The sequence below is a fragment of the Janthinobacterium sp. DSP2-3-3 genome, from assembly GCF_049897325.1.
GTDB lineage: Bacteria > Pseudomonadota > Gammaproteobacteria > Burkholderiales > Burkholderiaceae_D > Janthinobacterium.
This window is the reverse complement of record NZ_JAFCWA010000003.1, coordinates 229691-286937: the sequence shown is the minus strand read 5'-3', so window position 1 is coordinate 286937 and position 57247 is coordinate 229691. Positions and strand designations below refer to the sequence as shown.

General features: G+C 62.5%; 51 protein-coding genes and 2 tRNA genes (2 of these 53 cut by a window edge). 40 read left to right on the top strand and 13 right to left on the bottom strand.

The annotated features are described in order from the left end of the window. The 4 genes from moaA to ACP7DE_RS08020 all read left to right on the top strand — a co-directional run. A protein-coding gene (gene moaA, locus ACP7DE_RS08035) for a GTP 3',8-cyclase MoaA (protein ID WP_426071601.1) crosses the window boundary here: on the top strand, positions 1-592 show its 3' portion. The gene continues 530 nt to the left of window position 1, outside the view; 592 of the gene's 1122 nt are visible here — the last part of the coding sequence; the start codon falls outside the window, past its left edge; the stop codon is at positions 590-592. A 62-nt stretch (positions 593-654) separates the two neighbouring features. Further along, positions 655-2502, top strand: a complete 1848-nt coding sequence (glp, locus tag ACP7DE_RS08030; RefSeq protein ID WP_426071600.1) for a gephyrin-like molybdotransferase Glp — start codon at positions 655-657, stop codon at positions 2500-2502. Next, on the top strand, positions 2499-3323 hold the full coding sequence (locus tag ACP7DE_RS08025; protein ID WP_426071599.1) for a hypothetical protein: 825 nt from the start codon (positions 2499-2501) through the stop codon (positions 3321-3323). The genes glp and ACP7DE_RS08025 overlap by 4 nt, the downstream gene beginning before the upstream one ends. A gap of 290 nt (positions 3324-3613) precedes the next feature. Beyond that, positions 3614-4522 (top strand): MHFG family PEP-CTERM protein, encoded by a 909-nt coding sequence (locus ACP7DE_RS08020; protein ID WP_426071598.1) that lies wholly within the window; start codon positions 3614-3616, stop codon positions 4520-4522. A 9-nt stretch (positions 4523-4531) separates the two neighbouring features. On the opposite strand, the gene rmuC is transcribed toward ACP7DE_RS08020, so the two are convergent. Then, positions 4532-5911, bottom strand: a complete 1380-nt coding sequence (rmuC, locus tag ACP7DE_RS08015; protein WP_426071597.1) for a DNA recombination protein RmuC — start codon at positions 5909-5911, stop codon at positions 4532-4534. A gap of 5 nt (positions 5912-5916) precedes the next feature. Further along, a complete protein-coding gene (locus ACP7DE_RS08010; protein ID WP_426071596.1) occupies positions 5917-6312 on the bottom strand; it encodes a group II truncated hemoglobin in 396 nt (131 codons plus the stop codon). Between the two features lie 135 nt (positions 6313-6447). Between ACP7DE_RS08010 and ACP7DE_RS08005 the strand changes: the two genes are divergently transcribed. Genes ACP7DE_RS08005 through ACP7DE_RS07995 form a run of 3 tightly spaced genes read left to right on the top strand, consistent with a single transcriptional unit; the run spans position 6448 to position 8582 of the window. Beyond that, positions 6448-7755 carry an MFS transporter gene (locus ACP7DE_RS08005; RefSeq protein ID WP_426071595.1) on the top strand — a complete coding sequence of 436 codons (1308 nt, stop codon included), beginning with the start codon at positions 6448-6450 and terminating at the stop codon, positions 7753-7755. Further along, complete coding sequence (locus ACP7DE_RS08000) at positions 7728-8075, top strand: GIY-YIG nuclease family protein (RefSeq protein ID WP_426071594.1); 348 nt, start codon at positions 7728-7730, stop codon at positions 8073-8075. Before ACP7DE_RS08005 ends, ACP7DE_RS08000 begins: the two co-directional genes overlap by 28 nt. Before the next feature lie 57 nt (positions 8076-8132). Next, complete coding sequence (locus ACP7DE_RS07995; RefSeq protein WP_426071593.1) at positions 8133-8582, top strand: MarR family winged helix-turn-helix transcriptional regulator; 450 nt, start codon at positions 8133-8135, stop codon at positions 8580-8582. A 37-nt stretch (positions 8583-8619) separates the two neighbouring features. Here ACP7DE_RS07995 and cqsA read toward each other — a convergent pair whose 3' ends face one another. Then, positions 8620-9867: an alpha-hydroxyketone-type quorum-sensing autoinducer synthase gene (gene cqsA / locus ACP7DE_RS07990; protein ID WP_426071592.1), complete on the bottom strand. Its 1248-nt coding sequence runs from the start codon at positions 9865-9867 to the stop codon at positions 8620-8622. Positions 9868-10019: 152 nt separating this feature from the next. Between cqsA and ACP7DE_RS07985 the strand changes: the two genes are divergently transcribed. Both ACP7DE_RS07985 and ACP7DE_RS07980 read left to right on the top strand, forming a co-directional pair. Continuing rightward, a complete protein-coding gene (locus tag ACP7DE_RS07985) occupies positions 10020-11318 on the top strand; it encodes a sensor histidine kinase (RefSeq protein WP_426071591.1) in 1299 nt (432 codons plus the stop codon). Positions 11319-11321: 3 nt separating this feature from the next. Further along, positions 11322-12323 (top strand): response regulator, encoded by a 1002-nt coding sequence (locus ACP7DE_RS07980; RefSeq protein ID WP_426071590.1) that lies wholly within the window; start codon positions 11322-11324, stop codon positions 12321-12323. Here the strand turns inward: ACP7DE_RS07980 and ACP7DE_RS07975 are convergent. Then, on the bottom strand, positions 12320-14863 hold the full coding sequence (locus tag ACP7DE_RS07975; protein WP_426071589.1) for an ABC transporter permease: 2544 nt from the start codon (positions 14861-14863) through the stop codon (positions 12320-12322). The genes ACP7DE_RS07980 and ACP7DE_RS07975 overlap by 4 nt on opposite strands. Positions 14864-14899: 36 nt before the next feature. Beyond that, entirely contained in the window at positions 14900-15931 is a 1032-nt protein-coding gene (locus ACP7DE_RS07970; RefSeq protein ID WP_426071588.1) for an adenosine deaminase, read from the bottom strand. Here ACP7DE_RS07970 and ACP7DE_RS07965 point away from each other — a divergent pair. From ACP7DE_RS07965 to ACP7DE_RS07895, 15 genes are all read left to right on the top strand, one after another. Further along, the gene (locus ACP7DE_RS07965) at positions 15930-16175 is read left to right on the top strand and encodes a hypothetical protein (RefSeq protein ID WP_426071587.1); all 246 of its coding nucleotides are present in this window, start codon (positions 15930-15932) and stop codon (positions 16173-16175) included. The genes ACP7DE_RS07970 and ACP7DE_RS07965 overlap by 2 nt on opposite strands. A 326-nt stretch (positions 16176-16501) precedes the next feature. Next, on the top strand, positions 16502-18424 hold the full coding sequence (locus tag ACP7DE_RS07960; RefSeq protein ID WP_426071586.1) for a PrkA family serine protein kinase: 1923 nt from the start codon (positions 16502-16504) through the stop codon (positions 18422-18424). A 72-nt stretch (positions 18425-18496) separates the two neighbouring features. Next, positions 18497-19765, top strand: coding sequence for a YeaH/YhbH family protein (locus ACP7DE_RS07955; RefSeq protein WP_426071585.1), 1269 nt, complete (start codon positions 18497-18499; stop codon positions 19763-19765). Further along, positions 19765-21366: a SpoVR family protein gene (locus ACP7DE_RS07950; RefSeq protein ID WP_426071772.1), complete on the top strand. Its 1602-nt coding sequence runs from the start codon at positions 19765-19767 to the stop codon at positions 21364-21366. Before ACP7DE_RS07955 ends, ACP7DE_RS07950 begins: the two co-directional genes overlap by 1 nt. 538 nt (positions 21367-21904) lie before the next feature. Next, positions 21905-22561, top strand: a complete 657-nt coding sequence (locus ACP7DE_RS07945; RefSeq protein ID WP_219135966.1) for an energy transducer TonB — start codon at positions 21905-21907, stop codon at positions 22559-22561. An 86-nt stretch (positions 22562-22647) separates the two neighbouring features. After that, the gene (locus ACP7DE_RS07940; protein ID WP_167468694.1) at positions 22648-23577 is read left to right on the top strand and encodes a MotA/TolQ/ExbB proton channel family protein; all 930 of its coding nucleotides are present in this window, start codon (positions 22648-22650) and stop codon (positions 23575-23577) included. A 5-nt stretch (positions 23578-23582) separates the two neighbouring features. Beyond that, positions 23583-24011 carry an ExbD/TolR family protein gene (locus ACP7DE_RS07935; protein WP_100874176.1) on the top strand — a complete coding sequence of 143 codons (429 nt, stop codon included), beginning with the start codon at positions 23583-23585 and terminating at the stop codon, positions 24009-24011. 105 nt (positions 24012-24116) lie between these two features. Beyond that, the gene (locus tag ACP7DE_RS07930; RefSeq protein ID WP_180977327.1) at positions 24117-24548 is read left to right on the top strand and encodes an ExbD/TolR family protein; all 432 of its coding nucleotides are present in this window, start codon (positions 24117-24119) and stop codon (positions 24546-24548) included. A gap of 78 nt (positions 24549-24626) precedes the next feature. Then, positions 24627-25838: a hypothetical protein gene (locus tag ACP7DE_RS07925; protein WP_426071584.1), complete on the top strand. Its 1212-nt coding sequence runs from the start codon at positions 24627-24629 to the stop codon at positions 25836-25838. Positions 25839-26122: 284 nt separating this feature from the next. Then, a complete protein-coding gene (locus ACP7DE_RS07920; RefSeq protein ID WP_426071583.1) occupies positions 26123-27094 on the top strand; it encodes a bifunctional riboflavin kinase/FAD synthetase in 972 nt (323 codons plus the stop codon). Between the two features lie 81 nt (positions 27095-27175). Next, a complete protein-coding gene (gene ileS / locus ACP7DE_RS07915; protein WP_426071582.1) occupies positions 27176-30076 on the top strand; it encodes an isoleucine--tRNA ligase in 2901 nt (966 codons plus the stop codon). A gap of 83 nt (positions 30077-30159) precedes the next feature. Further along, the gene (gene lspA, locus ACP7DE_RS07910) at positions 30160-30669 is read left to right on the top strand and encodes a signal peptidase II (protein ID WP_426071581.1); all 510 of its coding nucleotides are present in this window, start codon (positions 30160-30162) and stop codon (positions 30667-30669) included. A 17-nt stretch (positions 30670-30686) separates the two neighbouring features. Continuing rightward, a complete protein-coding gene (gene coaBC / locus ACP7DE_RS07905) occupies positions 30687-31907 on the top strand; it encodes a bifunctional phosphopantothenoylcysteine decarboxylase/phosphopantothenate--cysteine ligase CoaBC (RefSeq protein ID WP_426071580.1) in 1221 nt (406 codons plus the stop codon). Between the two features lie 34 nt (positions 31908-31941). Then, positions 31942-32391 carry a dUTP diphosphatase gene (gene dut / locus ACP7DE_RS07900; RefSeq protein ID WP_426071579.1) on the top strand — a complete coding sequence of 150 codons (450 nt, stop codon included), beginning with the start codon at positions 31942-31944 and terminating at the stop codon, positions 32389-32391. A gap of 10 nt (positions 32392-32401) precedes the next feature. Then, on the top strand, positions 32402-33505 hold the full coding sequence (locus tag ACP7DE_RS07895; RefSeq protein ID WP_426071578.1) for a M48 family metalloprotease: 1104 nt from the start codon (positions 32402-32404) through the stop codon (positions 33503-33505). A 122-nt stretch (positions 33506-33627) separates the two neighbouring features. On the opposite strand, the gene ACP7DE_RS07890 is transcribed toward ACP7DE_RS07895, so the two are convergent. Beyond that, a complete protein-coding gene (locus ACP7DE_RS07890) occupies positions 33628-33768 on the bottom strand; it encodes a hypothetical protein (RefSeq protein WP_162835767.1) in 141 nt (46 codons plus the stop codon). A gap of 100 nt (positions 33769-33868) precedes the next feature. On the opposite strand from ACP7DE_RS07890, the gene ACP7DE_RS07885 reads away from it, so the two are divergent. From ACP7DE_RS07885 to ACP7DE_RS07855, 7 genes are all read left to right on the top strand, one after another. Further along, a complete protein-coding gene (locus ACP7DE_RS07885) occupies positions 33869-34876 on the top strand; it encodes an XdhC family protein (RefSeq protein WP_426071771.1) in 1008 nt (335 codons plus the stop codon). Positions 34877-34956: 80 nt separating this feature from the next. Beyond that, positions 34957-35874, top strand: a complete 918-nt coding sequence (locus ACP7DE_RS07880; protein WP_426071577.1) for a DNA-3-methyladenine glycosylase family protein — start codon at positions 34957-34959, stop codon at positions 35872-35874. A gap of 57 nt (positions 35875-35931) precedes the next feature. Next, positions 35932-36303, top strand: a complete 372-nt coding sequence (locus ACP7DE_RS07875) for a COG4315 family predicted lipoprotein (protein WP_426071576.1) — start codon at positions 35932-35934, stop codon at positions 36301-36303. A gap of 21 nt (positions 36304-36324) precedes the next feature. After that, positions 36325-36846, top strand: coding sequence for an RNA polymerase sigma factor (locus tag ACP7DE_RS07870; protein WP_426071575.1), 522 nt, complete (start codon positions 36325-36327; stop codon positions 36844-36846). 2 nt (positions 36847-36848) lie between these two features. Beyond that, complete coding sequence (locus ACP7DE_RS07865; protein WP_426071574.1) at positions 36849-37634, top strand: anti-sigma factor family protein; 786 nt, start codon at positions 36849-36851, stop codon at positions 37632-37634. 149 nt (positions 37635-37783) lie between these two features. Further along, positions 37784-38260, top strand: a complete 477-nt coding sequence (locus tag ACP7DE_RS07860) for a (2Fe-2S)-binding protein (RefSeq protein WP_426071573.1) — start codon at positions 37784-37786, stop codon at positions 38258-38260. Then, positions 38257-40566 carry a molybdopterin cofactor-binding domain-containing protein gene (locus ACP7DE_RS07855; protein WP_426071572.1) on the top strand — a complete coding sequence of 770 codons (2310 nt, stop codon included), beginning with the start codon at positions 38257-38259 and terminating at the stop codon, positions 40564-40566. The genes ACP7DE_RS07860 and ACP7DE_RS07855 overlap by 4 nt, the downstream gene beginning before the upstream one ends. A gap of 4 nt (positions 40567-40570) precedes the next feature. Here the strand turns inward: ACP7DE_RS07855 and ACP7DE_RS07850 are convergent, their stop codons facing one another. Continuing rightward, the gene (locus tag ACP7DE_RS07850) at positions 40571-41767 is read right to left on the bottom strand and encodes an MFS transporter (protein WP_426071571.1); all 1197 of its coding nucleotides are present in this window, start codon (positions 41765-41767) and stop codon (positions 40571-40573) included. Between the two features lie 110 nt (positions 41768-41877). Between ACP7DE_RS07850 and ACP7DE_RS07845 the strand changes: the two genes are divergently transcribed. Continuing rightward, a complete protein-coding gene (locus ACP7DE_RS07845; RefSeq protein WP_426071570.1) occupies positions 41878-42678 on the top strand; it encodes a helix-turn-helix transcriptional regulator in 801 nt (266 codons plus the stop codon). A 46-nt stretch (positions 42679-42724) separates the two neighbouring features. Here ACP7DE_RS07845 and ACP7DE_RS07840 read toward each other — a convergent pair. Further along, positions 42725-42801: transfer RNA gene (locus ACP7DE_RS07840), tRNA-Met, on the bottom strand. 174 nt (positions 42802-42975) lie between these two features. Further along, positions 42976-43052 (bottom strand) — tRNA-Met (locus ACP7DE_RS07835). 207 nt (positions 43053-43259) lie between these two features. Here ACP7DE_RS07835 and ACP7DE_RS07830 point away from each other — a divergent pair. From ACP7DE_RS07830 to ACP7DE_RS07820, 3 genes are read left to right on the top strand one after another with little or no spacing between them, the layout of a single operon-like run. Next, positions 43260-43838, top strand: coding sequence for an NUDIX hydrolase (locus ACP7DE_RS07830; RefSeq protein ID WP_426071569.1), 579 nt, complete (start codon positions 43260-43262; stop codon positions 43836-43838). A 42-nt stretch (positions 43839-43880) separates the two neighbouring features. Further along, positions 43881-44597 carry a leucyl/phenylalanyl-tRNA--protein transferase gene (aat, locus tag ACP7DE_RS07825; protein WP_426071568.1) on the top strand — a complete coding sequence of 239 codons (717 nt, stop codon included), beginning with the start codon at positions 43881-43883 and terminating at the stop codon, positions 44595-44597. 60 nt (positions 44598-44657) lie between these two features. After that, complete coding sequence (locus ACP7DE_RS07820) at positions 44658-45380, top strand: arginyltransferase (protein WP_426071567.1); 723 nt, start codon at positions 44658-44660, stop codon at positions 45378-45380. 37 nt (positions 45381-45417) lie between these two features. Here the strand turns inward: ACP7DE_RS07820 and ACP7DE_RS07815 are convergent, their stop codons facing one another. Further along, positions 45418-48711 carry a S41 family peptidase gene (locus ACP7DE_RS07815; RefSeq protein ID WP_426071566.1) on the bottom strand — a complete coding sequence of 1098 codons (3294 nt, stop codon included), beginning with the start codon at positions 48709-48711 and terminating at the stop codon, positions 45418-45420. 221 nt (positions 48712-48932) lie between these two features. Between ACP7DE_RS07815 and ACP7DE_RS07810 the strand changes: the two genes are divergently transcribed. The 5 genes from ACP7DE_RS07810 to ACP7DE_RS07790 all read left to right on the top strand — a co-directional run bounded on the left by ACP7DE_RS07810 (position 48933) and on the right by ACP7DE_RS07790 (position 54860). Then, the gene (locus tag ACP7DE_RS07810; RefSeq protein WP_426071565.1) at positions 48933-49982 is read left to right on the top strand and encodes a quinone-dependent dihydroorotate dehydrogenase; all 1050 of its coding nucleotides are present in this window, start codon (positions 48933-48935) and stop codon (positions 49980-49982) included. A gap of 9 nt (positions 49983-49991) precedes the next feature. Beyond that, positions 49992-51038 carry an aldo/keto reductase gene (locus ACP7DE_RS07805; RefSeq protein WP_426071564.1) on the top strand — a complete coding sequence of 349 codons (1047 nt, stop codon included), beginning with the start codon at positions 49992-49994 and terminating at the stop codon, positions 51036-51038. A gap of 262 nt (positions 51039-51300) precedes the next feature. After that, positions 51301-53739 carry a TonB-dependent receptor plug domain-containing protein gene (locus ACP7DE_RS07800; protein ID WP_426071563.1) on the top strand — a complete coding sequence of 813 codons (2439 nt, stop codon included), beginning with the start codon at positions 51301-51303 and terminating at the stop codon, positions 53737-53739. A gap of 159 nt (positions 53740-53898) precedes the next feature. Beyond that, entirely contained in the window at positions 53899-54510 is a 612-nt protein-coding gene (locus ACP7DE_RS07795) for an immunity protein Imm33 domain-containing protein (RefSeq protein WP_426071562.1), read from the top strand. Further along, positions 54507-54860, top strand: coding sequence for an MmcQ/YjbR family DNA-binding protein (locus ACP7DE_RS07790; protein ID WP_426071561.1), 354 nt, complete (start codon positions 54507-54509; stop codon positions 54858-54860). The genes ACP7DE_RS07795 and ACP7DE_RS07790 overlap by 4 nt, the downstream gene beginning before the upstream one ends. On the opposite strand, the gene ACP7DE_RS07785 is transcribed toward ACP7DE_RS07790, so the two are convergent. The 3 genes in view from ACP7DE_RS07785 to cysW are tightly spaced (at most 14 nt apart) and all read right to left on the bottom strand, a layout consistent with a single transcriptional unit that may run on beyond the window. Further along, positions 54857-55789 (bottom strand): CysB family HTH-type transcriptional regulator, encoded by a 933-nt coding sequence (locus ACP7DE_RS07785; protein ID WP_426071560.1) that lies wholly within the window; start codon positions 55787-55789, stop codon positions 54857-54859. The genes ACP7DE_RS07790 and ACP7DE_RS07785 overlap by 4 nt on opposite strands. Before the next feature lie 14 nt (positions 55790-55803). Beyond that, positions 55804-56874 (bottom strand): sulfate/molybdate ABC transporter ATP-binding protein, encoded by a 1071-nt coding sequence (locus ACP7DE_RS07780; RefSeq protein ID WP_426071559.1) that lies wholly within the window; start codon positions 56872-56874, stop codon positions 55804-55806. A 2-nt stretch (positions 56875-56876) separates the two neighbouring features. Beyond that, positions 56877-57247, bottom strand: partial view of a sulfate ABC transporter permease subunit CysW gene (cysW, locus tag ACP7DE_RS07775; protein ID WP_426071558.1) — the final stretch only. Its footprint extends 556 nt past the window's final position; only the last 371 of its 927 coding nucleotides appear in the window; its start codon lies beyond the right edge, outside the window — the gene reads right to left on this strand; the stop codon is at positions 56877-56879.

Here is a 57247-nt window from a genome sequence, read left to right as displayed (position 1 = left end):
GCACGGCATCGATGCAGCACACGCGGCGGGCCTGGGGCCCATCAAGATCAACATGGTCGTCAAGGCCGGCATGAACGAGCAGGAAATCGTGCCCATGGCGCGCCACTTCAAAGGCACGCCATACATCTTGCGCTTCATCGAATACATGGACGTGGGCGCCTCGAACGGCTGGAACTTGCAAGAAGTCATCCCTTCGGCCGAAGTGGTGCGGCGCATCGCCTCGCACATGCCCTTGCTGCCCATCGACCCCAACTATACGGGAGAGACGGCGGCGCGCTGGCGCCATGCAGATGGCGGCGGCGAAATCGGCCTCATTTCCAGCGTCACGCAAGCGTTCTGCGCCGACTGCAGCCGCGCCCGCCTATCGACCGAGGGCAAGCTGTACACGTGTTTGTTCGCCAGCAGCGGCCACGACTTGCGCGGCCTGCTGCGCGGCGGCCACAGCGACGCGGAAATTTCCTCGGTCGTGGCGCAGTTGTGGCGCGGCCGCGGCGACCGCTATTCGCAATTGCGCACAAGCCAGACAGATTTGTCGGGCGGCGCACTTGAGCACGGTAAAAAGAAAGTGGAAATGTCGTATATCGGCGGCTGAATCAGGCGCGGCACAGGCCCGCCGCTGCTACCATGGCGCATGTATCCATATTTTCGCCTCTCATGATCAACAAACACGACATTACCGGCCTGATCCTGGCCGGCGGCCTCGGCACCCGCATGGGCCAGCGCGACAAGGGCATGCTGCTCCTGCATGGCCAGCCCCTTGCGCGCCACGTGCTGCAGCGCCTGGCGCCGCAAGTGGGCCGGCTGGCCATCAGTGTTCACGCAGAGGCCGGCGACTACGCGCGCTTCGGTCTGCCAGTGTGGCCGGACGTGCTGCCGGGCCAGCTGGGTCCGCTGGCCGGCTTGCACAGCGGCATGCAGCACGCCACCACGCCCTACCTGCTCACGGTGCCGTGCGACTCGCCCCTGCTGCCGCCCGACCTGGCAGCGCGCTTGGCGACCGGTTTGATGCAGGACAATGCCGACCTGGCCATCGCCGTCACCGAGGAAATCGATGCGGTGACGGGATCGACGGTGCGCCGTCCGCATCCCGTTTTTTGCTTGGTGAAAACATCGGCCCTGCCCCAGCTGGACACCTACCTGGCCGCAGGCGAACGCCGCATGCGCACCTGGCACGGTCACTTAAAATTGACCGAAGTGCTCTTCCAGAACCATGGTGCGTTCGGCAACATCAATACCCCGGACGAGCTGGCCGCCCTGCAGGCGCAAGGCCTGTCCGTGCCGATGGCGCAAGCCATCCTGGCCGACAGCATCGCGCCCGTCGCCGAGAGCGAGCAATTACCGCTGCCGCAAGCGTTCGAGCGCATCCTGGCGGCCGACATCATCTCGCCCATCAGCGTGCCTGCGCACGATAATTCGGCCATGGATGGCTATGCTCTGCACGGGGCAGACCTCGGTGGCGACACGCCCGTGACCCTGACCGTGGTCGACACCATCCTGGCTGGCCGTCCCGGCACGGTCACCGTGCGGCGCGGGCAATGCGCGCGCATCATGACGGGCGCCGTCATGCCGGACGGCTGCGACAGCGTGGTGCCGCAGGAACTGGTGCAACAGGCCGGCGAACTGCACATCAGCATCGCACCGGACTGTATCCGCCCCGGCGACAACCGCCGTTTCATGGGTGAAGACTTGATGCAAGGCCAGCCTGCGCTGCTACAAGGCAAGATACTCGGACCGGCCGAACTGGGCTTGGTGGCCTCGCTGGGTATCGCCACAGTGCCCGTGCGCCGCCGCCTTCGCGTGGCTTTCTTTTCCACCGGCGACGAATTGTGCTCGATCGGCGAGCCGCTTGCCGCGGGCTGCATCTACGACAGCAACCGCTACACCCTGCTGGGCATGTTGACGCGCCTGGGCTGCGAGGTGCTCGACATGGGCATCGTCAAGGATCAGCCGCAAGCGCTGGAAGCGGCCCTGCGCGGCGCCTGCGCCACGGCTGATGTCATCATCACCTCGGGCGGCGTCTCCAGCGGCGCGGCCGATTTTACACGCGACATCCTGGCGCGCCTGGGTAACGTCGCCTTCTGGCAAATCAACATGCGCCCGGGCCGCCCCATGGCCTTTGGCCAGATTTCCAGCGAGGGCGACTCGGCCTTGCTGCTGGGATTACCCGGCAACCCGGTGGCCGTGATGGCGGCGTTTTACTTCCTCGCCCGCCCGACCTTGCTGCGCCTGATGGGCGCCGATGCGGACACGGCCAGCCTGCCGCTGCTGCAAGTGGCGGCGCAAGCGACTATCCGCAAGAAGCGCGGCCGCACGGAATACCAGCGCGGCATCGTCGAACGCGGCGCGGACGGCCGCCAGCACGTGCGCGTGACGGGTGCGCAAGGCTCCGGCATCCTGCGCTCGATGACGCAAGCCAATTGCATGATCGTGCTGCATGAAGCACAAGGCCACGTGGCAGCCGGCGATCCGGTCGATATCGTGCTGTTCCATGGACTAATATGAAACTGCAACTGCAACTGAAACTGATACTGAAACTGATACTGAAACTGATACTGGCACTGGCACTGCTAAAGGGCATGACGGCGTACGCCGGCGAAGTCCACAGCAATGGCTACACGGTGCGCTTCGATGAGCGCATCGAGGATGCAAACGGTGACTTGCACGGCGAAACCGTGGGCAGCATCCGCCTCGTGCGCACCAGCGACCAGGCGCTCGTGTGGCAGGAAAACACGCCTTTGCGGCCCGACTGCGGCGACGTTGCGGCCGTCACCGCCATCAACGATCGCTTCGTGGCCCTGTGCGGCCACCTGGGCGGGCGCCATTACACGCAGAAAATCATCTTCATGCAAGGCAACTCACCAGCCATGGTGAGCGTGGACCAGTACGACTCGCCCAGTCCCGTGCGCGTGGAGCGCAACGGGTCGCTGGCCATCGACGTCCTGCGGCGCGACCTATTCCCCGGCGAACTGACGGGCTCCCATTACTTTCCCACTGTCTACCGCTTGCACCGCGATGACGCCACCTTCGGCTTCGTCCCCAGCTTTGATGGCGATGCCGCCGAGCGCTACTGGCAGCACTACCGCGCCACGCGCCAGGCGGCGCCGGCGGCGGTCGTACTGCCGGAACTGCTGGCCTCCCTGCTGGCGGCCCAGGCCGGCAAGCAATCCATCTGTGCAGAACTAGATACGCTCGCCGCAGATTTGCAGCAGGGGCGACAGTACGATACGCAAGGCGCGCGCAGCTTGATGCGCAAGTGGCTGCACAAGCTGCCCGCCATCGGCTATCCCGCCTTCGATACGCAAGCCTGCCCGGGCCGCATCTAGATCGTTTCACCGCCGCCTGCTGGCGGCGCATCCTTCAAAACCCCGCTGCCTCACAACCGGCCCGCCCTGCGCGGGCCGATCGCATTTCCCTTTCGCAATCATCTCCCCTGCGCTGCAGCCGTTCGATTATCGAGATAAAAATATTAATCATCCCTTTAAGAAACATATCAATAAACACAACATAAATTGCAATTATTTTATTTATTTGTTGATACTACAGTTTCTTTGGTGATAACATCTGAATTCATACAAAATATAATTTCTATATTGTTTTCACCGGGAAACTATCAATGAAACACAGCTCATGGATCGCGCGTGCCAGCATGCTGGGAGCGGCTTGCCTGCTTGGCATGTTGTCCCTGGCGCCGCTGCCCGCCTATGCCAAAGGGATCCCTCGGGCCGACGTCCTGGAACACTGCAGCTGGAACCGCCCCGGTGCCGACCCGTTCATGGGCGATGTGGTGGCTGCCGTGGATCGCTATACGGACATCGCGCCGCAGGTGCGCGAAGAATTGAAGACGCGCATGCGCGCGCGCCAGTACGATGAAATCGTCGTGATCAGCCGCGACGCCATCCGCGGCAAAGGCAATTACCAGGCGCGCATCAGCGACATGCATTTCGGGCCAGGCCGCGTTTGCCGCAATGTGACGCGTTCGGGCTGGAGCGAACAGATGCAGGAACGGGGACTCGTCTACTGCGTGCAGGGACAATGCATCCTCGTGCCGACGATCTGCCGCAATGTCAGCCGCATCGCGCAGGCGCCCGCATCGGCGCCGCCGGCAGCAGGCGGTGCAGCTCCCGGCGGTGGCGCACCCGTTGCCGCCGTGCCCGCCGCCCCGGAAGCGGCAGGCGTGCCCCTGATCGACAATCCCGACGCCTTGCGCGGCGGTTCTTTCACGGGTGGCGCCATGCCGCCCGAGGTGGCCAGCATTCCTTTCCTACCCTTCGATTATGTCCGTACCGTCGGCGGCATCACACCACCGGCCGGCATGGGCGGCGGCGGCGGTGGCGGCGGTCTGCCGCCCGGCCAGGGAAGCAGCATCATCGTGCCGCCCACCGTGATCCTGCCGACGCTGCCACCCATCGGCCCGAATGTCTTGCCGGCCGTGCCCGAGCCGCAAACCTGGGTCATGCTGTTGGCAGGACTGGCGCTGATCGTCTATGCCTCGCTGCGCCGCCGGCAAGCACCGGTGGCCTGAACGACAATCCTACTCGCCGTCACCGGGCAAGCCGGCATCTGCCGCTCCCAGCAGCAAGGCGGCAGCCTCGCCCGGCAAGGCTTCCACGGATTTCAGCTTGCGCGCCATCTGCCGGCTGCGCACTTCCGCGCTTTCGATATTTTTCGCTGCCTTTTCCAGGGTCAGCCGGGTTTGCGACAGCACGTCGCCAAACTTGCCGAACTCCGTCTTGACGGCGCCCAGTACTTGCCATACTTCTGACGAGCGCTTTTCCAGCGCCAGCGTGCGGAAACCCATCTGCAGGCTGTTGAGCAAGGCCGTCAGGGTGGATGGCCCGGCGATGCTGACCCGGTGCACGCGCTGCAATTCATCGGCCAGGCCCGGGCGGCGCAGCACTTCCGCATACAAACCTTCCGTGGGCAGGAAGAGGATGGCGAAGTCCGTGGTCTGCGGCGGCGCCAGGTATTTCTCGGCGATGGTTTTCGCCTCGCCCCGCACGGCACGCTCCAGCTCGCGGCCAGCAACGGCCACGCCGTCCGCATCGGCCCGCTCGGCCGCTTCGACCAGGCGTTCGTACTGTTCCTTGGGGAATTTCGCATCGATGGGCATCCACACGGGCGGCCCGCCGTCGCTCAAGCCCGGCAGTTTCAGGGCGAATTCCACGCGCGCACCGCTGCCCGGCACGGTTTCCACGTTCTTTGCGTATTGGTCGACAGTGAGTACCTGCTCCAGCAGCATTTCCAGCTGCACCTCGCCCCAGGTGCCACGCGTCTTCACATTCGTCAGCACCCGCTTCAGATCGCCCACACCCAGCGCCAGCTGCTGCATTTCGCCCAGGCCCTGGTGGACTTTTTCCAGCCGCTCCGACACTTGCTGAAACGAGGCGGAAAGCCGCGTTTCCAGGGTCGCGTGCAGTTTTTCGTCGACCGTCTTGCGCATCTCTTCCAGGCGCGCGCCATTATCGGCCTGCAAGTCGCGGATTTTGTTCTCCAGCGTGGCGCGCACTTCCAGCATGCGCTGTGCATTCGATTCTGTCAGCTGGGCCAGGGTCTGGTTGGTGCTATCGGCAAAGCGCGCCAAGCTTTGCGCCTGCTCTTCGCGCCCGACTTTCCCCTGCGCCTGCATCTGCGTGCGCAGGCTGTCGAGCTGTTGCAGGGTTGCCGCCTGGAATTGCGCCAGGCCGGCAGCCAAGTCCTGCCGCGTCGCCTGCGCCGACGCCTGCAACTGCAGCCGCACTTCACGTTCGACGCGGTCGATGCGTTCCAGGCTTTGCTGCTGGTGCTGCTGCACCAGTGCCAGCGTGGTGGCGCCATCGCCGGCAACGCCACGCGGACGCAGCAGTATCAGGATCAACAGGACGATGGCGACGGCGGCAGCGCCCAGCAGGCTGTAAAACTCGATTGGGCTCATGGGTGTCAGTCAGGTTTGTTGCGCATCCAGTCGGCCGTCTGATAGAACGATTCCATCAGGCGCACGCGCAGGGACTCTTCGATGCCAGTGTCTTCCATGGCCCAGGCCATGGCGCGCAGCCACTGGTCGCGCTCGCTGGTGCCGATGGCGTAGGGCAAGTGCCGTGCGCGCAGGCGCGGGTGGCCGAATTTCTCGATATACAAATCCGGCCCGCCCATCCAGCCCGTCAGGAAAAAATACAGCTTGTCGCGCGAACCGTCCGTCGATGGCGGATGCATGACGCGGATGCCGGCGAACTCGAGCTCAAGTTCCATCAGATCATAAAAGCGGTCGACCATTTCACGCAGCACGGGGGCGCCGCCGATGGTCTCGTACAGGGTGGGGGCAGTGGTATCAGTCATGGCCGCCATGATAGCGCAAGCGTCGGCGCCCCACGCAGCCGCGTGGCTTACGATGCCACAATCAATGGCAACATACTTGACTACTCAAGCTTATATCAACTACTATGCAACTTCTCAAACACGGACAAGACGACCATGCCAAGCGCTATAGACACTCCTTTGCTGCGCAATAGCAACTTCCGCTGGCTGCTGGGCGGCGGCCTGGTCTCCATGCTGGGCGACCAGTTCAGCATGCTGGCCCTGCCCTGGCTGGTGCTGAGCCTGACCGGCGATAGCCTCAGCCTGGGCATCGCCGTGGCACTGATGGGCGCTCCGCGCGCCGTGCTCATCTTGTTGGGCGGCACCGTCGCCGACCGCTATTCACCCCGACGCGTGATGCTACTGAGCAAATATGCGAACGCCGCCATTCTGTTGTTGCTGGCAGCACTGCTGTTGCTGGACCACGCCAGCCTGGCGCTGGCGTATGCGGCCGCGTTGGCGCTGGGGATCGCGTCCGCCTTTGGCATCCCGGCCGGCACGGCCATTCTGCCGCAGGCTGTGCCGCTGCAATCGTTGCAAAAAGCCAATGGTTTGCAGATGGGCGCGCGCCAGTTGTCCTTGCTGGCCGGCCCCCTGCTGGCGGCGCTGGTGCTCGGCGCTGACGATGGCGCGCAGCAAACCCCCATGGCAGCGCTGGCCGCCGCCTTTGCCATCGATGCGCTGACGTTTCTGTTCTCCGCCTGGACCTTGCGGCAAGTCAGCCTGCGGCCACTGGCAGCCGCCGCCGCGCAAGGCATGTGGCGCGCCACGGCGGCGGGCCTTGCCATGGTGTGGCGCGACATTCCCTTGCGCAGCTGCTATGCCTACTGGGCGGTGGTGGCGTTCTTCGTCATGGGACCGCTGCAGGTGGCCTTGCCCGTGCTGGCCAATGAACGCCTGCACGCTGCCGCGTCGCTGGGACTGCTGATGGGCGCGCATGGCGCCGGCACCCTGGCCGGCATGCTGGCATCGAGCCTGGGCGGCGCCTGGCTGCGCCGGCGTTTCGGCGCCACCTTGCTGCTCGTCGACGCCATCGTGGGCTGCCTGTTGATGGCGCTGGGACAAATCAGCACAGCCTGGCAAGGCGCAGCCTTGCTGGCCGTCACAGGCATGCTGGGCGGCTACTTGCAGGTCGCCATCTTTACATGGATACAGCGGCGCGTCGCGCCCGCCATGCTGGGCCGGGCCATGGCCCTGTTCATGGGCATCTTCCTGGGCCTGGCGCCCCTGTCCGCAGCGGCCACGGGAGCGCTGCTACGCCACCTGAGCGTGGGGGAGCTGTTCTGCGGCGGCGGCGCCCTACTGCTAACGGCAGCCGTGGGGGCGGCACTCTTCACCGCCATCCCGCGCATCGCCGGAGCAGAAACGAATTGCACAAACGATGGGAGAAATAAAACATGGATAAGACACGACAGGCAACATTGAAAGCACACTACCGGCAACAGCCACCGCCGCTGGGCATCATCGCCCTGCGGCACCTGCCCAGCGGACGGACCTTGCTCGAATGCAGCCGTAACGCGCCCGGCATGCTGAACCGGCACCGCTTCGAACTGAACTTGGGCAAGCATCGCAATGCCCAGCTGCAGGCGGACTGGCGGCGCGACGGCGCGGCGGCCTTTTCCTGCGAGATCATCGACACCGTCACCCTGCCCGACGACCCCGCCTTCGATACGGACGCCGAGCTGGGCGCCCTGCTGGCGCTGCACCTGGAGCAACTGCTGGAACAGGGGCAGCCGCTGTATTGAGCAGGTTTACTTTATACTTGCGCACTCAAGCATTTCGCAGCGAATAAAATGGCAACCATGACCGATCACATTTCCCCCTCGCCGGACGGCGCCAGCGCGCTGGACTTCTGCCTGCGCCTGGCGCGCGCCCAGGCGCTGCTGGTGCGCCGCTTCGACAGCGCCCTGGGCAATTTGCATGGCCTGAGCTTCAGCGACTATCAATTGCTGTATCAGCTGCAGCGCGCACCTGGTGCGCGCCTGCGGCGCATCGACCTGGCCGAGCGCCTGGCGCTGACGGCCTCGGGCGTCACGCGCTCCTTGATGCCGCTGGAAAAGATCGGCCTGGTGGCGCGCCAGGCCGATGTGCGCGACGCGCGCGTCGGCTATGCCGTGCTGACTGCCGCCGGCCAGGAATTGCTGGGACATGCCAACGCCACCGCGCATGCGGTGGGCCGCGAATTGCTGCAGGACGCACCGGCAGAGCAGCTGGGAGCGCTATCCGCCGTCCTGGGCAAGCTGGCCGGCTGACGCTGTCAAGCGGCTGACGCCGGCGCTGGTGCCGGCCCTACACGAGCGCCAGCTTGCGCATGCGCCGCGTCGACGGCCAATGTTCCACGTGCACTTCGGCGCGCACTGCCGCGCAGGCGGCCAGCAGCCTGGCGATGCCCGTCTCGTCGAGTCCAGCGTTGAGGGTCAGTCGCACGAGGGCCCGGTTCTTCGCCGTTGCCGGGGCACAAAACATGGCGCCGTAAATGCCATGCCGCTCCAGCGCCTGGCGCAGAGCCAGTGTGGCCGGTTCGCCACCTGCTTCCAGCGCCACGATCTGCTCCGTGCCGTCGCTGACGTTGTAGCCGAGCGCGCTCAATCCCTGGCGCACCTGCAGCGTGTGGCGCCGCAAAATGGCGCGGCGCGCGTCGGCGGCCATAATGAAATCGAGCGCCGCGTCCAGCCATGCCAGCTCGTGGGCCAGCAGGCAGGAGCTGAAGATGGCAGGACGCGATTCGGACAAGAAATATCCCTTGAAGCGGCTGGAACAACTGATGAAACCGGCACGTCCCGCAAAGGCCTTGGCCAGCGACGCCGTGCGGAAATGCACGCGGTGGCCCAGGCCCCAGGCCTCCACCAGGCCCGCGCCTTGCGGGCCATGCGTGCCCAGCGAGTGGGACTCGTCGACCACCACCACGCAGTCGCCGCGCTCGGCAATGTCCAGCAGTTCCAGCAGCGGCGCCACGCTGCCGTTGGTACTGTACAGGGCATCGACGACGATCACGCCGCGGCCATGTTTTTCCACTTGACGCTGCAGGTGCGCCATGTCGTTGTGCAAGAAGGCGACGGCCTGGGTCTGCGCCGACAGCACGCCTTCCCACAGCGAGGCGTGGGCCTGCATGTCCAGGTAGACGGGGATGCCGGGGCCGGCGATACACTGCAGCAAGCCAACATTGGCCGCCATGCCGGACTGCGCCAGGATGCCATCCTCGCAGCCCATGAAGCGGGCCAGCCGGCTTTCCAGCCGATGCTGTTCGCTGCCTTCCTGCAAGTACACGGCCGACATCAGCATGCCGCCCGCGTTCGCCTGCAGGGAAGCCACCTGGGCCGCCACCAGCGCCGGCTCGGCGGCGATGGAAAGATAGTCATTACCCGCCAGAAAAATGGCATGGGCGGGTGTCGGTTGCCAGGCATGGGGATGCTGTCCTCCCAGCAGTTTTTCAATGCGCGTGATGTGATGCGCATCCATGCGCCGCACGATGTAGTCGGGCAGGCAGTGTTCGGCGCGGTCGAAGGATGGGGCGTGCAAGCTGGTAGCGATGGTCATGGGTTTTCTCCTGGGGAAAGGTTTGCTGCGGATTAAAGCCTTCACCGTGTTGCCAACCCATCCATTGACGTATATCAATGTCCGTCGAGATAACCGTACAAACAAGAAAAATTACGCGATGATAATGTTCTGACGAGGATCAAGGCAGAGTCATGACGCAGCAATGGCAAGGAGGATGGACACACTGGCGCAGGCGCCTGCTCCATTCGCTGCTACATGAACGCGTGCCGCATGAAAACCTGGCCAGCCGCGTCGCCATGCTGGCCGCCGTGGGCACGGTGGCAATGCCGCTGTACTACCTGCTGTGGCAATTTTTTTTCCCACAAGCCTATGAAAACCTGACCCTGCGCCTGACGGGCGTGGGCATCTGCGTGGCAGGCCTGTTTGCGCGCCGCTTCTCGGTCCGCTGGCTGTCGCGCTACCTGCTGTTCGCGCTCAGCTACATCCTGCCCTTCTTCTTTACCTTCATGTTTCTGATGAATCATGCCTCGTCCATCTGGAGCCAATCGCTGCTGATCGGCCTGGTGGTGCTGTTTCATTTCGAAACGGGCCTGGCCTGCCGCGCCTACCTGATCGGTACGGGCGCCGCCTGCCTGGCCGTCGTCCTGCAAGGGGAAGGCGCCTACCTGCTGCAGCCTGAAGTGCTGCAGCAATTGCCCGTGCACTGGTTCACCATCGCCGCGCTGTCCGTGGTAAAAGTGGGCAGCAAGGTACTGGAACGGGAACGGCTGGCGGGCATGGCGGCCGGGCTCGGTTCCGTGGCGCACGAACTGCGCACGCCACTGACCAGCGTGGAAGCGAATGTGCGCGGCATGCGCAGGCTGCTGCCGCAGTTGGCTGGCCAGGCGGACGATATGCCGCCGCTGCTGGATGCGCTGTCGCGTATCCAGTTCGAAGTGCGCCACATGCAGCACATGATCGATTTGTTCCTGATGAGCGCCAGTGCCGTGAACCGCAACCTGCAGCCCAGCCAGACGCTATCGATGCTGGCGATGGTGAACGCCGTGCTCAGGCGCTACCCGTTTACCGGCAAGCTGCAGCGGGCCAGCGTCGCGGTGGACTTACGCACCGACTTCCAGTTCGCTGGCCAGGACGAACTGTGCGTGGTGATCCTGCTGAACCTGCTGAGAAATGCGCTGAAAGCCATCCAGCGCGCCGGCAAGGGCCGCGTGCGCATCATCATCGACGGCGCCCGCCCTGTGCCCAGGCTGCTGTTCATCGACACCGGCTGCGGCATCGCGCCTGCCCGCCTGCCGTTGATCTTCGAGCGTTTTTATTCCTATCCCGTGCATAACGGCAGCGGCATCGGTCTGGCACTGTGCTGGCAGATCGTCACCGCCTGGCAAGCGCGCATCCGCTGCGTATCGCGCGAGCATGCGTATGCGGTCTTCATCCTGGAATTTCCCCAGCCCCTGCCTTCCCGCTTCCAACCCTCTTCTCCCGCAAGGTGACGCATGCAACTGCCCGTCTACACCCATCCGTCCCTGACCGTATTGATCGACGACAGCGATTCCTTCCTGAAAAGCCTGGCGTTCCAGCTCGATCCCGGCCTGGCGCGCAAGACTTTCCACGACACCAGCAGTGCGCTGCACTGGCTGCGCCACAGCACGCAACTGGGCGAGACGCCACTGCACGTCAATTTCGATACGCAAAACCTGCCGCCCGACCAGTGCAACGTGGCACTCGATCTCGACCGCATCTGGCGCATCAGCGGCCAGGCACAGCGCTTCGCCGTGCCTTCCGTGCTGGTGGTCGATTATTCGATGCCGCAAATGAATGGCCTGGAATTCTGCCAGGCGGTACGCGACTTGCCGTGCAAGAAGATCTTATTTACAGGGGCGGCCGATGAAAAAGTGGCCGTGACAGCCTTCAACCGGGGCTTGATCGACCGCTACATCAAAAAGAGCGACGACGATGCGCTCGATGTCCTGGAACAGGAAGTCCATACCCTGCAACGCGAATTCTTCCTGCAGCAGTCGGACACCGTGCGCGACTTGCTATTGCTGCACGACTATAGTTTCCTGCAAGACGAAGCCCTGACCATGGTGGTGCACGCGCTGTGCCAGCGCCATGGCTTCGTCGAGTTTTACATCTTTCCCAATCCCAGCGGCATCCTGTTCTTCACGCGCGATGGCCACGCCAAGCTGATGATCATCGAGACGGAACGCAGCCTGCACACGCAGTACGAAATGGCGCGCGACAGCGACGCACCGGAATCCTTGCTGCTGGCCCTGCTGGAAATGCGCGTGATCCCGTACTTTTCCGACGCCGACAGCGACGGCATGTATGCGGCGCACATCGGCGAAAACTGGTTCCGCTATTGCGCCGCGCCCACCATCTGCCTGGGCCGCGTGACATATTTCTGGGCCCTGTTTGACGTGCCGCCGCACCAGCTGGGGCAGCCGGTTATGTCCTACGCGCAATTTTTACGCGCACAGGCGGGCGACAGCGCCTAGCTTTCCCGTAGCGTTTGCAGCGGCGGATGTTTCAAGACATTGCGCAAGCCCAGCCAGCCGCCGGCGATCGCGCACAGGGCGCCGGCCAGTAAACCAAAGGCCCACACGCCCGGTGCGAAGCTCCAGGCGAACTTGAACTGATACGTGGCCAGGGCCCAGCCCATGGCGGCCGCGCCCGTGGCCGCCAGCAAGCCGGCCAGCGCGCCTACCAGCGAGAATTCGATCAGCTGCGCCTGCGCCAGCTGGCGCCGCGTGGCGCCCAGCGCGCGCAGCAGGCCCGCTTCGCGCGTGCGCTCGTCCTGCGAGCCCATCAGCGCTGCATACAGCACCAGCAAGCCCGACGCCAGGGTAAAGGCAAACAGGAATTCGACGGCCGTCACCACCTGGTCCAGCACGCCCTGGATTTGCTTGAGCACGCCGCCCACGTCCACCACCGTCAGGTTCGGGTAATCGCGCAGCAAGGCATTGCCCAGGTCCGCCTGCGCGGGCGCGGACGCGGTAGGCAAATGAAACGCCGTGATCCACGTCTGCGGCGTGTCCGCCATGGCGGCCGGATTGATGATGACAAAGAAATTGACGCGCATCGAACCCCATTCCAGCTTGCGCAAACTGGTGATGGCCGCTTCGACGGGTTGGCCGGCGATATCGAAGCGCAGCTTGTCGCCCAGTTTCAATTTCAGGGTCTTGGCGATGCCCTCTTCCACCGAGGCTTCTGCCGGCGCGCCGGGCGCATTGCTGAACCACTTGCCAGCCACAAGCTTGTTTTCTTCCTGCATGGTAGCCATCGTCGACAAATTGAATTCGCGGTCGGCCAGGCCCTTGGCGCGGTCATCCTGGTAAGTCTCTTCCGTGATGGCCTTGCCATTCACGGCCACCAGGCGCCCGCGTATCATCGGATACAAGGGCGCGTTGACCACGCCAGCCTGCGCCAGGCGCGCGGTGATCGGGTCTTTTTGCTCGGGCAGAATATTGATCATGAAACGGTTCGGCGCGTCGGGCGGCGTGGCGTTGCGCCAGGCCACCATCAAGTCGCCGCGCACCACGGTCAGCAGCAGCAAGGCCATCAGGCCCAAGGCCAAGGACACCACCTGGATCACCGTGGCGCCCGGGCGGCGCTGCAAGGAGGTGACGGCAAAGCGCCAACCCTGGTGATTGAAGGCGCCGCGCAGGCTTTTCAACGACTTGATGCCCAGCCAGCCGGCCAGGCCGAACAGGGCAAAGCCGCCCAGGAAGCCGGCCGCCGTCAGCAGCGCCAGTTTCACGTCGCCCGCCTGCCACAAGAGCAGCACGACGAAGGCGGCGATGCCCAGGCCGTAGGTCGCCAGGGCCAGCGCCTGCGGCGGCTCTTGTTCGCGGCGGATCACGCGGTTGTGCGGCACATTGCGCAACTGCAAAATCGGCGGCAGGGCAAAACCCAGCAGCAACAGCATGCCGGTGGCCACGCCCTGCAGCGCGGGCAGCATCGAGACGGGTGGCAAGTCGCTCTGTACCAGCTTGCCCAACAGCTCCAGCAGCACCAAATGGCCGCCGAAGCCCACCATCACGCCGACCACGCTGCCGGCCAGGCCCACGAGCAGGAATTCGATCACATACATGGCCGTGACCTGATTTTGCGTCAAGCCCAGGCAGCGCAGCATGGCGCACGCATCCAGGTGGCGCAACATGAAGCGGCGCGCCGCCATGGCCACGGCGACAGCCGCCAGCATGGCCGACAGCAAGCCGACCAGCGACAGGAAGCGGTCGGCGCGGTCCAGGGTCGATTGCATCTGCGGACTGCCCGATTCCAGCGATTCGATGCGCACGCCCTTGATCGCTTGCGTCTTGATCTGGCTTTCCAGCCAGGCTTGATATTGCGCAAGCTCGGCCGCCTTGGCCGGCGCCGCCGACAGCAGCAAGCGGTAAGACACGCGCGAACCGTTCTGTACCAGCGCCGTGGCGGCCAGGTCGGACAGGGGCAGCATCACGCGCGGCGCGAAATTCAAAAAGGAGGCGCCGCGGTCCGGCTCGCTGGCGATCAGTTGCGTGACCGTAAATGCCTTGTCGCCCAGTGTCAAGGTGTCGCCCAGCTTGACGTTCAGGTTGGACAGAATTGCCGCGTCGACCCACAGGGTGCCGGGCGCGGGCACCTGGCTGGTCGGCTGGCCGACGGCATCCTGCGCCTCGCTGGTGCTGGTGGTGATTTTCAGCTTGCCGCGCTGCGGGTAGCCGGGCGAGACGGCCTTGATGGATGCCAGTTGCGAGCTCGATTGTTCGCCCTCGCCCGCCTGTGCCATGCTGGGAAAGGTCACCGTGTCGGCCAAAGTAAAACCACGCTTCTGCGCTTCGGCGCGCCACGCCGCATTGACGGGCTGGTCGGCGCTGATGACCAGGTCGGCCCCCAACAGCTGGTGCGCGTCGCGGTTCAGGCCCGCGCGCAAGCGGTCGACGAAGAAGCCCACGGCCGACAGGGCCGCCACGGCCACGATCAGCGCGACGAGCAGGAAACGCAATTGCCCGGCGCGCCAGTCGCGGCCGGTCATTTTCAGGGAGAGGCGGAGCATAAGCGGCGGGTCTTTATGAACGTGGATAGTGATGCGTTATTGCGCTGCGCCGTGGGCGGCCGCGTGCCGGGCGAAATACGCATCGACAATGGCGAGGAAGGCATCTTTCTGCGCCTGCGGCAGGAAGGCGGCGATGAAACCGTTGCGCGCCAGGCGTTGCGCGTGGGACAGGCCCAGCGGCAAGGCATCAAAAATGGCGTCGAAATTGTCGTTCATGTAGCCGCCGAAGTAGGCGGGATCGTCCGAGTTCACCGTCACCAGCAGGCCGGCGTCGAGCAACTGCACCAGGTTATGCTCATGCATCTGGTCAAACACGCGCAGCTTGGTATTCGACAAGGGGCAGACGGTGAGCGCAATTTGTTCGCGCGCCAGGCGGATCGTCAGTTCCGCGTCTTCCAGGCAGCGCACGCCATGGTCGATGCGTTCGACTTTTAAGTCGTCGAGCGCCGTGCGGATGTAGGCTGGCGGGCCTTCTTCGCCTGCATGGGCCACCAGGTGCAGGCCCAACTCGCGGCAACGGGCAAACACGCGCGAGAATTTCTCGGGCGGGTTGCCCACTTCCGAAGAATCGAGGCCGATGCCGATGAATTTGTCGCGGTGCGGCAGCGCGTCTGCCAGCGTCTCGAACGCTTCTTCCTCGCTCAAATGACGCAGGAAGCACAGGATCAGGGACGCGCTGACGGGGCTGTCCTGACAGGCGCGGTGGATGCCATTGATCACGTCGGCAATGGGCACGCCGCGCGCCGTGTGCGTTTGCGGGTCGAAGAAAATTTCCGTGTGCAAGACATTGTCCGTCTCGGCGCGGCGCAGATAGGCTTGCGTCATGTCATAGAAATCCTGCTCTTTCAAGAGCACGCTTGCGCCAGCGTAATAAATGTCGAGAAAAGACTGCAAATCCGTAAAAGCATAGGCGCTGCGCAAGTGTTCCACCGATTCATAGCCCAGCGGCACGCCATTGCGCTCTGCCAGTGCGAAAATCAGTTCTGGCTCCAGCGAGCCTTCGATATGGATATGCAGTTCGGCCTTCGGCATGCCGCGGACGATCGCGCGCAATGGGGGGTTCATCATGGGTGTTCCTTATTGGGTGGCAATAAAAGTGCTGGCACGCGCACGCGCGGCGCGCAGGGCCATCAGACATGCAGGCATCTTAGCGCAAGATGGCCGGTCTCACCGGCGGCCGGCCGCCATGGCGGTGGCAACAGCAGCGGCATGGCCGGCACCGGCACGCGCTGGCGAATTGTCGTATGATGATTTAAAAGGTACAAAAAAATTCATTGAAATCGACGAAAAACTTGATGATTTATCCAATTAAATCAACAATTTACAAACAAGTATTAAGGATATGCTGACATATCTTTTGACTTCCTGATCCTTTAGAGCAATAATAAATTTCATGGGGTAAGGTAGGTGCAACAAGCGCTATCAACAGTGAAAAAAAGCCGGCTGGCCACGTCAGCGCACGGCATCAAGCGCCAGTTTTTTGGTCCGGGCAATCCGGACTCGCAAAGACAGCCGGGCTTGAAACAACAATAAAAATTGGTGCGGGGTACAGGAAAAGTTCAGACGGCAAGCCCAGGCGAGTGCCAGGAGGGCGGCCATGGTGACTGGCAGTACAGGTTTACATTAAAGGACATTGACATGACCATTTTTGATAACTATGCAGCACGCTACGAGCGCACCCGCGAAGAGGAAATGTCGCTCACCGAATACCTGGCCCTGTGCAAGAAGGACAAGCTGACCTATGCCAGCGCGCCCGAACGCATGCTGGCCGCCATCGGCGAGCCGCAACTGGTCGACACGCGCAACGACACGCGCTTGTCGCGCATCTTCGCCAACAAGATCATCAAGATCTATCCCGCCTTCCGCGAGTTCTACGGCACTGAGGAAGTCATCGAGCAAGTCGTCTCGTATTTCCGCCACGCCGCGCAAGGCTTGGAAGAACGCAAGCAGATCCTGTATCTGCTGGGGCCTGTCGGCGGCGGCAAGTCGTCGATCGCGGAAAAACTCAAGTCGCTGATGGAACACGTGCCCTTCTATTGCCTGAAAGGCTCGCCCGTCAACGAATCGCCGCTGGGCCTGTTCAACGAGGAAGAGGACGGCACCATCCTGGAAGAGGATTACGGCATCCCGCGCCGCTACCTGCGCAACATCCCCAGCCCGTGGGCCGTCAAGCGCCTGCACGAATACAATGGCGATATCAACCAGTTCCGCGTCGTCAAGCGCTATCCATCCGTACTGAAACAGATCGCCATCTCGAAGACGGAGCCGGGCGATGAAAACAACCAGGATATTTCTTCGCTGGTGGGCAAGGTCGACATCCGCAAACTGGAAGATTACGCCCAGGATGACCCGGACGCCTACAGCTATTCGGGCGGCCTGTGCCTGGCCAACCAGGGCTTGATGGAATTCGTGGAAATGTTCAAGGCGCCCATCAAGGTCTTGCATCCGCTGCTGACGGCCACGCAGGAAGGCAATTACAAAGGCACGGAAGGTTTTGGCGCGATTCCGTTCGACGGCATCATCCTGGCCCACTCGAACGAGTCGGAATGGAAGACCTTTAAAAACAACCGCAACAATGAGGCCTTCCTTGACCGTATCTATATCGTCAAGGTGCCGTACTGCCTGCGCGTGACCGATGAAATCAAAATCTACGACAAGCTGGTGGCCAATTCCTCGCTGGTGAAGGCCCCGTGCGCGCCCGGCACCCTGCGCATGATGGCGCAGTTCGCCATCCTGTCACGCCTGAAAGACCCGGAAAACTCCAGCATTTTCTCGAAGATGCTCGTCTACGACGGCGAAAACCTCAAGGATACAGACCCGAAAGCCAAGTCCATGCACGAATACGTCGATTACGCGGGCGTGGACGAGGGCATGAACGGCCTGTCGACGCGTTTTGCCTTCAAGATCCTGTCGAAAGTGTTCAACTTTGATAATTCCGAAGTAGCCGCCAATCCCGTGCACTTATTATATGTACTGGAACAACAGGTCGAGCGCGAGCAGTTCGCGCCGGAACTCGAACAGCGCTACTTCTCCTATATTAAAGAGCACCTGGCGCAGCGCTATGTGGAATTCATCGGCAAGGAAATCCAGACGGCTTACCTGGAAAGCTATTCGGAATACGGGCAAAACATTTTCGACCGCTACGTGACGTTTGCCGATTTCTGGATACAAGACCAGGAATACCGCGATCCGGATACGGGCGAAAGCTTCGACCGCGAATCGCTGAACAATGAACTCGAGAAGATCGAGAAGCCGGCGGGCATTTCCAATCCAAAGGACTTCCGCAATGAAATCGTGAACTTCGGACTGCGCGCGCGGGCGTCGAATGGCGGCAAGAATCCCGCCTGGACCAGTTATGAAAAGTTCCGCACCGTGATCGAAAAGAAAATGTTCTCGAATACGGAGGAATTGCTGCCCGTGATTTCTTTCAATGCCAAGGCCAGTGCCGACGATGCCAACAAGCACGCCGACTTCGTGGCCCGCATGGTGGAAAAAGGCTATACGGCCAAGCAGGTACGCCTGTTATGCGAATGGTACTTGCGCGTACGCAAGTCATCCTAGCGCGGACAGCGGAGGCGCGCTCCCGCCCGATGACTGGCGGGGCGCGCAAGACGAGAGGCAAGGAGGCACCCTTTGACATACCTCATCGACAGGCGCTTGCAAAGCAAGAATAAATCCGCCGTCAACCGCGAGCGTTTCCTGCGGCGTTACAAGGGCCAGATCAAGGATGCCGTGGGACGCGCCATCAAGGGGCGCTCGATCACGGACGTCGAGAATGGCGAAAAGGTCAGCATCCCCGTCAAGGACGTGGGCGAACCGTCGTTCGGCCACGCGCATGGGGGCGTATGGGAAGTGGTCAATCCCGGCAACAAGGAATACTTGAAAGGCGACCAGATCGCCCGGCCGAAAGGCGGCGGTGGCGGCGGGCGGGGCAAGGCGGGCAATAGCGACGAGACGACGGAAGACGATTTCATCTTCGAATTGTCGCGCGAAGAATTCATGAATTATTTCTTCGAGGACTTGGAATTGCCGCACATGGTGAAAACCCAGTTGACGGCCACCACAGAATTCAAGAACCAGCGCGCCGGCTACAATATGTCGGGCACGCCATCGAACATCCATGTGCTGCGTTCCCTGCGCGGCGCGCTCGGGCGGCGCATCGCCGTCGGCGGCGGCGCCCGCAAGCAGCTGGCGCAGGCCGAAGAAGACCTGGCCGCCCTGCTGCACGAAGGCGCGCCCGACAGCGATCCGCTGGTGGTGGAGCTGCGCCGCCTGATCCACCACCTGCATACGCGCTTGCTGGCGATTCCCTTCATCGACCCGTTCGATTTACGCTACAGCAACCGCATCAAGGTGCCCAAGCCCATGACGCAGGCCGTCATGTTTTGCATCATGGACGTCTCCGGCTCCATGGACGAATCGCGCAAGGACACGGCCAAGCGCTTCTTCATCCTGTTGTATCTGTTCCTCAAGCGCGCCTACGACAAGATCGAGGTCGTCTTCATCCGCCACCATACGGCGGCGGCGGAAGTGGACGAGCATGAATTCTTCAATTCGCGCGAATCGGGCGGCACCGTGGTGTCTTCCGCCCTGCACTTGCTCAATACCATCATCGACGAGCGCTATGGCGCGGGGCAATGGAACAGCTATGTGGCGCAGGCTTCCGACGGCGACAATTGGGACAACGATTCCGTGCTGTGCCGCCAGTTGCTGATCAACACCATCATGCCCAAGGTGCAGTACTACACCTATGTCGAGATCACCGACGGCCCGCAGCAAAACCTGTGGGAGCAATATGCGGGCGTGCTCGACCATCACGCCCATTTCGCCATGCAAAAGATCGTCACGCCGGCCGATATCTACCCGGTCTTCCGCGAACTGTTCAAAAAACAGGTGAAATGATGAGTGCAGCCTTTGACCGCGCCAGCAACACCCCGGGCGAACCGTTCGTGCGCCTGCGCCACCCGAACGCCCTGCCCGAGCAGTCGGAATGGACCTTCGAGCTGATCGAGCAAATCCACGAGGAAATCCGCCGCGTGGCAAAACAATTCGGCCTGGATACCTATCCGAACCAGCTGGAAATCATCACGGCCGAGCAGATGATGGATGCCTACACCTCGGTCGGCATGCCCGTTTCCTACAACCACTGGTCGTTCGGCAAGCATTTTCTTTCCACCGAGAAAAGCTACAAACGAGGCCAGATGGGCCTGGCCTACGAGATCGTCATCAACTCGAACCCGTGCATCGCGTATTTAATGGAGGAAAACAGCCTGACCATGCAGTCGCTGGTGATCGCCCATGCGGCCTATGGCCATAACTCCTTCTTCAAGGGCAACTATCTATTCCGCGCCTGGACGGATGCCGATGCCATCATCGACTATATGGTGTTTGCCAAGAATTACATCGCCGAATGCGAACAGCGCCATGGCGTCGATGCGGTGGAATTGCTGCTCGACTCTTGCCACGCCATCCAGAACTATGGCGTGGACCGCTACAAGCGCCCGGCGAAACTGTCGATGGTGAAGGAATATGCGCGCCAGAAAGAGCGTGAAGCGTATGTACAGTCGCAGATCAACCAGCTGTGGCGCACCCTGCCCCGGCGTGAAGATGACGAGGAGGAGGACGACCAGCGCAAGGCCGCCCCCCGCTTTCCGCCCGAACCCGAGGAAAACCTGCTGTACTTTATAGAGAAGTACGCGCCGCTGCTGGAACCATGGCAGCGCGAGATGGTGCGCATCGTGCGCAAGATTTCCCAGTATTTCTATCCGCAGCGGCAAACCCAGGTGATGAACGAGGGTTGGGCCACCTTCTGGCACTACACCATATTGAACCAGTTGTATGACGAAGGCGTGGTGGGCGACGGCTTCATGATGGAATTTCTGAAAAGCCATACCAACGTGGTCTACCAGCCGCCCATCGACAGCCCCTACTACAGCGGCATCAACCCGTATGCGCTGGGTTTTGCCATGATGAGCGATATCCGCCGCATCTGCGAGCATCCGACCGATGAAGACCGCGCCTGGTTCCCTGACATCGCCGGCAGCGACTGGCGCAAGAGCCTGGACTTTGCCATGCGCAATTTCAAGGATGAAAGCTTCATCGCCCAGTATTTGTCGCCGCGGCTGATCCGCGAATTCCATTTCTTTGCGGTGCTCGACGACGACAAGAATGAAAAACTGGCCATTTCCGCCATCCACGACGATGCCGGCTACCGCTACGTGCGCCAGCAACTGGCCGAACAGTACAACCTCGGCAACCGCGAGCCGAATATCCAGGTCTGGTCCGTCAATACGCGCGACGACCGCGCATTGACCTTGCGCCACACGCAATTCCTGCGCCGCCCGCTGAACCAGCAGGCAGCCGAAGTGCTCAAGCACGTGGCACGGCTGTGGGGCTTCGATGTGCACCTCGATACGGTCGATCCGCACGGCGTCGTCCTGGGCACCCTGAATTGCCGGCGCGAAAAGCGCAACCGCCGCGACGATGCGCCGGCACGGCCATAAGTGATCTTCTTGGCAATGATTTTAGCAAGAACATAAGCGCATCCTATGCCGCCATAGGAATTCCGTATGGCCTGGCGACGTCGACACGGCCGCCGGGAGCGTCTTTTTTGACCTGGATGAAGTGCCTTTCGCACCCGATTGGTGCGCACCGATGGCTAAGTGGTCTGGTTCCGAGGCAAAATATTTCCCCAGGGAAATATTTTTCTCCAAATTTAGCAGTTTCCATATTGAATATCACGAAATATAATTCCGTCATAAGGGCACATCGGAGAACTTAGCAGTGGTAGCCCAAAACGGCTGTAAAAAACCGATAAGACCGCCTTTTTTTATGTCCGAAAGCGTGCAAAGATGACATAAGCAAGTACGTTTTCAGGGCGCAAAAGCGCCAAAAATTTAACCGGTTTTAGGCGTTAAAAATCTGTGTAAAATAAAGAATTCGTATGTATAATTCGGCGACGTCCCGGATACGGCTGGAGCTTTGTGTCGTCATTTTGGGGTTCAGTTGCAAGACAAGAGATGGTATTTGGAGAAAGCAGGCATGAATTTTTCGAACGAGAAAAGTCCCAAGAACTACACAGGCATAACCGTCGTTGTCCTGCTGCACGTTCTCGCGGCTTACGGGATCGCGACGGGCTTGGGCAAGCGGTTGGTCACCAAAATGATGGAACCGGTTGAAACCAAGATTATCGAGGAAGTCAAACCGCCTCCACCGAAGGATCTTCCACCGCCACCACCGCCGCCAGAAATGAAAGCGCCACCGCCGCCATTCATTCCGCCAGTCGAGGTGAACGTGCAGCAGCCGCCACCACAACAGAACGTGATTGCAAATACGACTGCTGTGAAGCCAGCCACGAATGTATTGGCACCGCCAACGGCGCCTGCACAGCCTGCGCCAACTCCTGGACCAGCCAAATCGGTGCGTACACCGGCCGTGGTTGACTTCAGTGTCTGCGAAAAACCGGCTTATCCAAAGTCGTCGCAGCGCAATGAGGAAACCGGCGTGGTGACACTGTCGTTCCTGATCGGTGTAGACGGCAAGGTCGCTGATTCGAAGATCGTGAAGTCCAGCGGCTTCAGAGACCTGGACAAAGCCGCAGTGCAAGGTATCAGCCGCTGTACATTCAAGCCGGCAACAGTTGACGGCAAGCCGGAACAAGGCTGGCAGCAAATGCAATACGTTTGGTCGCTGGATTAAAACCCGAGGCAGTTATCCCCTGTCTCACACTATGATTTCGTTGTCATTACGTTCAGCGATCTGTTATTTTTAATTTTGGAGGAAGCATGTTTAAGAATACCCGTTTGTCCGCATTTTTTGCCGCGGTTCTGTTGTCCGTTACCGCTACTACCGCTCTGGTAGCAGCTCCGGCATTCGCTGACGCGCCAGCATCGGCTGCCGCTTCGGCTCCTGCGGCAGACGCTGCACCAGCACCAGTTGCCGCAGATGCCGCCGCTCCAGCAGCAGACGCAGCAGCTCCAGCCGCTGATGCAGCCGCTCCAGCCAAAACCGAAGAAGTGCACAACCCGTTCGGCCTGTCCGCAGTATGGGACGGCGGCTTCGTGCCACGCGCTACCCTGATCATCCTGTCCATCATGTCGATCGGCAGCTGGTACATCATCATCACCAAGCTGCTGGATCAAATGAAGATCTTCAAGCAAGCGAAAGAAGCCGCTTCCAAATTCTGGAAAGCTCCTTCGATCGCAGCTGGTTCGGCAACCTTGAGCGAAGGCTCGCCATTCCGCTTCATCGCTGAATCGGGCACCAAGGCAACCGCGCACCATGACGGCGCCCTGCTGGAACAAATCGATCTGTCGACCTGGGTGACGATGTCGATCCAGCGCGCTTCGGACAAAGTCCAATCGCGTCTGCAAGATGGCCTGTCGTTCCTGGCAACCGTTGGTTCGACCGCACCGTTTATCGGTCTGTTCGGTACCGTTTGGGGTATTTACGGCGCGCTGACCGCTATCGGCATGACCGGTAACGCATCGATCGATAAAGTGGCAGGTCCAGTTGGCGAAGCCCTGATCATGACCGCTTTCGGTCTGCTGGTCGCCGTTCCTGCCGTTCTGGGTTACAACTGGTTGGTTCGTCGTAACAAATCCGCAATGGAAGACATCCGCTCGTTCAGCGCCGACGTTCACTCGGTTCTGGTTTCCGGCGTAATGTCGACCAGCGAAGCTGGCCGTGCTGCCGGCGCTAAAAAGATCGGATAAGAATCATGTCGATGTCCGTCGGCTCCGACAGCGGAGATGAAGATCAAGTAATGTCAGAAATCAACACGACGCCGCTCGTCGACATCATGTTGGTTTTGCTGATCATTTTCTTGATTACGAGTCCGGTTGTCCTCAAGCTGCAGAAAATCGATCTGCCGATTGAGACGAACCAAGCCCTGCAAACCAAGCCAGAGAACGTTAACATTGTTGTTAATAAGGACGGCGAGATTTACCTGGGCCAGACCAGACTGAAAGACACGAACGAGCTGTTCGATTATCTTAAAGTTGAAGCAGTGAAAGTACCGCAGCCGGAAGTACACGTTCGTGGCGACCAAGAAACACGCTACGAATCGATCGGCCGGGTTATTTACACGACCCAACGTGCCGGGATCCAGAAGGTCGGCTTCATCACCGAACCACCTGACAAGGGCTGATAGCGACTGGCAGCGGCGTCCCGGCAACACGCGGACGCCACTGCCAGAAGTTGACCGGGCGGCAGTTTCGCCCGGCGCTTCGTTGGACTTCTTAAAGGAAACACTATGAGTATGAATGTCGGTTCGGGAAGCGCAGCAGGCGCGGATCCGGAACCAATGATGGAACTGAATATGACGCCCCTCATCGACGTGATGCTGGTGCTGATTATCATGTTGATCATCACGATTCCTAAGCAAAACCACTCGGTGAACTTGAACATGCCGGTCGGCACCCCGCCGCCACCGACAACCGAACCAGTGGTCGTCACGATTGATGTCGATTTTGACGGTACGATCTTGTGGGACAATCAGGTCGTTCCTGACCGCGCTTCGCTGGAAGCCAAGCTGAGCAACGTTGCTGCGCAAGCAGACCAGCCGGAAGTGCATCTGCGTCCGAACAAGCTGGTGGAATACAAAGTCGTCGCCGGTGTGATGGCGTCGGCGCAGCGTCTGGGCGTGACCAAAATCGGTCTGGTCGGCAACGAGCAATTCCAGTAAGCTGCAGCAATCAGGTTCTCTTTACATCCGAATAGGCAGGACTTCCTGCCTATTCGCTTTTTACTGAAAGACTTTCTTATGTCCAAGTTTCGTCTCGCTCATCTCGGCCTCGTCATGGCCGCTATCGGTTTTACCGCAGCAACTCCCGTAATCGGCCTGGGCTCGCTGGCATACGCCGCGGACACCGTGCGTGCCGAAGTGGGCAAGCCACTGCAAGAAGCGCAAAAACTCGCTAGCAGCGGCAAAAACAAGGAAGCACTGGCCAAGCTGCGCGAAGCTGACAGCGTCGGCGGCAAGACCGCCTTTGAAAGCTACCAGATCGAGCGCGTGCGCGCCTCGGCCGCTGCTGCTGCCGGCGATAACGGCACCGCCATCAAGGCTTTCGAAGCCGTCATCAATTCCGGTCGCCTGAGCGCCGCCGAAGCACCAAAATTCACGCAAGCGCTGGCAGGCATGTACTACCGCGCCAAGGACTGGCCCAATACCGTCACCTGGATCAAACGCTCGCTGAAAGACCGCGACGATGCGCAGATGCGCGAATTGCTGATCCAGACCTACTACGTCAGCGGCAACTACGCCGAAGCGGCCAAGGAACTGCAAGCGCGCGGCGGCAACTCGGAAGCGAGCCTGCAAATGCTGGCCAACATCCAGTTGAAGCAAAACGACAAGGGCGGCTACGTTGCTACCCTGGAAAAACTGGCATCGAACTATCCAAAAACCAGCTACTGGGCTGACCTGCTGAACCGCGTCTCGGGCAAACCTGGCTTCTCGCAACGCCTGGGTCTGGATGTCCAGCGCCTGCGCCTGGCCAACGGCCTGTTCAGCAAGCCGTCCGAATACATGGAAATCAGCCAGCTGGCCCTGCAAGCAGGCAATCCTGGCGAAGCTTTGACCATCATCGAGCAAGGCTACAAAAAAGGCGCACTGGGCACCGGTACCGATGCACCACGTCACCAGCGCCTGAAAGATCTGGCCCTGAAAACCCAGGCCGACCTGAAAGCCAGCGCCGCCAAGTCGGAAGCGGAATACGTCAAGAACAAGGACGCCGACAGCTTGAGCAAGCTGGGCTTCGCCCTGGTCTACGACGGTCAGGCCGAGAAGGGCCTGGGCTTGATGAACGATGCCGTGAAAATGGGCACCGCCAAGTACGCGGAAGAAGCCAAGCTGCATCTGGGCATCGCCTACATCCACGCCGGCAAGAAGTCCAATGCAACGACGGCACTCAAGGCTGTCAAGGGCACCGATGGCGCTGCGGACCTGGCCCGTTACTGGACCCTCATGAACAAGTAATTGACATCGAACCCACGCTACTGCGCGTCGCGCTTTGCGGCCTGTGATGCTCACCGTACTCACGTACGGTTGCGCTTCTCGACCGCAAATCACTGCCGCTCGCTACGCTTGGGCTCGACGTTGAAAGTGCATTGAATCAATACTAAAGCGTTGCCAGCTCACCCGCCGGCAACGCTTTTTGTTATTTCAGCAGTGAAATTCGCCCTGCGCCAGCCCTGCCGGGTGTGCATCCCTGAAACAGTCCGTATAATCCCCCTTTTGGCACAGTTTTTCATCAGATTCCTATGAAGGTATTCCGCGGACTTCCCAATGCCCAGGCACGAGCGCCTTGCGCTCTGACCATCGGCAATTTTGACGGTGTCCACATCGGCCATCAAGCCTTGCTGGCGCGCGTGCGCGGCGCGGCGACCGAACTCGGCATTGAAGCGGCCGTGATGACGTTCGAACCGCACCCGCGCGAATTCTTTGCGCAGCGCGCGGGCGACTTGTCAAAGGCGCCGCAACGCATCGCCAACCTGCGTGACAAGCTGCAGTCGCTGGACGACGCCGGCATCGACCGTGTCGTCGTCGAGCATTTCAGCGCCCAGTTCGCCGCCTTGACGCCGCAGGAATTCACGGAAAAAGTCCTCGTCGACGGCTTGCACGTGAAATGGCTGATGGTCGGTGACGATTTCTGCTACGGCGCCCGACGCGCCGGCGATGTCGCCATGTTGCAGGAAGCGGGCCGCAAATATGGCTTCCATGTAGAAACATTACCTACCGTGATGAACGGCAGCACGCGCATTTCGTCGTCCGCCGTGCGCCTGGCCCTGGCCGCCGGTGATTTCCCCCTGGCCACGCAGTTGCTGGGCCATCCGTATGCCATTTCCGGCCACGTCATCCACGGTCAGAAACTGGGCCGCACCCTGGGTTTCCCCACCCTGAACCTGCGCGTGGCGCATCGCCCCGCCCTGTCCGGCATCTTCATCGTGCAGGTGCACGGCCTGGGCCCGCAGCCGCTGCCCGCCGTGGCCAGCCTCGGCGTGCGCCCTACCGTCGACGACAGCGGCCGCGTCTTGTTGGAAGTGCATCTGTTTGATTTCGCCCAGTCCTGCTACGGCAAGCTGGTACGCGTGGAGTTCCTGCAAAAGCTGCGCGACGAAGAAAAGTATGACGACTTGCCCACCCTGACGGCCGCCATCGAGCGCGATTCGAACCAGGCGCGCGCCTATTTTGAGCAGCGCAGCGGCGCCATTACCGCTACCGACCGAATTTGACGCCGGCCAACTCCGCCGTCTGGCGGCGCCTGCCGCCGCAAACCCGCTACAAAAATAGACTCCATACCATTAAAGAAGATTATGTCCGATCAAAACAAGCCAGCCACGCCCAAGCAGAACAAGAAGCCTGAAAGCAAATACCCGGTCAACATGACGGAAACCCCGTTCCCGATGCGCGGCGACATGGCCAAGCGCGAGCCGCAATGGGTGCAGCAATGGCAAGACAAGAAAATCTACGAGCGCGTGCGCAAGGCTGCCGCCGGCCGTCCGAAATTCATCCTGCATGACGGCCCGCCGTACGCGAATGGCGATATCCACCTGGGCCACGCCGTCAACAAGATCCTCAAAGACATGGTCGTCAAGTCGCGCTCGCTGGCCGGCTTCGATGCGCCGTATGTGCCGGGCTGGGATTGCCACGGCATGCCGATCGAAATCCAGATCGAAAAACTGCACGGCAAGAACCTGCCGACGGCCGACGTACTGGAAAAAGCCCGCGCCTACGCGAATGTGCAAGTCGAGCGCCAGAAGAAGGATTTCATCCGCCTGGGCGTGCTGGGCGAGTGGGACAACCCGTATTTGACCATGGCGCACGGCAATGAAGCCGACGAATTGCGCGCGCTGGGCAAGCTGCTGGAAAAAGGCTATGTCTACCGCGGCCTGAAACCGGTCAACTGGTGTTTCGACTGCCAGTCGGCGCTGGCCGAGGCGGAAGTGGAATACGCGGAAAAACGCGATCCCGCCATCGACGTGGGGTTCAAGTTCGCCGAGCCGGAAAAACTGGCGGCCGCCTTCGGCCTGCCTTCCCTGCCGACCGAGAACGGTTTCATCGTCATCTGGACCACCACGCCGTGGACCATCCCGTCGAACCAGGCGCTGAACGTACACCCGGAAGTCAAATACGCGCTGGTGAAAACCGAGCGCGATGGCCAGCCGCTGCTGCTGATCCTGGCGCAAGACCTGGTCGTGGCCAGCCTGGCGCGTTTCAAGCTCGATGGCACGACGATCGCCACCTGCGACGGCGCGGCCCTGGCCGGCATCAGCTTCCGCCACCCGCTGCATGCCAGCGACGCCTTCTACGACCGCTTGTCGCCTTTGTACCTGGCCGAATACGTGACCACGGAAAGCGGCACGGGCGTGGTGCACTCGGCGCCAGCCTACGGCCTGGACGACTTCATCTCGTGCAAGGCGCACGGCATGAAGGACGACGACATCATCAAGCCCGTCATGGGCGACGGCAAGTTCGCTTCCACCCTGCCCCTGTTCGGCGGCATGACCATCTGGGAAGCATCGAAACCGATCTGCAACGCCCTGCGCGAAGCGGGCGCGCTGTTCGAAGTCAAGATGTTCGACCACAGCTACATGCATTGCTGGCGCCATAAGACGCCGATCATCTACCGCGCCACCTCGCAGTGGTTCGCCGGCATGGACGTGACGCCGAAAGACGGCGGCCCGACCCTGCGCGAGACGGCCTTGAAAGGCATCGCCGAGACCGAATTCTTCCCGGACTGGGGCCAGGCGCGCCTGCACGGCATGATCGCCAACCGCCCTGACTGGACCCTCTCGCGCCAGCGCCAGTGGGGCGTGCCGATGGCCTTCATCGTGCACAAGGAAACGGGCGACCTGCATCCGCGCACGCCGGAACTGCTGGAGCAAGTGGCCAAGCTGATCGAAAAAAGCGGCATCGAGGCATGGCAGGCACTGGACTTGAAAGACCTGATCGGCGACGAAGCGGCCATCTACGCCAAGAACAAGGATACGCTGGACGTGTGGTTCGATTCCGGCGCCACGCACCAGACGGTGCTGGGCGGCCCGCAAGGCCACGGTTCACACTCGACGCAGCTGCAATTCCCGGCCGACCTGTACCTGGAAGGCTCGGACCAGCATCGCGGCTGGTTCCACTCGTCCCTGCTGGTGTCGTCCATGCTGAATGACCGTCCGCCGTACAAGGCCCTGCTGACGCACGGCTTCACGGTCGACGGCGAAGGCAAGAAGATGTCCAAGTCGCTGGGGAATACTTTGGCGCCGCAAAAGATCTCGGACACGCTGGGCGCGGACATCCTGCGCCTGTGGATCGCCTCGACCGACTACACGGGCGAGCTGTCGATCTCCGATGAAATTCTGAAACGCGTGACCGAATCGTATCGCCGCATCCGCAACACCCTGCGCTTCCTGCTGGCGAACACCTCGGACTTCAACCCGGCCACGGACGCCGTGCCGGTGGCGGAGATGTTCGAGATCGACCGCTATGCGCTGGCCAACATGGCATCGCTGCAAACGCAGATCGAAAACAATTACGCGCGCTACGAGTTCCACCCGGTGGTGTCGAAGCTGCAGACGTACTGTTCGGAAGACCTGGGCGGCTTCTACCTGGACATCCTGAAGGACCGCCTGTACACCTCGGGCCTGACCTCGCACGCGCGCCGTTCGGCGCAAACGGCCCTGTGGCACATCACGCAAAGCCTGCTGCGCCTGATGGCCCCGGCCCTGTCGTTCACGGCCGAGGAAGCATGGGCCGTCTTTGCCGGCAGCGAAGCGTATGCCGCCAGCGATGAAACCATCTTCACGCAAACCTGGTGGCAGCTGCCGGAAGTGTCGGATGCGGCTGATTTGCTGGAGAAATACACGGCCCTGCGCGCCGTGCGCACGGACGTCACAAAACAGCTGGAAGACTTGCGCACCTCGGGCGCCATCGGCTCCTCGCTGCAGGCGGAACTGACGATCAAGGCCGCGCCGATGAAGTACAAGCTGTTGACCACCCTGGGCGAGGACTTGAAATTCGTCTTCATCACCTCGCAGGCCACGGTGGCAGAAGTGGCTGACGAAGCGGCCGAGGAAGTGGTTGTGGCCGCGTCGACGGCGCCGAAGTGCGAGCGTTGCTGGCACTACCGTGCGGACGTGGGCACGGACGCCGCGCATGCTACCCTGTGCGGCCGCTGCGTCAGCAATCTGTTTGGAAAAGGCGAATCGCGCCGTTTCGCATAGACTGTCACCCTGGGGCGCTGCCTGCGTCCCGCTTCCAACCGCCGCCTGCTACCAGGCGGCGGCTTTATCTTCCCTGGAAAAATATGGCCACTAAAAACCGTTTTTCATCGAAATCGTCCTCCTCATCGTCGCTGGTGCCCTGGCTGGGCATTGCCGCCATCGTCATCCTGTTCGACCAGATTACCAAGATCACGATCCTGAAGACCTTCCGCTATGCGCAGGAAATGGTCATCACCTCGTATTTCAACCTGGTGCTCGCGTATAACAAAGGTGCCGCATTCAGCTTCCTGTCCGACCAGGGCGGCTGGCAGCGCTATTTTTTCACCGCCATCGCCCTGACGGCAGCCATCTACATCATTTATCTGCTGAAAAAGCACGCCGGCCAGCGCATGTTCTGCTGGGCCCTGGCGCTGATCCTTGGCGGCGCGCTGGGCAACGCCATCGACCGCCTGATGTATGGCCATGTGGTCGACTTCCTCGACTTCCACTGGAAAAGCTGGGGCCACTTCCCCGCCTTCAATATCGCCGACAGCGCCATCTGCATCGGCGCGGCCCTGTTCATCATCGATGAACTGCGCCGGGTAAACAAATAAACCAGCAGGAGAACGGCATGGAATTGTCTGGCAAAAAAATCGTCCTGGGACTTTCGGGCGGCGTCGCTTGCTACAAGGCGGCGGAACTGTGCCGCGCCCTGACCAAGGCCGGCGCCTCGGTGCAAGTGGTGATGACGGATGCGGCCAGCCACTTCATCACGGCCGTGACGATGCAGGCCCTGTCGGGCCACCCCGTGCACACCAGCCAGTGGGATGCGCGCATCGATAACAACATGGCGCATATCGATTTGACGCGCCATGCGGACGCCATCCTGATCGCCCCGTGTTCAGCCGATTTTCTGCGCAAGCTCGCGCATGGCGTGTGCGACGACCTGCTGTCGACCCTGTGCCTGGCCCGTCCATCCCACCTGCCTTTGCTGGTGGCGCCCGCCATGAACGTGGAAATGTGGCAGAACCCCGCTACGCAGCGCAATGTACAGCAACTGCGCGACGATGGCATCAAGCTGTTCGGCCCGGCCGCCGGCGAACAGGCGTGCGGCGAAGTAGGACTGGGCCGCATGCTGGAATCGGAGCAGCTGCTGACGGAGCTGATCGCCGCCTTCCAGCCGAAAGTCCTGGCGGGCAAGCGCGTGCTGGTCACCGCCGGCCCGACCTTCGAAGCCATCGACCCGGTACGCGGCATCACCAATCTGTCCTCGGGCAAGATGGGCTATGCAGTGGCGCGCGCGGCGCGCGAAGCGGGCGCCGAGGTGCTGCTCATTTCCGGCCCCACGGCGCTGGACGCACCCTTCGGCGTGCGCCGCATCGATGTGCAAAGCGCGCAGCAGATGCATGATGCGGTGCTGGCCCACGTCGACGGCCAGCATGTCTTCGTCGCCGTGGCCGCCGTGGCCGACTGGCGCGTGGCCAACGCCAGCGACCAGAAGATGAAAAAACAGGCCGACGGCTCCGTGCCCGAACTGCAGTTCGCGCAAAACCCCGACATCCTGGCCACCGTGGCGGCGCGCACCAACCTGGCCGGCTATCCGTATTGCGTCGGCTTTGCCGCCGAATCTGAAAACCTGGTGGAATTCGGCTCGACCAAGCGCGAGAAAAAAGGCATTCCATTGCTGGTCGGCAATATCGGCCAGAACACGTTTGGCCAGGACGACAACACCATCATCCTGTTCGACGAGGAAGGCCATACGGTGCTGCCACGCGCCTCGAAACTGAACCTGGCGCGCCAGCTGATTTCGGAAATCTCGAAGCGACTGGCAAAGAATTCGCTCCTCAAGTAACCGTTTATACGACTTAGCTTAGTTAGTTAGATTAATGAAAAATATCGACATCAAGATCCTCGACGCCCGCATGCAAGAACTGCTGCCGGCCTACGCCACCCCAGGCAGCGCCGGCCTGGACCTGCGCGCCTGCATAGCCTCGCCCATCACCATCGAAGCGGGCCAGACGGTGCTCATTCCCACCGGCCTGGCCATCCACATCGGCGACCCGTCGTATGCGGCCATGATCCTGCCGCGCAGCGGCATGGGTCACAAAAACGGCATCGTCTTGGGGAATCTGGTAGGCTTGATCGACTCCGATTACCAGGGCCAGTTGATGGTATCGACCTGGAACCGGGGCCAGAGCGCATTCACGCTCAACCCCATGGAACGCCTGGCGCAACTGATTATCGTGCCGGTGCTGCAAGTGGGCTTTAACGTCGTCGAAGAATTCGGCGACAGCGAACGCGGTGTTGGCGGTTTCGGCAGCACCGGCAAACATTAAGGATTGTCTTATGCCAGGTTTCCGCCATCTGAACTCAGCCTCAACTTCGCTGTGCCGATTGGCCACTCCCTTACTGCTGGCCAGTGCGGCCATCCTCGCCGGCTGCACCACGCCGGCGACGACTGTCAGCGGCCCGTTCAACGTGGTGCCGGCGCCCGATGCGCCTGCCCCGACGGCGCAACAGAAGGCGGCGCAGGAAGAACTGGTGAAGATGGTGGCGCTGCAGGACCGCCTGTCGAAAGTCTCGGCGCCCCTGCTGATCAACAATGCGGACCTGTGCAAGACGTATGCGCGCAACCTGTTGGGCTTTACGGCGCAGAACAAATACTCGTACCCGGGCATCTATGCCGACGCAGCGCAGGCAGCGCTCGGCTATGGCGAACAGATGCAGGTCTCCGGCGTCTTGCCGGGCAGTGGCGCCGCGCGCGCCGGCTTGCGCAAGGGTGATGGCTTGCTGGCAGCTGAAGGCAAGCCGCTGCCGTCCGGCCCGAAAGCGGAAGGTCCGTTTGGCGCCATCGTCGGCCCGCTGGCCTCGAAAAGCGCCAGTCTGAACATGACCATCGCCCGCGACGGCCAGCAGCAGGACCTCAAAATTCCCGTCACGCGCGCCTGCGCCTTCCGTGTCGCCCTGGGCAATGCGGACAATGTCAACGCGTATTCGGACGGCGCGCGCATCTTGCTCACGCGCGGCATGGTCAATGCGGCGCAAAATGACGAAGGCATCGCCTTCGTGATCGCCCGCGAAATGGCGCACAACATCCTTGACCACGCGCGCAGCCAGCGCACGGCGGGTACGGCCGGCAGTATCATCGACGGCCTGGGCGCCGTGCAACCCGACGTATCGATGCTGACGGGCGCCGCCGGCATCAAGGCCATGCCGCAGGAGCTCGACGTGCAAGCAGATATCCTGGCCATCTATCTGCTCGCGCGCGCCGGCTACAACGTCGACAACGCCGCCCGCTTCTGGCAACGCCTGGCCACGCAAGTGCCGGCAACGGTCGCCAACGGCTACACGGCCCTGCATCCGGGCACCAACTCGCGCATGGCGGCCATCAACCGCGCCGTGACCGACGTGCGCGCCAAGCAGGCGGCGAAGAAGCCGCTGAAGCCTTAAGCCAAAAAAAGGGGGCCTGACAAAACCGTCGTGAGCGGCAGTGATTTGTGGCTAAGAAGCGCAACCGTGCTCTAGCACGGTGAGCACCGCAGGCCGCAAAGCGCGACGCGCAGCAGGTTTGCTCAGGCGCCCGGGAAATTGGGGAAGTAAGTACCCATGATCCAGGTCAAGGCACCGCAGAACACCACGGCTAAAAACAGGACAATGAGCAGCTTGCCGAACTTGGGAATACCCTCTTCTTGCGTCTTGACTTCATTTGACATGAAAATTCTCCGCAGGGTGGTGGAACAGGTAGTATATCCACAATCTTGAATACTATTCCATACTTTGCCGCAAACATGCGGCATGCAACTCTCGCGGCCCATGGACAGCATCGACCTTGAAGTTCTGAAAACCAGCGCCGCCTGGCTCGCTGCTGGCCATCGCTGCGAACTCGTCACCGTCATCAAGACCTGGGGTTCCAGCCCACGCCCCGTGGGCGCCACCCTGGCCATCTGCGACAATGGCACGGTGGTCGGTTCCGTCTCCGGCGGCTGCATCGAAGATGATCTGATCGATACCGTGCGCGTGCACGGCATCGTGCGCACGCAGCCGGAAATCGTCAGCTACGGCATCAGCGCCGACGAGGCGCACCGCTTCGGCCTGCCCTGCGGCGGCACCATCGAGCTGGCCATCGAGCCGCTGCATGCGGGCAGCCGCGTGGCCGAACTGCTGGCGCGCCTGGAAGCGCATGAACTGGTCGAACGCCGGCTCGACCTGCGCAGCGGCGCCGTCACCCTGCAGCGCGCCACGCCGGGCGCCGCGCTGGCCCTGGAAGGCGCGGTACTCACCACGCAGCATGGCCCGCGCTGGCGCTTGCTGATCATCGGCGCCAGCCAGCTGTCGCGCTTCGTGGCGCAAATCGCCACGGCCATGGATTACCACGTCATCGTCTGCGACCCACGTGAGGAATACCGGGGCGGCTGGAACGTGCCCGGCGTGCCCCTGTTGCACGCCATGCCGGACGACCTGGTGCTGGAACTCAAGCTCGACAGCCGCAGCGCCGTCGTCGCCCTCACGCACGATCCCAAGCTCGACGACCTGGCCCTGATGGAAGCGCTCAAATCGCCTGCGTTTTACGTGGGCGCCATCGGCTCGCGCGCCAACAATGCCAAACGCCGCGAGCGGCTGCTGCAGTTCGACGTCAGCGCGGAACAGCTGGCGCGCCTGCACGGCCCTATCGGCCTGTACATCGGCAGCAAGACGCCGTCCGAAATCGCCATTTCCATCCTGGCCGAGCTGACGGCCGTGAAAAACGGCGTGCCCGACGCACTGCAGATCCAGCACGCGGCGGCCCTGAGCCCTCCCGGCACAGATATCTGCGCGCGTTAAAGACAAAAGCAAGAAACGCGGTGCGCCCGCATCGCCTCCCTGATACCCTCCCTGATACGCCCACTGATTTCCTGCCCACCATGACCCTGCTGCACTGGACCCTCCCCCTGCCCGCCGGCTACCGCCGCGACGATGTCATCGCCTTCCACAGCCGCGATGCACAAGGCGTGGCGGAACAGCTTACCGCGACAGGCCTGCGCAAGGGCATCCTGCTTGCCGGCGTACCCGTAGTACTGGACGTCGCCTTCACGCAGGATGCTGCCATCTGCCAGGCAGACATCGATGGCGATGGCGATGCCGACCTTCAAACGCCCCTGCACGGCGCGCTGTTGAACATCCTCGGCCTGCGCATCGATCCGCAGCCATTCGCCCGGCTGGCCGCCAGCGACCCGCTACTGGCGCCTTTGATCCGCGTCAATCCGGGCTTGCGCATCGTGCAATCGGCCAGCCCCTTCGAGGCGCTGACCTGGGCCATCATCGGCCAGCAGATCAACCTGCCGTTCGCCATTTCTCTGCGCCGCACCTTTATCTTGCAGGCGGGGCGCCGGCACGGCAGCGGTTTGTGGTGCTACCCGGAGGCGCGCGACGTGGCAAGGCTGTCGGTGGAAGAACTGACTAGCCGCAAATTCTCGCGCGCCAAGGCGGAAACCGTGCTGCGCCTGGCGCGCCTCGTCGACGAGGGCGCACTGTCGCTGGAGTTGCCGGCAGGCGGCGACGTGGCGGCCATTTCACAAGCGCTGCTGGCCGTGAAGGGCATCGGCCCCTGGACCGTCAACTACGCGCTGCTGCGCGGCTACGGCTACGCCGACTGCTCGCTGCACGGCGACGTGGCCATCCGCGCCGCCCTGCAAAAACTGCTCGGCGAGGACGTAAAACCGGACATGGCGCGCACGGAACAGTGGCTGCGTCAGTACGCGCCGCACCGCACCATGGCGGCCGCCCACCTGTGGGCCAGCCTGCACGCGCCGGAAAAAAATATTTTCCCTGCCCGGGAATAAACGGCGGGCGGCACGCGTCTATCCCTTGCAAGCCCTCAAAACCTCAAGGAGACCATCATGCGCTTTACCACTTTTGCCGCCACTGCCCTTTTTACCGCCTTGTCCGCCCCGCTGGCTTTCGCCGCCGACGTCATGCCCGCCAACGGCATGCTGGTCAACGCCAGCGGCATGACCGTGTATGTGTTCGACAAGGATGTCGCCGACAGCGGCAAGAGTGCCTGCAGCGGCGGCTGCCTGGTCGCCTGGCCCGCCGTCATCGCCACCGAAGCGGCACCCGCGGCCCCGTATGGCAGCATCCAGCGCGAAGACAACGGTGCCATGCAGCTGACCTACAAGGGCAAGCCCCTGTACCTGTACAAGGAAGACAAGAAGCCGGGCGACGTGGCCGGCGACAATTTCAAGAACGTGTGGCACGTCGTCAAGCCGTAAACAGCCCTTCCCGCCCCGACGATGACTACGCCAGAGGATAGCCGCCAGCTGCAAGCCTGCCTGCCCGGCCTGCGCCGCTATGCGCGCGCGCTGGTGGGCAGACTGCGTGCGGACGACCTGGTGCAGGACACCGTCGAGCGGGCGTGGCGCAGACTGGATCAATGGCAGCGGGGTAGCGAGATGCGGCCCTGGCTGTTTGCCATCATGCACAACCTGCACGTGGATCAGCTGCGCCGCCCCGGCCTGGCGCTGCAGGAGCTGGACGACGACACCGAGCTGCCCGCCCCGGAGCGCGCGCCGGGGCAAGCCATCGCCATCGGCGAAATGGATGCGGCACTGGCCTGTTTGCCGCTGGGACAGCGCGAAGTGATCTTGCTTGTCGCGCTAGAGCAAATGCCGTATGAACAGGTGGCGTCCACCCTGGGCATCCCCGTTGGCACCGTCATGTCGCGTTTGTCGCGCGGGCGCGACCGGCTGCGCGAACTGCTCGACGGCCGCCCCGCCGGCAGCCATGGCGCCCCCACCCTGAAAGTCGTGAAATGACCATGCAAGCCATCAGCGAAGCGCAATTGCATGCCCTGGCCGACGGCGTCTTGCCGGAAGAGCAGCGCGCGGCCATCAATGCCTACCTGCGCGCGCATCCGCAAGACGCCGCCAGGGTGGACGCTTGGCGCGAGCAAAACCGGCAATTGCGCGCCCTGTTCGATCCGCTGCAGCAGGAAGCCGTGCCGCCGGCGTTGCTGCAGGCGGCGGCCCCGCCGGCCGCCAACCATGGCTGGTACCGCCCCGCCATGCAGGCGGCAGCGGCCGTCGTGCTGGTGCTCGCTGGCGGCATGGGCGGCTGGCTGCTGCGTGGCGATGGCGGCGATGGCATGCTGGCCACCGGCGCCAGCCCCCTGGCCCTGGCGCGCAGTGCCGCCATCGCCCATGCCGTCTACACGCCCGAAGTGCGCCACCCCGTGGAAGTGGGGGTCGAACAAGAGGCGCACCTGGTGCAATGGCTGTCGAAACGCCTGGGCAGCACCTTGCAGCCGCCCGTGCTGTCGCCGCTCGGCTATCACTTGATCGGCGGACGGCTGCTGCCCGGCGATGGCGATGGCCCCGTGGCGCAGTTCATGTACGAAGAGGGCACTGGCAAGCGCCTCACCCTGTACGTGGCCAAGGAGCGGGCCGGCAGGCAGGAAACGGCGTTCCGCTACACGCAGGAAAAGGAGCTGGGCGTGTTTTACTGGATCGATGGTCAGATGGGCTACGCCTTGTCGGCCAGGCTGCCGAAAGCCGAGTTGGGCAAGATAGCCGACGCCGTGTATGCGCAGCTGGAAAGCCACTAAACAGACTCTTCCATTTTCCGGAATTCTGAAATCCATTTCACGCTACTCCGTTGCAGGCGCAGTGGCGCTACCATCTCTTGATGAAGAGGCAGCCCGCCACGGGCCTGCCATTCCCGCCTTCCCCCGCAACCTCACCACCGAGGAAAAACATGACGACCCTGACCATCAATGGCAAGCAGCACCACCTTGCCCTGCCTGAAGACACGCCCCTGCTGTGGGCCTTGCGCGACGAGCTGGGCATGACCGGCACCAAATTCGGCTGCGGCATGGCCCTGTGCGGCGCCTGCACCGTGCACCTCGATGGCGAGGCCATCCGCTCCTGCGTGACGCCGGTGTCGGCCGCTGCAGGCAAGCGTATCACCACCATCGAAGCGGTGGGCGAAGACAAGGTCGGCCTGGCGCTGCAACAAGCCTGGCAGGAACACGGCGTGCCCCAATGCGGCTACTGTCAGGCCGGGCAAATCATGTCGGCCACGGCCCTGCTGCACAAGACGCCGGCGCCAAACGACAAGCAAATCCGTGAAGCAATGAGCGGCAATATCTGCCGCTGCGGCACCTATACGCGCATCCACGCCGCCATCAAGCAGGCCGCGACCAGCATCAACGCGAAAGGAGCTGCCAAATGAGCATCCTTGAAAACATCCCCGCCCTTACTTCGCCTGCGCGGCGCAACTGGCTCAAGGCCGCCGGCGCGCTGACCGGTTTGAGCCTGGTGGCAGGCCCCTCTGGCCTGGTGATGGCGGCCGGCGCCGTCAAATACGGCGGCGACAAGATGGCGGGCGGCGTAGTCGACGACAGCCTGGTCTTCCTGTCGATCGGCGCCGACGGCATCGTCACCATCGTGGCGCACCGCTCCGAAATGGGCCAAGGTATCCGCACCAGCCTGCCCATGGTGGCGGCCGACGAACTGGGTGCCGATTGGGCGCAGGTGCGCGTACAGCAGGCGCCCGCCGACGAGGCGCGCTACGGCAGCCAGGACACGGACGGTTCGCGCAGCATGCGCCACTCGTTCCGCGCCATGCGCCACGTGGGCGCCACGGCGCGCCTGATGCTGGAAACGGCGGCCGCCGTGCGCTGGGACGTACCCGTGACGGAAGTGAAAGCCGTCAACCATGCCGTCGTGCATGCGGCCAGCGGGCGCTCGCTGTCGTTCGGTGCTCTGGCCGGGGAAGCGGCCAAACTGCCGGTGCCGCCGCGCGCGCGCATCAGCCTGAAAACGGCCGGCGAGTTGCGCTATATCGGGCAAACCAGCACGCGCGGCATCGACCTGCATGATATCGTCACGGGCAACACCCACTTTGGCATCGACACGCGCCTCGATGGCATGGCGTATGCCGTCATCGCCCGCCCTCCCGTATTTGGCGGCAAGCTGAAAAGCGTGGACAAGACGGCGGCCCTGAAGGTACCTGGCGTGCTGCGCATCGTCGAACTGGCGGGCAGTCCGCCGCCGGCCATGTTCAATCCGCTGGGCGGCGTGGCCGTCATCGCCAGCAACACCTGGGCCGCCATCAAGGGCCGCGAAGCGCTGGTGCTGGAATGGGAAGATGGCCCGAACGGCGGTTACGATTCGAAGGCCTTCCGCAAGACGCTGGAAGCGGCCGTGCGCCAGCCGGCCAACCCGGCGCGCGACCAGGGCAAGACGGTGGCCACCCTGGCCGCCGCTCCCGCCGCGCGTAAATTCAGTGCCGAATATTATCTGCCGCACCTGGCCCACGCCACCATGGAGCCGCCCGCCGCCACCGTGCGTATCGCCGGCGGCAAAGCCGAAGTGTGGGCCTGCGTGCAGGCGCCGCAAGCGACGCGCAGCAACGTGGCCAAGGCCCTGGGTCTGGCGTATGACGACGTGACCGTCCACGTGACCCTGCTCGGCGGCGGCTTCGGGCGCAAATCGAAACCCGATTTCGCCGTCGAGGCGGCGCTGCTGTCCAAGGCCATGGATGGCGCGCCCGTCAAGCTGACGTGGACGCGCGACGACGACCTGCAGCACGACTACCTGCACACGGTGTCCGTCGAACGGCTGGAAGCGTCGCTCGACGCGAAAGGCATGCCGACGGCCTGGCTGCACCGCACGGCCGCGCCCACCATCACCTCGACCTTTGCCGCCGGCGCGAACAAGCAGGCGCCGTTCGAGCTGGGCATGTCGGCCATCAACGTGCCGTTCGCCATTGCGAACATCCGCGTCGAAGTGCCCGAGGTGCCGGCGCACACGCGCATCGGCTGGTTCCGTTCCGTGTCGAACATCCCGCATGCGTTTGCCATCCAGTCGTTCACGGCCGAACTGGCCCACGCGGCGAAGAAAGACCACCGCGACTACCTGCTGGCACTACTGGGCCCTGCGCGTAAGATCAACCCGGCCGACCTGTCCGATGGCTGGAACTATGGCGAAGACCCGGCCAAGTATCCGGTCGACATCGGCCGCATGCGCCACGTGATCGAGCTGGCGACAGCCAAGGCGGGCTGGGGCCGCAAGCTGCCCAAGGGACGGGGACTGGGCCTGGCCGTGTCCTACAGTTTTGTCACCTATGTGGCGGCCGTGATCGAAGTGGAGATCAATGCGGCCGGTGAAGTCATCGTGCCTAGGGTTGATATCGCCATGGATTGCGGACCGCAAATCAACCCGGACCGCGTGCGCTCGCAGATCGAGGGGGCTTGCATCATGGGCCTGTCGCTGGCCATGAGCGGCGAGATCAGTTTCAAGAATGGCCGGGTCGAGCAAAGCAATTTCCACGACTACGCCGTGCTGCGCGCCGCCGACGCGCCTCGCGTGATCCACACGCACCTGGTGCCGGGCACCCTGGACATGGAGCTGGGCGGCGTGGGCGAACCGGCCACGCCGCCCATCGCGCCGGCCCTCTGCAACGCTATCTTCGCCGCCACGGGCAAGCGCATCCGCGCCCTGCCGGTGGGCATGCAGTTGGCGAAGAAAGGTTGAGTAGCTAGGAACGCCGCGCGGCAGGCAATTGCAACAGCAACGCTGTGGCGGCGACAAATGCGGCGCCGGCCGCCAGCAGCCACATGGGCCAGTCCAGCAGGAGCAGCAAGCCGCCCATGGCGGCGCCGATGGCGCTGCCCAGGTACAGCGCTGATTCGTTGAGGGCGATGGCCAGGTTGCCGTCGCCCTGCCGCGCGCGCACGGCCAGCAAGCGCTGGTTTTGCGGTACTTGCAGGGCCCAGCCAGCCGCGCCCCACAGCACGATCGGCGCCAGCATCAGCCACGCCGACCAGCCGGCCGCCAGCGGCAGCGCGCACAAGGCCAACGCCAGCAGCAGCAAGATGAAACAGGTCAGTTTCGGCGCCGCTATCTTGTCGGCCCATGGCCCGACCAGGACGCTGCCAACGATCCCCCCCACGCCCCACGCCCAAAGGAAGGGCGTGGGGGAAATCGCTGCGCCCTGGGCGGACCATGCCAGCAGCGGCGCGATAAACGTATACATGCCCAGGCTGGCAATCGCCGCCAGCAAGGACACCAGCAGGATGGCCAGCACCTGCCCATCGGCCAGCAAGCCCAGCTTACGGCGCAGCGACGTGGCCGGCGCCTCTGGCAGCGCGGGCAACTTCCACAGCAAGCCCGCCAGCGCCAGCGCACCGAGGATGGCGACCAGCCACAGGGCCGCCGTCCAGCCCAGCTGCTGCGCCAGCAACAAACTCAATGGCACGCCCAGCACCGTGCCGCCGGCCATGCCACCCATGATCACGCCAATGGCCTTGCCGCGCTGCTGCGGCGCCGACACGCCCGCCGCCGCCGCGATGCCCAGCGCCAGGTAGACACCGGCCCCGATGCCGGCAATGGCGCGCCATGCCAGCAAGCTGCTGAAACCGGGCGCCAGCGCGCTGGCCCCGTTCGCCAGCACAAACACGGCCAGGGCGGTCAACAGGCCGGAGCGCTGCGCGCGTGCCGGCAGCAGGGCCACGACCAGGGGTGAGCCTAGGCCATAGGCCAAAGTAAACGCCGTCACCAATTGCGCGGCCAGCGCCAGCGAGACAGAAAATGCACTGGCGATCATCGGCATCAAGCCCGCCGTCACATACGACGCCATGCCCAGCGCGAACGCGCCCACGGCGATCAGGTAGACGGTGGCCGGCAACGCGGTGGCGGCAGGCGCTGCGGCACTGGAAGAAGAATAGTCAGACATGGGCAAGCTTTCGGGAAGAAAGCAGGCATTCTGGAATACAATATAAACAATTACAATTTAACTGTTTATGCTATTACTGATAGCAACAGGCTCACCGGAAAGACAGCACCATGCGCACTTTGGCCCGCACCCGCCACGAACTGGCCGCCTATCTGCAGGCGCGGCGCGCGCGGCTGTCGCCCGAAGACGTGGGCTTGCCGGGCGGCGGCCGGCGCAGAACGCCGGGTTTACGCCGCGAAGAAGTGGCGGCGCTGGCTGGCGTGGGGCTGACCTGGTACACCTGGCTGGAGCAGGGGCGCGACATCGGCGTCTCCAGCGCCTTTCTCGACAAGCTGGCCGAAGTGCTGAAACTGGACGCGGGCGAGCGCCGCCACCTGTTCCTGCTGGCACACGCGCGTCCGCCGGCCGAAGAGGGCAAGACGTATTGCGTGGTGCCGCCGCTGGTGCGCCGCTTGATGCACGAACTGGCGCATCCGGCGTATGTGCTCAACTTGCGCTGGGACGTGCTGGCGTTCAACGGGGGGGCGGATGCCCTGTTTGGCTTCGGCGTGCATGCTGCCGCGCGCCGCAATCTGCTGTGGCTCTTGTTTACCGACCCGCTGCTGCGCTCACGCTTCGCCGGCTGGGAAGAGCAGGCGCCGCTGGTGCTGTCGAGCTTTCGCCGCGACTACGCGCGCGCCACGCAGGAAGCCGATATCCACGCACTGGTGGAAGAACTGGAAAAAGTGTCGCCCGAGTTCAAGCTGTGGTGGCGCCGCCATGACGTGCATGCACCGTGCGAAGGCGTGCGCCACCTGAGAATCGACGGCGAGCAGGTCGCGTATGGGCACACCTCGCTGACCATCGATGCGGACCGCCACTTGCGGCTGGTGGTGTATGCGCGCCAGCTGGCAGAAGAAATCGCCCCGTAAACGAAAAAACCGCTGACCCTCTTGCGAGGAACCAGCGGCTTCGAAATGGTTGCGGGGACAGGATTTGAACCTGTGACCTTCGGGTTATGAGCCCGACGAGCTGCCAGACTGCTCCACCCCGCAGCAGAATTATATACCAGATTGTTGCGCGGCGTAAAGGGCATGATTTGACAATCTCATTCCTGCCCCGCCTCCCGGAGTTTGCCGATGGGTAGACGATGCGTAGACTATGCGTAGCGCCAGGTAGAAATGAAAAAAGCCGCTGATCTTTTTCAAGAGTCAGCGGCTTTCAGGTATTGGTTGCGGGGACAGGATTTGAACCTGTGACCTTCGGGTTATGAGCCCGACGAGCTGCCAGACTGCTCCACCCCGCACTTGAATTATAAGGGCAAACGGGTGGCTTAGGCAATAGCTATCTCAACTTCGAGCGCAATAGCGCCATTGAATTAAAAGTGCGTTAAAAAGTGCGTTAAAAGTTCGGTCAATTGCCGGTTGGCATTCTGTCCGCCCGTCACGCCACGCCGCGCGCAATCGGTGTACAGTAAGCGTTACACTAGACACCCATTTTCCTAAGCCCGCCCATGAAATTCTGCTCCGAATGCGCCCATCCTGTCAGCCTGTCCATCCCGGAAGGTGACAACCGTCCGCGCTATGTCTGCGCCAACTGCGACGCCATCCATTACCAGAACCCGAAAATGGTGGTCGGCTCCATCCCCGTATGGGAAGAGGATGGCCAGCTGCAGGTCTTGCTGTGCAAGCGGGCCATCGAGCCGCGCCTGGGCTACTGGACCCTGCCGGCCGGCTTCATGGAAAACGATGAAACCACGTCGGACGCGGCCGAGCGTGAAACGGTGGAGGAAGCGGGTGCGAATATCGAACTGGGCCCCCTGTTTTCGCTGCTCAACGTGCAGCGCGTGCACCAGGTACACCTGTTCTACCTGGCGCGTTTGCGCGACCTCGATTTCGCGCCGGGCATCGAAAGCCTGGAGGTGCAGCTGTTTACGGAAGCGCAAATTCCCTGGGATGACCTGGCCTTCCCGACCATCCGCGCCACCCTGGAACTGTTCTTTGCCGACCGCGTGAAAATCCGCGAAGGCGGCAGCTACGGTGTCCATACGGGCGACATCACGCGCCCGATGGCGCGCACGGATGCTGAGTAAGCTCCCGAGTAAGCCTCCACCAACTGCCACCTTTGACGCCGCATGATTCCCTGGCTCGACACCCACACCCCATTCCCCGACGTCTCGCGCGCCCTCACCGACGAGGCGCCCGGCTTGCTGGCGGCCGGCGCCGACCTGTCGCCCGCGCGCCTGCTCGACGCCTACAAACACGGTATCTTTCCCTGGTTTTCCGAAGGCCAGCCTATCCTGTGGTGGAGTACCGATCCACGCATGGTGCTGATGACGGAGGACTTCAAGGTGTCCGACAGCCTGGCCAAGACCATCCGCAAGGTCGAGCGCAGCGCCGCCACGGACGGGCGCTGGCAGTTGCGCTTCGACAGCGATTTCGACGCCGTCATGCGCGCCTGCGCGGCGCCGCGCAAGGATGGCCCGGGCACCTGGATCTCGGACGAAATCATCGCAGGCTACACGGGCTTACACAAGCTGGGCTACGCGCACTCGTCGGAACTGTGGCTGGACGGGGAACTGGTGGGCGGCGCGTATGGCGTGTCGATCGGGCGCATGTTTTATGGCGAATCGATGTTCGCGCGCGTCTCGGATGGTTCGAAGATCGCACTGGCGCAGCTGGTGCGTTTTTTGAAGGCGCGCGGCGTGGCCATGATCGACTGCCAACAAGAAACCAGGCACCTGGCCTCGCTGGGCGCGGCGCCCATTTCGCGCGCGCGTTTCCTGGCCCACGTACGCAGCGCCATTGAAGCAACGCAGATCACCGATTGGCATGCTGCGCCGCCCGCATAAAAACGCTATGATATCTTCACACAGACATCCATTGCCGCGGACAGACCAGACAGGATCAGCATGACGCACCTGAACGAACTACCGTTTGCCACCCTGCAGTTCTACACGACGGCGCCCTACCCGTGCAGCTACCTGGACGACCGCCAGGCCCGTTCGCAGGTAGCCACGCCTTCGCACCTGATCAACAGCGACGTGTATTCGGAACTGGTGCGCAACGGCTTTCGCCGCAGCGGCATTTTCACTTATCGGCCGTATTGCGACGGCTGCCAGGCTTGCATCCCCGTGCGCGTGGTGGCGCAATCCTTCACTCCCAACCGCAACCAGCGCCGCGCATGGAGCCGGCACGCCGACCTGCAGGCGGGCGTGGCCACCCTGTCCTTCCTTGACGAGCATTACGAACTGTATCTGCGCTACCAGAGCACGCGCCACGCGGGCGGCGGCATGGACCAGGACAGCCGCGACCAGTACGCGCAATTCCTGCTGCAAAGCCGGGTCAACACGCGCCTGGTGGAGTTCCGCGAGCCGGATGGCACGCTGCGCATGGTCAGCATCATCGACGTACTGGCCGATGGCCTGTCGTCCGTCTACACCTTCTTCGATCCGGACGTGCCGGGCGCCTCGTACGGCACCTACAACGTGCTGTGGCAAATCGCCCAGGCGCGCGAACTGGGCCTGCCGTATATCTACCTGGGCTACTGGATCGCGCAAAGCCCGAAGATGGCGTATAAAATCAACTTCAAGCCGTTGGAAGCGCGCATCAAGGGGCAGTGGGTGATCCTATAAAAGAGGGGCTTGCGCCCCTTTTGCTTATTAATCCCCTTTATTTGCTTTTGTCCGGAAACGCCGGACGTGCAGGCCGCGCGGGCGGGTTCTTCGCCAGTTCGCCCTGGATCACTTCAATCGCCTTTTCCAGCTGCGGATCACGTCCTGCAATGACGTCGGCCGGCGTTTGCTCGACTTCGATATCGGGCGGCACGCCCTCGTTTTCCACGCCCCAGCCATTTTCTCGCGTCCAGAACGCCAGGTTCGGCGCCGTGATGCTGCCGCCGTCCATCAGCACGGGAAAGCCGAGGATGCCCACCAGGCCGCCCCAGGTGGCCTTGCCGATCAGCGGGCCCATGTTATTTTTGCGGAACATCCACGGCAGCAGGTCGCCGCCCGAGCCGGCCGTCTCGTCGATCAGCATGGCGCGCGGGCCCTGGATGGAAGCCGATGGCGTCTTCATGTCGGCGCCATAACGCATGGTCCACCAGGCGATTTCCTTCTTCTGCAAGATCTCGATGTAGTAATCGGCCACGCTGCCGCCGCCATTGAAACGCTCGTCGACGATGATGGCCTGCTTGTCCGCCTGCGGGAAGAAGTAGCGCTTGAAGTAGGTGTGGCCCAGGCCCGCCGTATTCGGCACGTACACGTACGCCACCTTGCCACCGGTTGCCGCGTTGACCTTGCGCATATTGCCTTCGATCCAATCGCGGTTGCGCAAGGCATCCTCGGTGGGCACGGGCACCACGGTGATCGTGCGTGCGCCCTTGCCATCGGCCGATGGCCCCACGGTCAGGTCGATGGCCTTGCCGGCCGTATTCTCAAAGGCGCTGTAGATATTCGTCGGCGGCAGCAAAGGGCGGCTGTCGACGGCCAGCAGGTATTCGCCCGCCTTGACGTTCAGGCCAGGCTCCGTCAGCGGCGCGCGCAGGGCCGGATTCCAGTTCAAGCCGCCATACACCTTCTTGAAGCGGTAATGGCCATCGCTGACTTCATAATCGGCGCCCAGCAAGCCGCCCGGCACCTTCTTCGCTTCGATAAAATCGTCGCCGCCACCACCGCGATGGTGGCCCACGGCCAGTTCGCTGCACATCCATTGAATCAGGCGGTTGAGGTCGGCGCGGCTGGACAGCTCGGGCAGGAAGACGGCGTACTTGTCGCGCATGGCCTTCCAGTCCACGCCATGCATGCCCGGGTCATAGAAATAATCGCGGTTGATGCGCCAGACTTCATTGAAAATCTGCGTCCACTCGGCACGCGGATCGGCTTTTACCTCGATGGCGTCGATTTTGATCTTGCCTTCGCCGGGCGCCAGCAGCTTGCCCGTGGCGCTACCCATGGCCCAGTTATCCTTCTGGCGGTACAGCAGCTTCTTGCCGTCGGCCGAAACCTCGAAATCATCTGCCTCCGCCACCACGGTTTCCGCCTTGCGCTCCTTCAAATCGAAGCGCTGCACGGCCTTCTTGCCATCGCTTTCGCGCAGCAAAAAGATCTGGCCCGCGGCGCCGGCGGTCAGGCTGGAGAACTGCGCGGCAGGCAATGGCAGGTCGACGATGCGCGTGGCGATGCCGTCGAAATCGATGCTGATCGGCGCCACTGGCGCCACCGTCACTTTCGGGTCGTCGCGGCCCGTCTTCGGATCGACCTTCGGTTCGCTCTTCGCCTCCGGCTCCGCCTTCGCCGTGTCTTTTTTAGTTTCCGCGCTGGCGGCCTTTTCCTCGTCGCTTTCCTTGATCAGCGGCGACGGCAAGTCGCGCCGCAACACGGCCATCCATACGGTGCGTGTCACCACGTTGTCTTCATTCTGCTGCGAGAACCAGTTGTTGCTGGGGCCTGCATTCGTCGAGGCGAAGAAGTACAGGTACTTGCCGCTCTTGTCGAACACGGGCTGGGCCACGTCGGACAGGCCATCGGTCACCGGCATCGACTTGTTCTGTTCGACGGAATAAATGTAGGCGCTGCGCGTGTAGGTGGGCGAATTGAGCGTGTAGGCCAGCCAGCGCGAGTCGGGCGCCCACGAGGCGCGCATGCTCTTGTCGACGCCATACATCGGTTCCGTGGCGACCTTCTGCAGCTTGCCCGTGCCGATGTCGATCACATACATGCTCCAGCCATTGTCGGCAAACGCGATCTTCTTGCTGTCGGGTGACCAGACGGCGTTGTCATAAAAGCCGCTGCCATTCAGCTTGAGTTTCTTCACGGCGCCCTTGCCATCCTGCGCTCGCACATGCAATTCATACTCGCCCGACTCGTCCGAGAAATACGCGACCGAACGGCCATCGGGCGACCAGATGGGCGTGCGCTCGTGGGCGCCGGCCGTCTGCGTCAGGTTGCGCGCGTCGCCCTTGTCGGCGGGGATGGTGACGATCTCGCCCCGGTATTCGAAGGCGATGCGCGCGCCCGACGGCGAAATCGACGCGTCGCGGATGTATTTCGCATTCTTGACCCAGCGAGGGCGCGTCTGCCCCAGGTCGCTGGCCACGCCGATGGCCAGCTTGTGCGCCTGGCCGCTGGCGATGTCAAACGAGTGCAGATAGCCGGCCTGCTCGTAGACGATGGTGCCGTTCGCCGCCGACGCGTTCAGCACGGGGAAATCCGTGTGCTGCGTCAGCTGGCGCACGGCCTTCGTTTTCACATCATAGGCAAACAGGTTGAATTCGCCGTTGCGGTCGGAGCGGAAGTACACCGTCTCCTTGATCCACATCGGATCGACGTCGTTCGAGCGCGTCGTGGGCTGGGGGATTTTTTCGATGGATTTGTCGCTCGACGAAAATAGCCACAGCCAGGAATTGGTGCCGCCCCGGTAGCGCTTCCACTGCTTGAAGGCGGGCATCAGCGGGTTGTATGCGATGCGCTTGCCGTCCGGCGAATAGGCGGCGCGCGATGCATTCGGGATCTCCAGCTGGGTTTCCACGCCACCCACCACCGGTACCGTAAACAGCTTCTGGAAGCGGTTGTTGAAGGCGGCGCGGGGCGAGGTGAACATTACGGCCTGGCCATCGGGCGTGAACGACTGCGCCAGGTCCGCGCCCGGATGGAAGGTCAGGCGGCGCGGTACGCCGCCAGCCGCCGCGATCACATGCACGTCGACATTGCCATCGATGTTGGCGCTATATGCGATCAGGCTGCCGTCAGGCGAGAAGACGGGGTTGGACTTGTCGCCCAGGTCGGAGGTGAGGCGCCGTGCGCCGCCGCCGTCCAGGTTCGACAGCCACAGGTCACCCGCATAAATGAAGGCGATGTGGCGGCTGGAGACGGCCGGTTCGCTCAGCATGCGGGTGTCTTGCGTATTGGGCAGGGCCAGGGCCGGGTGGCTCAGCAGCAGTGCGCTGGCGGCCGCGATGGCGGTCAAGATACGTGTCTTTTTCAATCGATGTCTCGCTTATGAAGTAAAGAGAACAGGGAAAAAACAGGAAGGTCAACGGCCGGATGCGAATTAACAAGGAATCAATATTGCATCAGACCAACAAGAACTATACACCCGGCAGCCGCGCAGAACACGGTAAAATACGGCACTTATTTTGCGCGCCGCCAGCCCTTCCCGGTAGCCCGCACACCTACTCAAAGCGCCCCATGTCTGAAAAATTCCTGTACTCCCTCGCCCGCCCGCTGCTGTTTTCGATGGATGCCGAAGCGGCCCACCATTTCACCCTGCCCGCCCTGAAACGCGCTAGCGCGCTGGGCCTGACGAAGCTGGCCGGCAAACCTGCAGCCGATCCGCGCACGGTAATGGGCATCACCTTCCCGAACCCGGTCGGCCTGGCCGCGGGCCTGGACAAGGATGGCGCCTACATCGATGCGCTGGCCGACCTGGGTTTTGGCTCCATCGAAGTGGGCACCGTCACGCCGCGCGCGCAGGCCGGCAATCCGAAACCGCGCATGTTCCGCCTGCCGCAGGCGCAGGGCATCATCAACCGCATGGGCTTTAATAATGGCGGCGTGGACGCCTTCGTGGCCAACGTGCAGGCGTCGAAGTTTTACCAAAACCGCGCCGGCGTGCTGGGCCTGAACATCGGCAAGAACGCCGACACGCCCATCGAACGGGCAGCCGACGACTACCTGCTGTGCCTGGAAAAAGTCTACCCCTACGCCAGCTATGTGACGGTGAACATCTCGTCGCCGAACACCAAGAACCTGCGCCAGCTGCAAGGCGCGTCCGAACTCGACGCCCTGCTGTCGCAACTGAAGGAAGCGCAAGCGCGCCTGGCCGACAAGCACAAACGCTACGTGCCGCTGGCCCTGAAAATCGCGCCGGACATGGATGGCGAACAGGTGAAAAGCATCGCCGAGTCGCTCACGCGCCACCGGATCGACGGCGTCATCGCCACCAACACGACCCTGTCGCGCAGCGCCGTCGAAGGCATGCCGCACGGCGCCGAAGCGGGCGGCCTGTCGGGCGCGCCCGTGTTCGAGCTGTCAAACAATGTCATCCGCTTGCTGAAAGCGAAACTGGGCGACGCCCTGCCCATCATCGGCGTGGGCGGCATCATGCAGGGCAGCGACGCCGTGGCCAAGTTCGAGGCGGGCGCGCAACTGGTGCAGCTGTACAGCGGCCTGATTTACGCCGGTCCTGCCTTGATCAAGGAGTGCGCCCGCGCGCTGCGCGGCAAGCAGGCCCGCTAAGGACGGCGCTTGGAAAAGATCAAGCTGGGTTCCAGCAGCCTGGAAGTGAGCAGGATCTGCCTGGGCACGATGACCTTCGGCGAACAGAACAGCGAAGCCGAAGCGCACAGCCAGCTCGACTACGCGCTGGAACGGGGTATCAATTTCATCGACACGGCGGAGATGTATCCGGTAATGGCCAGCGCGCAGACGCAGGGCAGCACCGAGCGCTACATTGGCAGCTGGCTGAAGAAAAGCGGCAGGCGCGGCGACATCGTCCTGGCCACCAAGGTGGCCGGACCGAACTCGCGCATGCATTGGATACGCAAGGGCAAGACCGACCACGACGCGGTCAATATCCGCATTGCCGTCGAAGACAGCTTGCGCCGGCTGCAGACGGAGCACATCGACCTGTATCAATTGCACTGGCCCAGCCGCAACCTGCCCATCTTCGGCGCCAGCGTGTACAACCCGCGCAAGGAACACGCCTCGGTCGCCATCGAAGATACGTTGGCCGTGCTGGGCAAGCTGGTCGAGGAAGGCAAGATCGGCCACATCGGCGTATCGAACGAATCGTCGTGGGGCGTGTGCGAATGCATCAAACAGGCCGAGCTGAAAGGCTTGCCGCGCATTGCATCCATCCAGAACCTGTACAACCTGACGGCACGCCATTTCGAGACGAGCCTGCTCGATGAAACTTGCCACCGGGAAAATGTAAGCTTGCTGGCCTACAGCCCGCTGGCGTTCGGCCAGCTGACGGCGAAATACCTCGACGATTCGCAAGCCAAGGGGCGCCTGACGCGCTTCCCTGCCGGCTGGAGTCCCCGCTACGTGCGCCCCGCTACCATAGCGGCAGCCAGCCAGTATGCGGCGCTGGCCCGCGCGCATGGCTTGACGCCGGCGCAACTGGCGCTGGCCTGGTGCTATACGCGCTGGTTCGTGGCAGCCACCATCATCGGAGCCACCAGCGTGGAGCAGTTGCAGCAAAATATCGATGCACATCAAGTCACGCTGTCGCCGGAACTGGTGGCGGCCGTCGACGCCATCCACGCCAGCTTGCCCAATCCGGGACAGTAGGCGCCCCCCTCTCATTACATATAGTCGTATTTATACAACAGCTGGTAATTTACTGCTGTGCAGCATTGCGGCCGTGCCATGCCCGGTCGTATGCTGGAAACGAGGCCATATGCGCTACTCGCGGCATTTTTACGTGTATCAGACATTTATTGCATATCAATAGACAGAACGATTCGTAAGCACACCGTTCGCCCGCTGCTAAGCTGATTTCGTCATCGGACCGCCATGGTCCGCGCAACCACCAACCGAAGAGATATCGTCGATGAGTTCAAGCACCGCCCGCTCCCAGCTTCCCGCCCTGCCCATAAAAACCGTTATCGCCGCCAGCCTGATCGCCTGCTTCAGCCTGCCAATGCATGTGCAAGCGCAGCAAGAGCTGCCGGCTGAGGGGGAATTGCAATCGGTGGTGGTCACCGGCACCTTCGCCAAGAACCGCCGCACCATCGATTCCGAATCGCCGATCGACATCCTCACCTCGCGCGACCTGCAAAGCACGGGCTCGGGCGAACTGGCCACCGTGCTGGCGCGCCTGCTGCCATCGCTGAACTTTGCCCGCGCCACGGGCGCTGATGCCAGCGACGCCGTGCGCCCTGCCCAGCTGCGCGGCCTGTCGCCGGACCAGACCCTGGTGCTGGTGAACGGCAAGCGCCGCTACACTTCGGCCGTCGTCAACGTCAACGGTTCACTGGGTCGCGGCTCGGCACCCGTCGACCTGAACGCCATTCCCCTGGCCGCCATCGACCACGTGGAAGTGCTGCGCGATGGCGCGGCGGCCCAATACGGCTCCGACGCGATTGCCGGCGTGATCAACATCATCCTGAAAAAAGGCGCGGCCGGCGGCGACGTCGAAGTGGGCTATGGCCAGACGCAGGAGCGCGACGGCAAGCAGAAATCCATCAAGGGTTCGGCCGGCTTCGCCCTGGGCGAGGACGGCTGGGTACGTGTCTCGGCCGAAGTGGCTGAACGCGATCCGACCAACCGCGCCGGCGCCGATTTCCGCAATCCGCTGGAACCGCGCTATGGCAAGGTCAACCAGCGCTACGGCGACCCGGAAAGCAAGCCGGCAACGATTTTCCTCAACAGCGAATACCACATCAATGACAATGTGGACTGGTATGCCTTCGGCAACTACGGCAAGCGCGACACGTCGGCCGCCGCCACCTGGCGCACGGCGCTGATCCAGGACTCTGTCACCAAAGCGTATTCTCAGCGCACGCCGCTCTTCCCGGAAGGCTTCTTGCCGCTGCAAAACAGCACCCTGACCGACCAGTCCATCGTCACGGGCTTGCGCGGTGAAGCGGCCGGCTGGCGCTGGGATGCCAGCATCAATTACGGTAGCAACAAGTTCGAACTGGACCTGGACAACACGGTCAACCAGTCGCTGGGCGCGAACAGCCCCACGCATTTCTATGCCGGCTCACTGAAAAATGAACAGACGGTATTGAACCTCGATGCGGCGCGCGAGTTTCCCGTGTCTTACTTTACGGGCCCGCTGACGGTAGCCGTGGGTGCCGAAGCGCGCCATGAAAAGTACAGCATCGGTGCCGGCGATGAAGCGTCGTACATCACCGCAGATCCGAAGCTGGCTGGCGGCTCGCAGGGCTTTGCCGGCTTCCGTCCGGCCAACGCTGGCAGCCACTCGCGCCATAACGAGTCGATCTATGTGAACCTGGAAGCGGAAGCAACGAAGAAACTGTCGGGCGGCGTGGCCCTGCGCCATGAACGCTACAGCGATTTCGGCAGCACCACCTCGGCCAAGGGTTCGGCCCGTTATGCGTTCACCGATGCGCTGTCCCTGCGCGGCACGGTGTCAAGCGGCTTCCGCGCGCCATCGCTGGCACAGCAGTATTACACCATCACCACGACCAACTTCCAGGTCGTCAACGGCGTCAATACGCCAATCGAGACGGGCACCTTCGCCGTCAACACGCCGCAGGCGCGCGCTCTGGGCGCACAGGACCTGAAACCGGAAAAGGCGCGCAACTACAGCCTCGGCCTGCAGTTCCAGCCCAGCCGCAACTTCACGACGACAGTGGACGCCTACCGCATCGACATCGACAACCGCATCCTGTTCTCAGCCAATCTGATCCTCAGCAATGCTTTGAAGAACATCCTGGCAGCGCAGGGCACGCCGGTGGGCTCGGGACGCTATTTCACCAACGCTGTCGATACGCGCACGGAAGGCGTGGACATCGTCAGCACCTACCGCATCGACCTGCAAGAGAAGGACCGCCTGGACTTGACCGTGGCGTACAACCACAACAAGAGTTCGGTGGAGCGCGTGGCGAACAACCCGGCCATCCTGACGGCCAATAACCTGAAGCTGATCGACCGCCAGAGCATCGACCGCATCACGGTGGCATCGCCGAAAGACAAGTTCAGCCTGGCTGCCGACTACGGCTTCGGCATCTGGAATGCGCACGGCGTCGTGACGCGCTACGGCAGCTTCACCGTGCCGCAAAACGACGTCAAGCTGGACCAGACGTATGACCCGCAATGGGTGCTGGACGTGTCCGGTTCCGTGAAACTGGGCAAGAACTGGCGCCTGGTGGCCGGCATCGACAACGTCACCAACCGCTACCCGGCGCAAGTGACCAGCAACGGCAACCTGAGCGTCAACGGCACCCAGCCGTACAGCATCTTCGCGCCGAACGGTTTCAACGGCCGCTATTACTACGCCAAGGCGGGTTATAGCTGGTAATAGCTGGTAATAGCTGGTAATAGCAACGCAGCACGGGAGGCATCTGCCTCCCGTTTTTTATTCCGGCCTTCGACACCGAATAAAGCGCTGGCGTACGGGTGGCCATCCTTGCCTGCAATCGGCTACCATGGGTTTTATTCTTCTTGACGACGGACCACCATGCCCAGCTGGCACCTGGCCGACGCCGCCGAACTGGCGGCGCGCCATCCCTACACCTTCTATAAATCGCCGCCCGAGGCCATCGCCCAGGTGCGCCCCGGCGATGTGGTCAAGCTGATCTTCGCCTTCCACAGTGACGATCCGCAAGCACCGGGCGCCGAGCGCATGTGGGTGCTGGTCGAGACGGTGGAAGCGCATGAGCATTTCACCGGCAAGCTCGACAACATGCCTGGCCACATTCGGGATCTGCAGGCCAAAGACCCCGTCGACTTCGCGGCGCGCCACATCATCAATACGCAGCACGACGATGACGATAACCTCGTCAACCGCTATGCGGGCCTGTGCTTCGTCACCAAGCGCGTGCTGGAAGATGGCGCGCCCGTCGGCTATCTGTACCGTGAGGAACCCGACAATGCCGACGACAGCGGCTGGCGCTTCACGGCCAACGATGAAAACGACGATTACATCAACGACAGCGCCAACATGGCCTTGATCTCGCTGGGCGCCGTGCTCAGCGTGGACGACCGTTTCATCCGCCTGCTGGATTCTCCGGCCGGGTCAGCCTATGCTTTCGACCACAACACGCAACAATTCATGGCGGTTGACGAATGACAACAGATGAACTGAAAGACTTTTGCGCGGCGCTGCCCGGCGCGCAAGCCGTGCTGTACGGCCCGCCGTCGAACATCCTCGTGGTTGAGGTGAGCGGCAAGAAATTTGCCTACTTTAAGACCAGCGCACCGGAACAGTGGCGCTTCAGCTTGCGGGTCAGCGCGGCACGCTTTATTGAACTGACGGACATGCCCGGCGTGAAACCGGCCCGCTACATGGGCCGCTTTCACTGGGTCACCATCGTCGATGTGGCGCGCTTCCCTGCCGATTACCTGATGGAACTGGTGCAGGATTCCCACGCGCGCGCCGTGGCCAGCCTGACGCGCGCGCAGCGGGCAGCCATCGGCTAGAGGGCTTCCTCTCCCGCCATGGCGCGGTCGATGTCTTCGCGCGTCAGATCCGGCGCCAGTTGCAGGATGAACTCGTAGGCGTAGGCGCGCAGGTAGGCGCCACGGCGCACGGCCAGGCGCGTCGTGTTGGTGGCGAACAAATGCGACGCTTCCACCGCCCGCAATCCCTTGTCGCGGCCATGGTCGAAGGCCATCGATGCCACGATGCCCACGCCCATGCCCAGCGCCACGTATTGCTTGATGACGTCGGAATCCATGGCCGTCAAAATAATATCGGTGGCCACGCCCGCCTTGGCGAAGGCATCGTCGATATGGCCGCGTCCCGTGAAACCCTTGTCGTAGGTAATCAACGGGTATTTCGCCAGGTCTTCCAGGCGGATGGGCGAATGGTCGAGCAACGGATGACCGTCCGGCACGACGATCAAATGGCTCCAGCGGTAGCACGGGAACGACACCAGGTCGGGGAACTGGCTCAGGCCTTCCGTGGCGATGCCGATATCGGTCTTGCCCGACAGCACCCATTCCGCGATATGCTCGGGCGCGCTTTGTTGCAGCGCAATGCGCACGTCGGGGAAAGCGGCGCGGAAGCCCTGCACCACTTTCGGCAGCGCATAGCGCGCCTGCGTGTGCGTCGCCGCCACCGATAACGTTCCGCTGGTCTGGCCGCTGTATTCCAAGCTGGCTTGCTGCAAGTTTTCCGCCTCGATCAAGAGGCGGTCGACGATTTTCAGGATGCCCTTGCCCGGCTCCGTCAAGCCCGTCAAGCGCTTGCCGTTGCGCTCGAAAATCACCACGCCCAGCTCGTCCTCAAGTTCGCGGATCTGCCGGCTCACGCCCGGCTGCGACGTGAACAGGGCGTTCGCCACTTCCGTCAGGTTGTAGCCGCGGCGGGCCGCTTCGCGGATTGAGCGCAGTTGTTGAAAATTCATAGTATTGCAGCCTCTTAGGTTCTTGTCGGTTCAACGAACACGTGTAATCGTTTCGGGCGCACGACCAGGGTCTCGCCCTCTTTCAGTTGCAGATGGGTGAAGCGCTCGTTCGACATCACCGCTTCGATCAGTTCGCTGTTATCGACGCGCTGCAAGTCCAGTTGGGCCAGCGGGCCGATCGCATGGGCGCGGCTCAGCTTGACCACGATGCCTTCGGCGCCCTGCGTGTAGCGGTCGATTTCCAGGTCGTGCGGACGCACATAGGCCGTGCCCTTGCTGTCGCTCACGCCCGCGTAATCGGGTACTTCGAAGCTGGCGTCACCGGTCGCCATCACGCCGTCATGCACGCGGCCGTGGAACAGGTTGACGTTGCCCAGGAAGCCGTAGACGAAGGGCGAAGCCGGGTGGTTGTAAACTTGTTCCGGGGAACCGATTTGCTCGACAGTGCCTTTGTTCATCAGCACCACCTGGTCAGCCACTTCCAGCGCCTCTTCCTGGTCATGCGTGACGAAAATGCTGGTGACGTGCAAGTCGTCATGCAGGCGGCGCAGCCAGCGGCGCAATTCCTTGCGCACCTTGGCGTCGAGCGCGCCAAACGGTTCATCGAGCAGCAGCACACGGGGCTCGACAGCCAGTGCGCGCGCCAGGGCGATGCGCTGGCGTTGGCCGCCCGACAACTGCGGCGGATAGCGGTCGGCCAGCCAGTCCAGCTGCACCAGCTCCAGCAAATCTTTTACCTTGCGGCGGATCTGGTCTTCCGACGGGCGCTCGCTGCGCGACTTCACGCGCAAGCCAAAGGCCACGTTTTCAAACACCGTCATGTGCTTGAACAGCGCATAGTGTTGAAACACGAAACCCACTTGGCGCTCGCGCACGTGGCGGTTCGATGCGTCTTCCGCGTCCAGCAGTACTTGTCCGCTGTCCGGATGCTCGAGGCCGGCAATGATGCGCAGCAAGGTGGTCTTGCCGCAACCGGACGGGCCCAGCAAGGCAGTCAGTTCACCGGCGGGAAAGTCCAGCGAGATATTGTCGAGGGCGACGAAATCGCCGAAACGCTTATGGATGTTGTTAACTGCGATGGTCATGATCAGTGCTCCGTAGAACGTAAGGCGGAATCGTCGGCGTCGCTCTCGTTCAAACGCCACTCAATAAAAGCTTTCAAGGCCAGGGTCACCAGCGCCAGCAGGGCCAGCAGGGAGGCGACGGCAAACGCGGCGGCAAAGTTGTACTCGTTGTACAAAATCTCCACTTGCAGCGGCATGGTGTTGGTTTCGCCGCGGATATGGCCGGAGACCACGGACACGGCGCCGAACTCGCCCATGGCGCGGGCGTTACACAGGATCACGCCATACAGCAAACCCCATTTGATATTTGGCAAGGTGACTCTGCGGAAAGTATTCCAGCCCGAGGCGCCCAGCACGATGGCGGCCTCTTCCTCTTCGCTGCCCTGCGCCTGCA

Bases quoted from the DNA above. Each gene is read 5' to 3' on its own strand.
- glp (WP_426071600.1), top strand. From the start codon at position 655: ATGATCAACAAACACGACATTACCGGCCTGATCCTGGCCGGCGGCCTC.
- ACP7DE_RS08025 (WP_426071599.1), top strand. From the start codon at position 2,499: ATGAAACTGCAACTGCAACTGAAACTGATACTGAAACTGATACTGAAA.
- ACP7DE_RS08020 (WP_426071598.1), top strand. From the start codon at position 3,614: ATGAAACACAGCTCATGGATCGCGCGTGCCAGCATGCTGGGAGCGGCT.
- rmuC (WP_426071597.1), bottom strand. From the start codon at position 5,911: ATGAGCCCAATCGAGTTTTACAGCCTGCTGGGCGCTGCCGCCGTCGCC.
- ACP7DE_RS08010 (WP_426071596.1), bottom strand. From the start codon at position 6,312: ATGACTGATACCACTGCCCCCACCCTGTACGAGACCATCGGCGGCGCC.
- ACP7DE_RS08005 (WP_426071595.1), top strand. From the start codon at position 6,448: ATGCCAAGCGCTATAGACACTCCTTTGCTGCGCAATAGCAACTTCCGC.
- ACP7DE_RS08000 (WP_426071594.1), top strand. From the start codon at position 7,728: ATGGATAAGACACGACAGGCAACATTGAAAGCACACTACCGGCAACAG.
- ACP7DE_RS07995 (WP_426071593.1), top strand. From the start codon at position 8,133: ATGACCGATCACATTTCCCCCTCGCCGGACGGCGCCAGCGCGCTGGAC.
- cqsA (WP_426071592.1), bottom strand. From the start codon at position 9,867: ATGACCATCGCTACCAGCTTGCACGCCCCATCCTTCGACCGCGCCGAA.
- ACP7DE_RS07985 (WP_426071591.1), top strand. From the start codon at position 10,020: ATGACGCAGCAATGGCAAGGAGGATGGACACACTGGCGCAGGCGCCTG.
- ACP7DE_RS07980 (WP_426071590.1), top strand. From the start codon at position 11,322: ATGCAACTGCCCGTCTACACCCATCCGTCCCTGACCGTATTGATCGAC.
- ACP7DE_RS07975 (WP_426071589.1), bottom strand. From the start codon at position 14,863: ATGCTCCGCCTCTCCCTGAAAATGACCGGCCGCGACTGGCGCGCCGGG.
- ACP7DE_RS07965 (WP_426071587.1), top strand. From the start codon at position 15,930: ATGGGTGTTCCTTATTGGGTGGCAATAAAAGTGCTGGCACGCGCACGC.
- ACP7DE_RS07970 (WP_426071588.1), bottom strand. From the start codon at position 15,931: ATGATGAACCCCCCATTGCGCGCGATCGTCCGCGGCATGCCGAAGGCC.
- ACP7DE_RS07960 (WP_426071586.1), top strand. From the start codon at position 16,502: ATGACCATTTTTGATAACTATGCAGCACGCTACGAGCGCACCCGCGAA.
- ACP7DE_RS07950 (WP_426071772.1), top strand. From the start codon at position 19,765: ATGAGTGCAGCCTTTGACCGCGCCAGCAACACCCCGGGCGAACCGTTC.
- ACP7DE_RS07945 (WP_219135966.1), top strand. From the start codon at position 21,905: ATGAATTTTTCGAACGAGAAAAGTCCCAAGAACTACACAGGCATAACC.
- ACP7DE_RS07940 (WP_167468694.1), top strand. From the start codon at position 22,648: ATGTTTAAGAATACCCGTTTGTCCGCATTTTTTGCCGCGGTTCTGTTG.
- ACP7DE_RS07935 (WP_100874176.1), top strand. From the start codon at position 23,583: ATGTCGATGTCCGTCGGCTCCGACAGCGGAGATGAAGATCAAGTAATG.
- ACP7DE_RS07930 (WP_180977327.1), top strand. From the start codon at position 24,117: ATGAGTATGAATGTCGGTTCGGGAAGCGCAGCAGGCGCGGATCCGGAA.
- ACP7DE_RS07925 (WP_426071584.1), top strand. From the start codon at position 24,627: ATGTCCAAGTTTCGTCTCGCTCATCTCGGCCTCGTCATGGCCGCTATC.
- ACP7DE_RS07920 (WP_426071583.1), top strand. From the start codon at position 26,123: ATGAAGGTATTCCGCGGACTTCCCAATGCCCAGGCACGAGCGCCTTGC.
- ileS (WP_426071582.1), top strand. From the start codon at position 27,176: ATGTCCGATCAAAACAAGCCAGCCACGCCCAAGCAGAACAAGAAGCCT.
- lspA (WP_426071581.1), top strand. From the start codon at position 30,160: ATGGCCACTAAAAACCGTTTTTCATCGAAATCGTCCTCCTCATCGTCG.
- coaBC (WP_426071580.1), top strand. From the start codon at position 30,687: ATGGAATTGTCTGGCAAAAAAATCGTCCTGGGACTTTCGGGCGGCGTC.
- dut (WP_426071579.1), top strand. From the start codon at position 31,942: ATGAAAAATATCGACATCAAGATCCTCGACGCCCGCATGCAAGAACTG.
- ACP7DE_RS07895 (WP_426071578.1), top strand. From the start codon at position 32,402: ATGCCAGGTTTCCGCCATCTGAACTCAGCCTCAACTTCGCTGTGCCGA.
- ACP7DE_RS07890 (WP_162835767.1), bottom strand. From the start codon at position 33,768: ATGTCAAATGAAGTCAAGACGCAAGAAGAGGGTATTCCCAAGTTCGGC.
- ACP7DE_RS07885 (WP_426071771.1), top strand. From the start codon at position 33,869: ATGGACAGCATCGACCTTGAAGTTCTGAAAACCAGCGCCGCCTGGCTC.
- ACP7DE_RS07880 (WP_426071577.1), top strand. From the start codon at position 34,957: ATGACCCTGCTGCACTGGACCCTCCCCCTGCCCGCCGGCTACCGCCGC.
- ACP7DE_RS07875 (WP_426071576.1), top strand. From the start codon at position 35,932: ATGCGCTTTACCACTTTTGCCGCCACTGCCCTTTTTACCGCCTTGTCC.
- ACP7DE_RS07870 (WP_426071575.1), top strand. From the start codon at position 36,325: ATGACTACGCCAGAGGATAGCCGCCAGCTGCAAGCCTGCCTGCCCGGC.
- ACP7DE_RS07865 (WP_426071574.1), top strand. From the start codon at position 36,849: ATGCAAGCCATCAGCGAAGCGCAATTGCATGCCCTGGCCGACGGCGTC.
- ACP7DE_RS07860 (WP_426071573.1), top strand. From the start codon at position 37,784: ATGACGACCCTGACCATCAATGGCAAGCAGCACCACCTTGCCCTGCCT.
- ACP7DE_RS07855 (WP_426071572.1), top strand. From the start codon at position 38,257: ATGAGCATCCTTGAAAACATCCCCGCCCTTACTTCGCCTGCGCGGCGC.
- ACP7DE_RS07850 (WP_426071571.1), bottom strand. From the start codon at position 41,767: ATGTCTGACTATTCTTCTTCCAGTGCCGCAGCGCCTGCCGCCACCGCG.
- ACP7DE_RS07845 (WP_426071570.1), top strand. From the start codon at position 41,878: ATGCGCACTTTGGCCCGCACCCGCCACGAACTGGCCGCCTATCTGCAG.
- ACP7DE_RS07830 (WP_426071569.1), top strand. From the start codon at position 43,260: ATGAAATTCTGCTCCGAATGCGCCCATCCTGTCAGCCTGTCCATCCCG.
- aat (WP_426071568.1), top strand. From the start codon at position 43,881: ATGATTCCCTGGCTCGACACCCACACCCCATTCCCCGACGTCTCGCGC.
- ACP7DE_RS07820 (WP_426071567.1), top strand. From the start codon at position 44,658: ATGACGCACCTGAACGAACTACCGTTTGCCACCCTGCAGTTCTACACG.
- ACP7DE_RS07810 (WP_426071565.1), top strand. From the start codon at position 48,933: ATGTCTGAAAAATTCCTGTACTCCCTCGCCCGCCCGCTGCTGTTTTCG.
- ACP7DE_RS07800 (WP_426071563.1), top strand. From the start codon at position 51,301: ATGAGTTCAAGCACCGCCCGCTCCCAGCTTCCCGCCCTGCCCATAAAA.
- ACP7DE_RS07795 (WP_426071562.1), top strand. From the start codon at position 53,899: ATGCCCAGCTGGCACCTGGCCGACGCCGCCGAACTGGCGGCGCGCCAT.
- ACP7DE_RS07790 (WP_426071561.1), top strand. From the start codon at position 54,507: ATGACAACAGATGAACTGAAAGACTTTTGCGCGGCGCTGCCCGGCGCG.
- ACP7DE_RS07785 (WP_426071560.1), bottom strand. From the start codon at position 55,789: ATGAATTTTCAACAACTGCGCTCAATCCGCGAAGCGGCCCGCCGCGGC.
- ACP7DE_RS07780 (WP_426071559.1), bottom strand. From the start codon at position 56,874: ATGACCATCGCAGTTAACAACATCCATAAGCGTTTCGGCGATTTCGTC.